This is a genomic window from Levilactobacillus acidifarinae DSM 19394 = JCM 15949 (genome assembly GCF_001434835.1).
In the GTDB taxonomy this organism is placed as follows: Bacteria; Bacillota; Bacilli; order Lactobacillales; family Lactobacillaceae; genus Levilactobacillus; species Levilactobacillus acidifarinae.
Map to the genome: position 1 here is coordinate 115343 of NZ_AZDV01000005.1, position 57671 is coordinate 173013.

56 protein-coding genes, 2 tRNA genes and 2 pseudogenes (1 of these 60 cut by a window edge) are annotated in these 57671 nt (G+C 47.4%); 39 read left to right on the forward strand and 21 right to left on the reverse strand.

From position 1 onward, the window contains the following. Positions 1-170: 170 nt before the first annotated feature. Both FD25_RS02820 and FD25_RS02825 read right to left on the reverse strand, forming a co-directional pair. A tRNA-Lys gene (locus FD25_RS02820) sits at positions 171-243 on the reverse strand. Positions 244-408: 165 nt separating this feature from the next. Continuing rightward, a tRNA-Lys gene (locus FD25_RS02825) sits at positions 409-481 on the reverse strand. Between the two features lie 626 nt (positions 482-1107). On the opposite strand from FD25_RS02825, the gene yycF reads away from it, so the two are divergent. The 10 genes and pseudogenes from yycF to FD25_RS02870 all read left to right on the forward strand — a co-directional run bounded on the left by yycF (position 1108) and on the right by FD25_RS02870 (position 12233). Next, positions 1108-1824 (forward strand): response regulator YycF, encoded by a 717-nt coding sequence (gene yycF, locus FD25_RS02830; RefSeq protein ID WP_057732917.1) that lies wholly within the window; start codon positions 1108-1110, stop codon positions 1822-1824. Between the two features lie 44 nt (positions 1825-1868). Further along, positions 1869-3725, forward strand: a complete 1857-nt coding sequence (walK, locus tag FD25_RS02835; protein WP_057801089.1) for a cell wall metabolism sensor histidine kinase WalK — start codon at positions 1869-1871, stop codon at positions 3723-3725. Continuing rightward, positions 3712-5004, forward strand: coding sequence for a YycH family regulatory protein (locus tag FD25_RS02840; protein WP_057801091.1), 1293 nt, complete (start codon positions 3712-3714; stop codon positions 5002-5004). The genes walK and FD25_RS02840 overlap by 14 nt, the downstream gene beginning before the upstream one ends. A gap of 24 nt (positions 5005-5028) precedes the next feature. Beyond that, on the forward strand, positions 5029-5883 hold the full coding sequence (locus FD25_RS02845) for a two-component system regulatory protein YycI (RefSeq protein WP_057801093.1): 855 nt from the start codon (positions 5029-5031) through the stop codon (positions 5881-5883). 575 nt (positions 5884-6458) lie between these two features. Continuing rightward, entirely contained in the window at positions 6459-7274 is an 816-nt protein-coding gene (locus tag FD25_RS02850) for an MBL fold metallo-hydrolase (protein WP_057801095.1), read from the forward strand. A 252-nt stretch (positions 7275-7526) separates the two neighbouring features. Beyond that, on the forward strand, positions 7527-8867 hold the full coding sequence (locus tag FD25_RS02855) for a S1C family serine protease (protein WP_083484060.1): 1341 nt from the start codon (positions 7527-7529) through the stop codon (positions 8865-8867). Positions 8868-9916: 1049 nt separating this feature from the next. After that, a complete protein-coding gene (gene rlmH, locus FD25_RS02860) occupies positions 9917-10396 on the forward strand; it encodes a 23S rRNA (pseudouridine(1915)-N(3))-methyltransferase RlmH (RefSeq protein ID WP_057801097.1) in 480 nt (159 codons plus the stop codon). A 22-nt stretch (positions 10397-10418) separates the two neighbouring features. After that, positions 10419-10889 (forward strand): annotated as a pseudogene (locus tag FD25_RS14280) (GNAT family N-acetyltransferase); the annotation flags it as partial. Positions 10890-11087: 198 nt separating this feature from the next. Beyond that, positions 11088-11789, forward strand: a pseudogene (locus FD25_RS14285) (DUF5677 domain-containing protein); the annotation flags it as partial. Between the two features lie 12 nt (positions 11790-11801). Further along, the gene (locus FD25_RS02870) at positions 11802-12233 is read left to right on the forward strand and encodes a hypothetical protein (protein WP_057801100.1); all 432 of its coding nucleotides are present in this window, start codon (positions 11802-11804) and stop codon (positions 12231-12233) included. 129 nt (positions 12234-12362) lie between these two features. On the opposite strand, the gene FD25_RS02875 is transcribed toward FD25_RS02870, so the two are convergent. The 3 genes from FD25_RS02875 to FD25_RS02885 form a co-directional block, all read right to left on the reverse strand. Beyond that, entirely contained in the window at positions 12363-12905 is a 543-nt protein-coding gene (locus FD25_RS02875; protein ID WP_057801102.1) for a DUF4411 family protein, read from the reverse strand. Continuing rightward, positions 12898-14097: an ImmA/IrrE family metallo-endopeptidase gene (locus FD25_RS02880; protein WP_057801107.1), complete on the reverse strand. Its 1200-nt coding sequence runs from the start codon at positions 14095-14097 to the stop codon at positions 12898-12900. The genes FD25_RS02875 and FD25_RS02880 overlap by 8 nt, the downstream gene beginning before the upstream one ends. A 1328-nt stretch (positions 14098-15425) precedes the next feature. Then, positions 15426-15857 carry a MarR family winged helix-turn-helix transcriptional regulator gene (locus FD25_RS02885; RefSeq protein ID WP_057801109.1) on the reverse strand — a complete coding sequence of 144 codons (432 nt, stop codon included), beginning with the start codon at positions 15855-15857 and terminating at the stop codon, positions 15426-15428. Between the two features lie 133 nt (positions 15858-15990). On the opposite strand from FD25_RS02885, the gene FD25_RS02890 reads away from it, so the two are divergent. The 5 genes from FD25_RS02890 to FD25_RS02910 all read left to right on the forward strand — a co-directional run bounded on the left by FD25_RS02890 (position 15991) and on the right by FD25_RS02910 (position 19976). Next, a complete protein-coding gene (locus tag FD25_RS02890; RefSeq protein ID WP_057801111.1) occupies positions 15991-16671 on the forward strand; it encodes a GDSL-type esterase/lipase family protein in 681 nt (226 codons plus the stop codon). Between the two features lie 385 nt (positions 16672-17056). After that, the gene (locus FD25_RS02895; RefSeq protein ID WP_057801113.1) at positions 17057-18055 is read left to right on the forward strand and encodes a zinc-binding dehydrogenase; all 999 of its coding nucleotides are present in this window, start codon (positions 17057-17059) and stop codon (positions 18053-18055) included. A gap of 15 nt (positions 18056-18070) precedes the next feature. Beyond that, positions 18071-18592 carry an SRPBCC family protein gene (locus FD25_RS02900; protein ID WP_057801115.1) on the forward strand — a complete coding sequence of 174 codons (522 nt, stop codon included), beginning with the start codon at positions 18071-18073 and terminating at the stop codon, positions 18590-18592. 1 nt (position 18593) lies between these two features. After that, on the forward strand, positions 18594-19421 hold the full coding sequence (locus tag FD25_RS02905; protein WP_057801117.1) for an SDR family NAD(P)-dependent oxidoreductase: 828 nt from the start codon (positions 18594-18596) through the stop codon (positions 19419-19421). Positions 19422-19466: 45 nt separating this feature from the next. Next, the gene (locus FD25_RS02910) at positions 19467-19976 is read left to right on the forward strand and encodes a MerR family transcriptional regulator (protein ID WP_057801119.1); all 510 of its coding nucleotides are present in this window, start codon (positions 19467-19469) and stop codon (positions 19974-19976) included. A 417-nt stretch (positions 19977-20393) separates the two neighbouring features. On the opposite strand, the gene FD25_RS02915 is transcribed toward FD25_RS02910, so the two are convergent. Next, complete coding sequence (locus FD25_RS02915; RefSeq protein ID WP_057801121.1) at positions 20394-20936, reverse strand: TetR/AcrR family transcriptional regulator; 543 nt, start codon at positions 20934-20936, stop codon at positions 20394-20396. A gap of 113 nt (positions 20937-21049) precedes the next feature. Here FD25_RS02915 and FD25_RS02920 point away from each other — a divergent pair, with 113 nt between their 5' ends. Further along, positions 21050-21745, forward strand: coding sequence for an HXXEE domain-containing protein (locus FD25_RS02920; RefSeq protein WP_225428535.1), 696 nt, complete (start codon positions 21050-21052; stop codon positions 21743-21745). 1 nt (position 21746) lies between these two features. Next, positions 21747-22394: an HXXEE domain-containing protein gene (locus FD25_RS02925; protein ID WP_057801123.1), complete on the forward strand. Its 648-nt coding sequence runs from the start codon at positions 21747-21749 to the stop codon at positions 22392-22394. Between the two features lie 412 nt (positions 22395-22806). On the opposite strand, the gene FD25_RS02930 is transcribed toward FD25_RS02925, so the two are convergent. Together FD25_RS02930 and FD25_RS02935 are read right to left on the reverse strand one after the other, a co-directional pair. Further along, positions 22807-23382, reverse strand: a complete 576-nt coding sequence (locus tag FD25_RS02930) for a TMEM175 family protein (RefSeq protein ID WP_057801125.1) — start codon at positions 23380-23382, stop codon at positions 22807-22809. 1 nt (position 23383) lies between these two features. Then, positions 23384-24259, reverse strand: coding sequence for a LysR family transcriptional regulator (locus FD25_RS02935; RefSeq protein ID WP_057801127.1), 876 nt, complete (start codon positions 24257-24259; stop codon positions 23384-23386). Between the two features lie 144 nt (positions 24260-24403). On the opposite strand from FD25_RS02935, the gene FD25_RS02940 reads away from it, so the two are divergent. The 7 genes from FD25_RS02940 to FD25_RS02970 all read left to right on the forward strand — a co-directional run bounded on the left by FD25_RS02940 (position 24404) and on the right by FD25_RS02970 (position 30725). Further along, positions 24404-25138: an SDR family oxidoreductase gene (locus tag FD25_RS02940; protein WP_057801129.1), complete on the forward strand. Its 735-nt coding sequence runs from the start codon at positions 24404-24406 to the stop codon at positions 25136-25138. Positions 25139-25173: 35 nt separating this feature from the next. Further along, positions 25174-25911 carry an SDR family oxidoreductase gene (locus FD25_RS02945; protein WP_057801130.1) on the forward strand — a complete coding sequence of 246 codons (738 nt, stop codon included), beginning with the start codon at positions 25174-25176 and terminating at the stop codon, positions 25909-25911. 21 nt (positions 25912-25932) lie between these two features. Beyond that, positions 25933-26412 (forward strand): flavodoxin, encoded by a 480-nt coding sequence (locus tag FD25_RS02950; RefSeq protein ID WP_057801132.1) that lies wholly within the window; start codon positions 25933-25935, stop codon positions 26410-26412. A gap of 154 nt (positions 26413-26566) precedes the next feature. Then, the gene (locus FD25_RS02955; protein WP_057801134.1) at positions 26567-27490 is read left to right on the forward strand and encodes an alpha/beta hydrolase; all 924 of its coding nucleotides are present in this window, start codon (positions 26567-26569) and stop codon (positions 27488-27490) included. Between the two features lie 322 nt (positions 27491-27812). Next, positions 27813-28511 carry a hypothetical protein gene (locus FD25_RS02960; RefSeq protein ID WP_057801136.1) on the forward strand — a complete coding sequence of 233 codons (699 nt, stop codon included), beginning with the start codon at positions 27813-27815 and terminating at the stop codon, positions 28509-28511. 140 nt (positions 28512-28651) lie between these two features. Further along, complete coding sequence (locus FD25_RS02965) at positions 28652-29401, forward strand: helix-turn-helix transcriptional regulator (RefSeq protein WP_057801139.1); 750 nt, start codon at positions 28652-28654, stop codon at positions 29399-29401. A 211-nt stretch (positions 29402-29612) separates the two neighbouring features. Further along, entirely contained in the window at positions 29613-30725 is a 1113-nt protein-coding gene (locus FD25_RS02970; RefSeq protein WP_057801141.1) for a hypothetical protein, read from the forward strand. A gap of 477 nt (positions 30726-31202) precedes the next feature. Here the strand turns inward: FD25_RS02970 and FD25_RS02975 are convergent, their stop codons facing one another. Next, positions 31203-32123 (reverse strand): helix-turn-helix transcriptional regulator, encoded by a 921-nt coding sequence (locus tag FD25_RS02975; RefSeq protein WP_057801144.1) that lies wholly within the window; start codon positions 32121-32123, stop codon positions 31203-31205. A gap of 89 nt (positions 32124-32212) precedes the next feature. Here FD25_RS02975 and FD25_RS02980 point away from each other — a divergent pair, with 89 nt between their 5' ends. Further along, positions 32213-32602, forward strand: coding sequence for a nuclear transport factor 2 family protein (locus tag FD25_RS02980; RefSeq protein ID WP_057801146.1), 390 nt, complete (start codon positions 32213-32215; stop codon positions 32600-32602). A 69-nt stretch (positions 32603-32671) separates the two neighbouring features. Further along, entirely contained in the window at positions 32672-33241 is a 570-nt protein-coding gene (locus FD25_RS02985) for a YdeI/OmpD-associated family protein (protein ID WP_057801149.1), read from the forward strand. Between the two features lie 149 nt (positions 33242-33390). On the opposite strand, the gene FD25_RS02990 is transcribed toward FD25_RS02985, so the two are convergent. Beyond that, positions 33391-34056: an NAD(P)H-binding protein gene (locus tag FD25_RS02990; protein ID WP_057801151.1), complete on the reverse strand. Its 666-nt coding sequence runs from the start codon at positions 34054-34056 to the stop codon at positions 33391-33393. Positions 34057-34071: 15 nt separating this feature from the next. Beyond that, positions 34072-34647, reverse strand: a complete 576-nt coding sequence (locus FD25_RS02995; protein WP_083484065.1) for a nitroreductase family protein — start codon at positions 34645-34647, stop codon at positions 34072-34074. A 211-nt stretch (positions 34648-34858) separates the two neighbouring features. Between FD25_RS02995 and FD25_RS03000 the strand changes: the two genes are divergently transcribed. The 6 genes from FD25_RS03000 to FD25_RS03025 all read left to right on the forward strand — a co-directional run bounded on the left by FD25_RS03000 (position 34859) and on the right by FD25_RS03025 (position 38495). Next, entirely contained in the window at positions 34859-35236 is a 378-nt protein-coding gene (locus tag FD25_RS03000) for a winged helix-turn-helix transcriptional regulator (RefSeq protein ID WP_057801154.1), read from the forward strand. An 84-nt stretch (positions 35237-35320) separates the two neighbouring features. Next, entirely contained in the window at positions 35321-35617 is a 297-nt protein-coding gene (locus tag FD25_RS03005) for a hypothetical protein (protein WP_057801157.1), read from the forward strand. A gap of 411 nt (positions 35618-36028) precedes the next feature. Then, entirely contained in the window at positions 36029-36538 is a 510-nt protein-coding gene (locus tag FD25_RS03010) for a hypothetical protein (protein WP_057801159.1), read from the forward strand. Between the two features lie 161 nt (positions 36539-36699). Next, positions 36700-37395, forward strand: a complete 696-nt coding sequence (locus FD25_RS03015) for a hypothetical protein (RefSeq protein WP_146999913.1) — start codon at positions 36700-36702, stop codon at positions 37393-37395. Positions 37396-37574: 179 nt separating this feature from the next. Continuing rightward, positions 37575-38084, forward strand: a complete 510-nt coding sequence (locus tag FD25_RS03020; protein WP_057801163.1) for a hypothetical protein — start codon at positions 37575-37577, stop codon at positions 38082-38084. Between the two features lie 108 nt (positions 38085-38192). Continuing rightward, complete coding sequence (locus FD25_RS03025) at positions 38193-38495, forward strand: hypothetical protein (protein ID WP_057801165.1); 303 nt, start codon at positions 38193-38195, stop codon at positions 38493-38495. Positions 38496-38654: 159 nt separating this feature from the next. Here the strand turns inward: FD25_RS03025 and FD25_RS03030 are convergent, their stop codons facing one another. From FD25_RS03030 to FD25_RS03040, 3 genes are all read right to left on the reverse strand, one after another. Continuing rightward, positions 38655-39911, reverse strand: coding sequence for an oxidoreductase (locus tag FD25_RS03030; protein ID WP_083484066.1), 1257 nt, complete (start codon positions 39909-39911; stop codon positions 38655-38657). A 165-nt stretch (positions 39912-40076) separates the two neighbouring features. Further along, complete coding sequence (locus tag FD25_RS03035) at positions 40077-40481, reverse strand: winged helix-turn-helix transcriptional regulator (protein ID WP_057801169.1); 405 nt, start codon at positions 40479-40481, stop codon at positions 40077-40079. Between the two features lie 210 nt (positions 40482-40691). Beyond that, positions 40692-40946 carry a Mor transcription activator family protein gene (locus tag FD25_RS03040; protein WP_057801171.1) on the reverse strand — a complete coding sequence of 85 codons (255 nt, stop codon included), beginning with the start codon at positions 40944-40946 and terminating at the stop codon, positions 40692-40694. 109 nt (positions 40947-41055) lie between these two features. On the opposite strand from FD25_RS03040, the gene FD25_RS03045 reads away from it, so the two are divergent. Both FD25_RS03045 and FD25_RS03050 read left to right on the forward strand, forming a co-directional pair. After that, positions 41056-42030: a helix-turn-helix transcriptional regulator gene (locus tag FD25_RS03045; protein ID WP_057801173.1), complete on the forward strand. Its 975-nt coding sequence runs from the start codon at positions 41056-41058 to the stop codon at positions 42028-42030. 58 nt (positions 42031-42088) lie between these two features. Continuing rightward, positions 42089-42601: a hypothetical protein gene (locus FD25_RS03050; protein ID WP_057801175.1), complete on the forward strand. Its 513-nt coding sequence runs from the start codon at positions 42089-42091 to the stop codon at positions 42599-42601. A gap of 66 nt (positions 42602-42667) precedes the next feature. Here the strand turns inward: FD25_RS03050 and FD25_RS03055 are convergent, their stop codons facing one another. The 5 genes from FD25_RS03055 to FD25_RS03075 form a co-directional block, all read right to left on the reverse strand. Then, a complete protein-coding gene (locus tag FD25_RS03055) occupies positions 42668-43504 on the reverse strand; it encodes a GIY-YIG nuclease family protein (RefSeq protein ID WP_057801832.1) in 837 nt (278 codons plus the stop codon). A gap of 66 nt (positions 43505-43570) precedes the next feature. Continuing rightward, positions 43571-44038: a hypothetical protein gene (locus FD25_RS03060; protein WP_057801177.1), complete on the reverse strand. Its 468-nt coding sequence runs from the start codon at positions 44036-44038 to the stop codon at positions 43571-43573. 109 nt (positions 44039-44147) lie between these two features. After that, positions 44148-45083, reverse strand: coding sequence for a replication initiation protein (locus FD25_RS03065; protein ID WP_057801180.1), 936 nt, complete (start codon positions 45081-45083; stop codon positions 44148-44150). Positions 45084-45825: 742 nt separating this feature from the next. After that, the gene (locus FD25_RS03070) at positions 45826-47049 is read right to left on the reverse strand and encodes a chloride channel protein (protein WP_057801181.1); all 1224 of its coding nucleotides are present in this window, start codon (positions 47047-47049) and stop codon (positions 45826-45828) included. A gap of 107 nt (positions 47050-47156) precedes the next feature. After that, entirely contained in the window at positions 47157-48491 is a 1335-nt protein-coding gene (locus FD25_RS03075) for an MFS transporter (protein WP_057801183.1), read from the reverse strand. 87 nt (positions 48492-48578) lie between these two features. Here FD25_RS03075 and FD25_RS03080 point away from each other — a divergent pair, with 87 nt between their 5' ends. After that, complete coding sequence (locus FD25_RS03080; RefSeq protein WP_057801185.1) at positions 48579-49136, forward strand: TetR/AcrR family transcriptional regulator; 558 nt, start codon at positions 48579-48581, stop codon at positions 49134-49136. Positions 49137-49495: 359 nt separating this feature from the next. Here FD25_RS03080 and FD25_RS03090 read toward each other — a convergent pair whose 3' ends face one another. Next, complete coding sequence (locus FD25_RS03090) at positions 49496-52273, reverse strand: BspA family leucine-rich repeat surface protein (protein ID WP_057801189.1); 2778 nt, start codon at positions 52271-52273, stop codon at positions 49496-49498. A gap of 414 nt (positions 52274-52687) precedes the next feature. On the opposite strand from FD25_RS03090, the gene FD25_RS03095 reads away from it, so the two are divergent. The 3 genes from FD25_RS03095 (at position 52688) to FD25_RS03105 (ending at position 55877) form a co-directional block, all read left to right on the forward strand. Next, on the forward strand, positions 52688-53104 hold the full coding sequence (locus tag FD25_RS03095; protein ID WP_057801191.1) for a MerR family transcriptional regulator: 417 nt from the start codon (positions 52688-52690) through the stop codon (positions 53102-53104). Next, positions 53101-54423 (forward strand): MFS transporter, encoded by a 1323-nt coding sequence (locus tag FD25_RS03100; RefSeq protein ID WP_057801192.1) that lies wholly within the window; start codon positions 53101-53103, stop codon positions 54421-54423. The genes FD25_RS03095 and FD25_RS03100 overlap by 4 nt, the downstream gene beginning before the upstream one ends. A gap of 116 nt (positions 54424-54539) precedes the next feature. Beyond that, positions 54540-55877: an MFS transporter gene (locus FD25_RS03105; protein ID WP_057801194.1), complete on the forward strand. Its 1338-nt coding sequence runs from the start codon at positions 54540-54542 to the stop codon at positions 55875-55877. A 75-nt stretch (positions 55878-55952) separates the two neighbouring features. Here the strand turns inward: FD25_RS03105 and FD25_RS03110 are convergent, their stop codons facing one another. Next, entirely contained in the window at positions 55953-56831 is an 879-nt protein-coding gene (locus FD25_RS03110; protein WP_057801197.1) for a LysR family transcriptional regulator, read from the reverse strand. 141 nt (positions 56832-56972) lie between these two features. Between FD25_RS03110 and FD25_RS03115 the strand changes: the two genes are divergently transcribed. Further along, a protein-coding gene (locus tag FD25_RS03115; RefSeq protein WP_057801199.1) for an aldo/keto reductase crosses the window boundary here: on the forward strand, positions 56973-57671 show its 5' portion. Its footprint extends 162 nt past the window's final position; 699 of the gene's 861 nt are visible here — the first part of the coding sequence; its start codon is at positions 56973-56975; the stop codon falls past the right edge of the window.

Consider the following 57671-nt stretch of genomic DNA (forward strand, 5'->3'; position numbering starts at 1 on the left):
GGGCAAGGCGGTGACGACCAGTGAGTCGGCGCCGCCTTTTTATGACCGGTTAGCAAAAAAACACCGGTTGACGGGGACCGGCGTAGAAGGTGAATAAGTATGACAAAAGTGGATAAATACTCGAGACACAAAAAAACCGCCATCATTGCTGATAGCGGTTTTCGATATGATGGGCAGTCAGGGGATCGAACCCTGGACCCACGGATTAAGAGTCCGTTGCTCTGCCAGCTGAGCTAACTGCCCATATCTTTTCAACGAAAATAATCATATCATGTCTGCCGGGGGTGATGCAAGCTTTTTTTGAAAAAAGTTGATTTTTATACAACCGATTACCGACCTGCGACCATAAAAAAATCAGCAGGCACGAAGTCAATTCTTCGTACGAGCTGATTAATGGTAAAGATATGATGGGCAGTCAGGGGATCGAACCCTGGACCCACGGATTAAGAGTCCGTTGCTCTGCCAGCTGAGCTAACTGCCCATATCTTTTCGACGAGAACTATCATAGCATGTCAGCTAAGGGGACGCAATCCCTTTTGTCAAAAAATTTGGCCTAAATTTGAATTTTTTTAAATTATGGGGTGATGGACTCGGGGAAATTACTGAGTGATTGGGTGCTATTTTTACTGGTAAGGCCGTTTACCAGCGAACTTTGAGCTTAGGAAAATGAATTTGACGAATGAACGTCGCTTGATTAATTGTTAATTAATTGTAGTAAAAATAGTTTATTTATCGTGTAAATAACACTAATAATAATATCGTGAACGACGTCCCCGGGGTATTTCCTGGGAAATTTTAAATTAAGGACAGCTTAAAGCCGTGATGGAGCAGCCCTGAAACCAGCTGCCGGATGTGTTATAATTCAAGTAGCGCCCGAATCATATCGTTAACCGGAAATTTATCGGAACGAACGGCGCTCTTGAGATTCATGCGGGTCATCCTGGTGGTGGCCCCACATTCCTTGACTTTAAACGAGAGTAACTGGCAACAACTTAATGGAGTGGTCCCACTGACGATGGTGTTCTGACATCCGGTGGTTGACCTGCCGATAATCCTGCAATTATCGGATCGATTTGTCTTTTTTCCTTAAGGAGGAAATTTTTAATTATGGCCAAAAAAATTCTAGTAGTCGACGACGAAAAGCCCATCTCAGATATCATGAAGTTTAGCCTGGAAAAGGAAGGCTACGAAGTCGATGTCGCCTACGACGGCGAAGCGGCCCTACAACACGTTGAAGAAAATACACCTGACTTAGTCATTCTGGATTTGATGTTACCCAAGGTCGACGGCCTAGAAGTTGCCCGGGAGATCCGGAAGAAGCACGACATGCCAATCATCATGGTCACGGCCAAGGATTCCGAATTGGATAAGGTCTTAGGCCTCGAATTAGGAGCCGACGATTACGTTACCAAGCCGTTCTCGAACCGCGAATTAGTAGCTCGGGTCAAGGCCAACCTGCGGCGGCAAAACACTGCGGCGCACGCCCAACCCGAAGAACCCGAAAACCAAGACATCGAAATCGGGGATTTAACGATTCACCCCGAAGCGTACTCCGTCTCGAAGCGGGGCGCGAATATTGAATTGACCCACCGGGAGTTCGAACTCCTGCACTACCTGGCCCAACACATCGGCCAAGTCATGACCCGGGAACATTTGCTCCAGACCGTTTGGGGCTACGACTACTTTGGTGACGTGCGGACCGTCGACGTGACGGTGCGGCGGCTCCGTGAAAAAATTGAAGACAGTCCTTCGCACCCCACTTGGTTGGTGACGCGCCGGGGAGTGGGGTACTATCTGCGCAACCCTGATTCCGATCAGGCTTAAGCTGGCGGCAACGCTAAATCTTTGGCGGAGGAGCATGTAACTTCGTGAATAGCAAAATTAGATTCTTTCAATCGATTCATTTTAAAATCGCGTTAGTCTTTGCGTTACTGCTGTTACTGACGTTGGAAATCGTCGGGGCCGTCTTCGTGCGGCAACTGGAGCACCAAAACCTGAACACCTTTAAGGCCCAGCAGGTGGTCCAGACCTACATCGTGAATCGCCTGTCCGACGAGTTGGCGGGGACCAATACCACCAAGTCGGATAAGCAGATCAGGTCGACGTTGTCCGAAATCACCAACACCAACAACGCCCAGATTCGGGTGATCGACAATAAGGGGACCATCCGGGGCACTAACGAGGTGGACAACCAGGGGATTGTCGGGCAGAAGACCACCGATAGTGACATCAAAAATTCGATTTATAACAACCGCGACGTGGTCCGGACGACCTATAACTCGCAGAACAATAGCCGTTACTACACTACGATTACCCGGATCATTCGAACCCAGGGCAATAACAGTGATTTGGTCGGGGTTATTTACATGCGGGCTAGTCTGGATTCCGTCTACCAAAACATTAACCAGATTACGCTGATCTACGTATCGGCGACGTTCGTGGCCATCATCTTAGGCCTGGTCATGGCGATTATTATTTCCCGGGCAATTACCCGGCCCATCGATGAAATGAAGAAGCAGACGTTGCGCATCGCCCGGGGGGACTACTCCGGCCACGTGCACGTCTACGGTAACGATGAGCTGGGTCAACTGGCCAGCGCCGTTAATAACCTATCCGTGCGGGTCGAAGAAGCCCAAGAATCCACGGAATCGGAACGGCGGCGGTTGGACTCCGTGATGGCCCACATGACCGACGGGGTCATTGCCACCGACCGGCGCGGGAACGTCACGATTATCAACGAAACGGCTAGCAGCTTTTTGGACACCGACAGCGATGACGCGGTCGGCAAGTCCATCTTGGACCTGTTGGCGATTCGGCAGGACTACACCTTACGGGAACTTTTGGAAGATCCCGATGATTTAGTACTGGACTTTTCCACCAAAGATCACGACTTGATTCTGCAAGCCTATTTCTCGTTGATTCAACGGGAATCCGGGTTTATTTCCGGAATCGTGTGCGTCCTCCACGATGTTACCGAACAACAAAAGATCGACCAAGACCGTAAACAATTCGTGTCCAACGTGTCGCATGAACTGCGGACACCGCTGACCAGTGTGCGGTCGTACATCGAAGCGCTGTCCGAAGGCGCCTGGAAGGATCCCAAGGTGGCACCTGATTTCTTGAAGGTCACCCAGGAAGAAACCGACCGGATGATTCGGATGATCAACGACCTGCTGACGCTGTCGCGGATGGACTCCGGGACACAGAAGCTCGATCTGGAAATGGTCAATTTAAACGAACTCTATAACTATGTCTTGGACCGGTTCGACATGATCATCAAGCAAGACGATCATCCGGAGAAGACCTACACCATCAAACGTGAGTTTACCAAGCGCGACTTGTGGGTCGAAATCGATACCGACCGGTTCACCCAAGTGCTGGATAACCTGATGAACAACGCCATCAAGTATTCCCCGGACGGTGGGGTGATTACCTGCCGGCTCCTGGAGACGCACAACAACGTGATTTTAAGCGTGTCTGACCAAGGTCTCGGGATTCCGCGGGCCGATATCTCGCGGATCTTCGACCGGTTCTACCGGGTCGACAAGGCGCGTTCGCGAGCCCAAGGCGGAACGGGGTTAGGCTTAGCTATTTCCCGGGAAGTTGTCCAAATGTTAGGCGGCCGGATTTGGGTCGATAGTCGCGAAGGTCGCGGCTCGACGTTCTACATTTCCTTACCATACAAGCCGTACGAAGAGGAGGATCTCTGGGATGAAGATAACTAAAATCCTACTACCGTTAGGCCTTACCGTGGCGGTAGCGGTCAGTATTACCTTTTCGGCGTTAATCTGGACCAACCCGGCGCAATACGAACATAACCGGCAACGCAGTTCGAACGCCCAGACGACCGAGATCAACGCCCGGCCGCAACGCGACGTCTTTCTGCCGACCCAGGTGGTGTCCACCGACGCGTCCGGCAATCAGGAACTCCTGAATAACCGGAAAATCAACTTGACTACCGAGTTGCGCGAGGCCCTGTCTAAATGGAAATTGGGCCGCTTAACGCGGGTCAGTGGGGTCACGCACGCCAAGTATATGGGTTACCTCCACCAGAAGAGTAGCCTGTTACTGTCGTACGCTAGTCCGATCAACGTGAAGACTTTTAACACGGTCTTTGGTAGTAAATTACCGCGCACGTCGACACAGTTTTCACGCATCGTGGTGCCGTTGGCGAACGATCATCACCTGTACCTTCTCGACGATCGCAAGCAGACCGTCTACCGGGTGCGGGTGAGTCAACCCGACGTCAAAGATCTACGCAAGATTCTGACCGAAAACCTCTTTCGTATCAACGTGAAGATGCAGTGGTTAAACAACACCGCGATGGCCTACGTCACTAATCAGGTCACGGTCCCCTCGTACAGTTACCTGGTGAACCAGCAGTCGACCGACTACTTCACCACGCGGTTGTTGAACAACGGGGAATCGACCAACGTGACGGCCAAGAAAAATAAGGACAACACTATCTATAGCGATGGGACGTCGCGGCAACTCACGATTTACAACAAACTGGGCATGGCTTTGTTTGAAGATTACAGTGCGCTACAAACCTCGCTGAACTTTAGCCAGCAGTTGACCACCAGCTACAAGGCCGTCAAGTCCGTGGGGATTCCCATGGAAAACCTGCGCTACTACGGGTATAGTGCGTCGAATCGGACCATGATCTACCGCAGCTTCGTTGAAGGGTTCCCGATTTTTAACCAAAGTAACTACGGCGCGGCGCGGATTCAGCTGCTCTCGCAGGGCGTACGGCGGTATAACTTCTCGCTGTACAGTCTGCAGGTCCCAGTGCCCAACGACAAGCGGTCGGTGACGTTACCGGGAACGCAGGCCGTGATTGACCAGCTGAGTGCGTCCGGGTATAGTAAGAAAAAGATTAGCAGTATCCAGTTGGGCTACCAGTGGGCCGCCTCGTCGTCTTCCGACAAGGTGGTCGACCTGACGCCGACCTGGTACGTTTACTACAACGGCAGTTGGAAGAATTATAAACAACTGCTGAAATAGGCAGGCAAGGAGGGACGGTCCGGCATGGATTTTCGGCGCATCGAGTGGTTATTTTTAGTCGCCTTTATCGCCATCGATATTTTCCTGTTTGCGGCCTTTCAGCGCGATACCACCAGTCAGACGGATACGGCTTCGAGTCGCACGGCCGACAGTGATACCACGATTGTAAAGGAAATGCGAGCAGACAACATTACCTTTAAAACGCCCTCCAAGCAAAGTAGCGAGGGGTACTACATTTCCACGACCAACAGTGCGACGCGGATCAAGGCCAGCCTGACCAGTCTCACGGACCAAACCGTGCGCTACGCCGACGGGCTGATCACCTCGACGTTTAAGACGCCGATCACTAACGTGGATACCCAGCACCCCAATAAGGTCATGGATACCGTGGTCAGTAACAGTGCCCTGATTTTAAACGGGGCCGACTACCAGTACAACGCCCAGTTGTCGAGTCGTAACACGGTGGTTTACACCCAGCGCGTGGCTGACGGGCAGATTTACTCACGCTTCGGCCAGTTACGGTTTAGTCTGACCAACGATGGGGCCGTGACCGGCTATACGCAAGGTTATCTGGCGGACGTCACGACGTTGCGGGAAAAGACCGAGACGATTTCGGAACGCAAGGCGTTGATCGGGCTCTATCAATATAACCAAATTCAAAATAATACCAAGGTCGTGTGGACCAAGTTGGCGTACACGCGCTACTTCACTTTGAAGAACAGCAGCGTGTACATCCCAACCTGGGTCATTGCGGTGAAGGCCACCAGCGGGAACAACGCCGGGGTCTTACAGCTCAAACACGTGAACGCCTTTACGGGGACCATCCTGACTTCGGATAGCAACGTGAAGACGGTCAGTGGGACTACGACCAGTAGTTAGTATATGATGGAAAAGCGGCCAGGGATGGTCGCTTTTTTATTTGGGAGAAAGTTGGTCGCTTCCGGTTCAGCCAAAATGAGCTGGAACGGGGTGGGCACGGCTGGAAGCCCGTAAACCAGGTCTCCCAGACCGGCCTTTGTCTAAACCGGTAAAGCCCACCGGTTAAGACAAACTTCACCCCTGAGCCCATTTTGACTGAACCTCCAGCTAACGATGCAGGAAACTACAACATTGTCGGGAATTCTCATAAATAAATGATGCAACGAATGTTTGGCGTTAATACGTAATTGGTTGGTTAGCGATGGGCGGGCTGACCGAATTGGATGCAGAAAATACTAGTGTGGCGTGGCGGTTTAGCCGACTAGCGATTAACCGTGAGTCTCCCTTGTCACCGTTAAAAAATTCCGGTAAAATTTGGGGGAATTATTTTGCGAATCGCCGGTTACTCGGCATAAGGAAGACCGGTTGGGGCAGCTTCGTGACGGTAACGGCCGGTAGCGGGCGCGTAAAACGCGTTACAAGCGCCCCGGAATGCGGTATTATAGCGGTATTAGGTCAAGAGAGGGTTCGATAAAGTGAGTACGCAACAAGTAGACGACTTACGCATCAGCATTTTGTCCAGTGGTAGCACGGGCAATGTCTGTTATGTGGAAAGTCCCAACGAACGCCTGCTGATCGATGCAGGTTTAAGTGGTAAGAAAATTGAAAAACTGATGGGCAATATCGACCGGAGTTTGACCGACGTCAACGCGTTACTGGTGACCCACGAACATACGGATCACCGCAAGGCCGTGGGGATTCTGGCCCGCCGCTACGAACAATTGAACGTCTACGCCAACCAGGGGACCTGGGACGCAATGACGCCGCGGATCGGCAAGGTCGATTTGGCGCAAAAGCACCTATTTGCCCCGGATACGGTGCAGACCTTCGGCGACATCGACGTGGAGAGTTTTTCGGTCTCCCATGACGCCGCCGAACCCCAGTTTTACGCGTTGCACTACCATGGGAAGACCTTCGTGATCTTGACGGATACCGGTTACGTGTCCGAACACGTGGAGGGCGTCATCAAGGACGCCGACGCCTACCTGCTGGAGTGTAACCACGACGTCGAAATGTTGCGAATGGGTGACTATTCGTGGCCGTTGAAGCAACGCATTTTGGGCGACAAGGGGCATTTGTCTAACGAAGAAGGGGCCGACGTGCTGATGGACGTGCTGGGTAATCGCACCAAGAAGATTTATCTGGGACACCGCAGCCTGCATAACAACATGAAGTCGCTGTGTCACCTGACCGTGGCCTCGATGATGGAAAATCAGGATTTCGGTGTCGGCAATGACTTTAAGCTGATCGATACCAATCCGGAAGAGGCCACCCCGCTGGAAGCCATTTAAAAACTTTAAGGACTTCCACGAAATTTCATCGCAAAAAATTCACACTCACCCGCTAAAATAGGGGTATAAAATTTTAGATGACCCGAAACGGAAAGCCACTTAAAAAGGGGTGTCCGGTGATGAGGCCAGGTAAGCCACGGAGCGTTACCTGGGGGTCAGTGAGCCAAAATCTCACGCCGGAATGTCCAATTAGGGGATCCGTGACGAGTCGGTTCAGAATATGAGGAGGGTTAGCGCAGACGCGCACAGACGATGGCTGATAACAACAATAACAATCAAAACCAATTTAATGATCAACAATCAACGCCGGAGCCAACGCCACAACCCCGGAAGCGTGGTCAAGTGACCATGACCAAGGTGGCTGTGACGGCGGCAGTCGCCGGGCTTTTAGGTGGTGGGGTCGCTTACGGGGGCATGAACTACCTCAATAACAGCGGCGTTACCTCGACGGCGGTTCCCGCGGGGACTAATAAGACGGGCAACACCAAGACGTCGAACGTGACGCTTAACGTCAATAGCCAAGCCACTAAGGCCTTTAACCAGGTCAAAGGGGCCATGGTGTCCGTCATCAATTTACAAAAACAAAACAGTAGTGACAATACGTTAGGGGAACTCTTCGGCCAGAGCTCGTCGTCGGGATCGACGTCGAAGTCCGCCCTAGAGGAAGCCTCCGAAGGGTCCGGGGTGGTCTACAAGAAGAGTGGCAATACCGCCTACATCGTGACCAATAACCACGTGGTGTCCGGATCGTCGGCGCTGCGCGTGGTGACCAGTAGTGGGAAACAACTCCAAGCCAAATTGGTCGGGAAGGATTCCGTGACCGATTTAGCCGTATTGAAGGTCAATGGCTCGTCACTGAAGACGGTGGCGTCGTTTGGGGATTCCGATAAGATCAAGGTCGGCGAGACCGCCTTGGCCATCGGGTCACCATTGGGTAGCCAGTACGCGACCTCACTGACCGAAGGGATCATCTCCGCCAAGAAGCGGACGATTGAAACCACTAATTCGGCCGGTACGCAGACCGGGAACGCCACGGTTATCCAGACCGATGCCGCGATTAACCCCGGGAACTCCGGTGGGGCGTTGATCAACGTCGGTGGGCAAGTCATCGGGATTACGTCCTCGAAGATTGCCAGCGATACCTCCGGGACCAGTGTCGAGGGGATGGGCTTTGCCATTCCGTCGAAGGAAGTGGTCAACATCATCAACCAGCTGGTCAAGAAGGGCAAAGTGGTCCGGCCGGCGTTAGGGATTACCTACGTCGACTTAGCCAACGTTTCGTCGTCCCAGCAAAAATCGATCCTGAAGTTGCCGTCTAGTGTCGATGCCGGCGTCGTGGTCATGAGTACCACCTCAGACTCACCGGCCAAGAAGGCGGGCTTGACTAAGTACGACGTGATTACCGAACTGGGCGGCCACCAGATCAGTGACCAGTCCACGTTGCGGGACTTACTGTACAAGTACAAGTTGAACGATTCGGTCTCGATGACCTATTACCACAACGGTAAGAAGAAGACCACGACCGTGAAGCTGACGGAAACGTCCTCACAGTTGAAGAGTACGTCCTCGACGAGTGCGAACTCAGAGAGCTAAAGTTAACTAAGCTAAAGGAAGGACCTCACGAAGCGTGGGGTCCTTTTTGGTGTGGGATAAAAAGCCGAAAATTTAGAATGAATGTAAGCGATCCAAGAGCGAGTGACCGTTGGCGAACCGAACGAAAATGTGGGAGAGGTTAAGGGTAATTCAGACCGAAAAAAAGTTGTCGAAAACCTGTGGATAACTTGTGGATAAGTCGATTCACAAAGTAACGGGGAAAATCGGAAATGGTGGAAAACGGGGAATGGTAGCGGTTAGAAAGTTATCCACAAGGTGGTTAAAAACGTGGGGATAAGTAGAGCTGCTTGTGAAAATAGTGATGATGAACGTTGTTAAATTAGGATTGTAACATGTGTAATCAAACGTACGTTTCTGTGGATAACTGTGGATAAGTCAAAAAGGATTGACAATTAGAAAATAAATAAATGTGGGGGGAGGGAAATTGACGACCCCCCATATCTGGCATTTTTGAAAAACAACTTGTGGATAACTTTGTGAATAAGTCGGACGATAGGTGGAGGTTGGTCGTGGTGAGAGTGGCCAGCGGTTAGAGAGACTGGTGGGTGTGGGGTTGACGATACCGCTGCGGCACCCAGGTGGTTGAACGGATGAAATTCGGTGAGGGTTAAAGAAAGCGCGGTGTAAGCTGGGACTAAGTGGTGAGTGGGCAAGCTTAGTTACCACTTTTAGAGAGACTAAAATGGGTGACGGACGGTGGGGAAGCCGTGGGTCACCCATTTTTGCGGGAATTATTCTGAGTTGGGTCCGGGAACGTGATAGGTATATTAAGTGAGGACTGCGGTAGCGTCTGCGCGCAAATGTTTCATGTGAAACATCGGCAGCAAAATGAATAACTTATTCAGAGCGAAAACCGGGATAGCTAGTGTTTTCAATCTACCCTAGGGGGTATCTAGAAAACGGTTGGTAACGGCTTTTACGGGAAGTTGCTGCGGGTACTGGGTTCGGAGTATAATCAATCCTAAAGAATCGAAAATTGGACGAGGCACGGGTTATACACCTGTGGATAACTGAAATTGGAGGACGTTATGAACATCAAGTTTGTGGTCGTGGGTAAGTTAAAGGAAAAGTATTTTAAGCAGGGGATTGCGGAGTACGCTAAGCGGCTCTCACGCTTCTGTAAGTTTTCGATTGTGGAGGTCCCGGATGAGAAGGCCCCGGAGAGTCTCTCTCAGGCGCAGATGGGCCAAGTGATGCAGGCGGAGGGCGACCGGATCTTAGAGAAGATTAAGGACCGCGAATACGTCTTTGCGTTGGCCATTCTGGGAAAGGAACGCTCCTCGGAGGAGTTCGCTAAGGAGATTAAGGACCTGACCACCTACGGGCACTCGGATCTGACGTTCGTGATTGGCGGGTCGTTAGGCTTGGCGCCGGAAGTCCTGAAGCGTGCGAACACGCAGATTTCCTTCGGCCGGTTCACGTTACCCCACCAGTTAATGCGGTTGGTGTTGACGGAGCAGGTATACCGGGCGTTTATGATTAATGAGGGAAGTCCGTATCATAAGTGATGCGGATTATGGAGGTAAGTTTATGACGATTCAAGCAAGAAGGTTTGAAGTTAGCGATGCCGAGGCTGTGGCATTACTTGTGGCGCGAACATTGCGCGAATCCAACAGCAAAGACTATTCAGGAGAGTATATTGAAAAGGACGTTCAGCGCCTATCGGCCAAGTTTTTTATTGAGAAATCTAAGCAAACTCACTTCTATGTTTTTTGTGATCAGAATCAGATTGTTGGTACCGGCGCAATTGGCCCTTACTGGGGAAGTGAGACCGAATTTAGTCTCTTTGATATCTTTGTGTCTCCTGACCACCAAGGACAGGGAATTGGTCGTTTGATTATTGAAACGCTTGAAGCAGATGTCGATTTTAAGTGCGCTCAGCGGATTGAAATTCCGGCCTCAATTACTGGCTTAGGGTTCTATCGGCACATGGGCTATGACTTTAAAGATGGCAATAAAGAAATTGATAATGAGCGGCTGTATCGGCTTGAGAAATTCCCTAAACGTTTTAACGTGAACATAAGAGATAATGTAGAGAAGGACTTTGACTTGGTACCCACAGCTACAGTGAGTGACAGTATGAGTATTGAAGAACTAAATAAGGTTTCATTTGATACTTTGCGGGAAATTACTTTTGTAATTCAGCTATTTTTTGAGGGTGCATGGGTTAACGACATTAAGTCTAAAATTGTAATGGGTATGATTGTCCGAATTGTTAAGTTGGCCAAATCAGTATTAAGATCGGCTGGTAGTCAAAATTTTTCAGGTCAGGAGACATTATCCAGGCTTATATTTGAAACTTTATCCAAGTTGAATTTTATATTACACGCACCCACACCCTTAGATGATAACCTGGATCGATACTTAAAAGATGGGTTACGTTTTGAAAAAATACTTACAGAGAAAATAAACGATGATATTTATAAACAGAGTGAAAATGAATCTCCCATTCAAGCACGTATGCTCTCTTCAATTTCAGAAACCGAATTATTTACTGGCATTTCTGAAGATAGAGTTGCGACATTAAATAAAAGGGACTCACTTCCTTCGATGCAGAATATGAGTAACCTTCTGGATAATGGAGAAAGACTGTATATGGTGTACAGGGCGTGTTCTGTTGAGGTGCATGGAGGTCCAACGGCATTAAGAGATAATGTTAAGCAACTTGAAAAAGAAAAATTTGAAGCGGATTTTAGAGAGCGATTATCGGATGCCAGAGTTCTTGATAGCGTGTCGATTTTTTTATTGATGGGTATGAATGTGTTGACTAAATATAATGTGATTGTATGCAAAGATAGTGAAATATATATGTGCTTTAAAAAACGAATTAAACGGATTTCCTCGAAAATTTCGGAAATAGAGAAGTTGCATGAACAAAGACTTTCAGAGGAAAACGACTAGGAGGTAGTGGTGATGTACGACACAAGTTTAACAAGACAGTCATTACCAGACGAACGTTTACGTATGTTAATTGGGACGGCTTTGGTGGTCTTTAATGCAAATGTACAGTTCTTAATTGAAAATTTTTTGTCTAATGAAGCTAATACAGAAGAGAATTGGTGGACGTTGATGGAGTCAGAGGCTGGTTCAATTTTTGGGAAGACTAAAGAAAACTTTGTAAGAAAAAACCATCAAGACATCGTTGACTTGTTTAATGGTCTGAAAAATCGCAGAAATCGGATTATTCATAGCTTTCAATTTTCTCACGAAGACTCATCGCAAGGAATAGCTACGCTTGTTAGAAAGACACATGAACAATTTGAGATTGATGAAACGTATTTACTGACGTTTATCAGGGATAACGGTAAGCTTAACGATTTGCTTCATGAATTTCGTGGCTATTAAAGGTGATTCGAGTAATTGTAGCCTTGGCTGTTACAGAGGTTTGTATCAGGAACATTGGAAACGGTCATTAAAAACCAGACTAACCCCCTTATGGTCTTAGAAGAGGCTAGTCTGGTTTGCTAATAATTGTTATATAACCAGTTTAAATTTCTGCTCAATTGTATTTAAGTCAACGCACCTAACACCCAATGCTGTGGCAACATCTGGAATTTTTGGTTCATGTTTCATCGGATTTCTTGTAGAAAGATTACCTGCAGACTGTTCTAATGTCACAATGTCACAGTTGTATGTCATTGCAATCGCAATAAGCTGGGGATCTGCCTTACCAGTTTGACTCCAATTAGCGATACTAACGTCTTTATAAAATCCGCAGTTTTGAATATAGGTCATAACTTCACCAAAATGTTGCCACATTTTGGGTTCATTTTGGTAGTCTTTAAAAATGTATTGATCTGCATCCCTTTTAATCCATGTTGCGAGTGAGTCTTGAGAAGATGCGAGCTCATCGTAAACAATCTTGGGTAACAATAGCTGTTTTTTTGGAGATGTAAGTTGTTCATGTAACCAACTCCAGTAGCCAGGGAAATTATCCATGTGATAGTAATTACGAAACGGGGCAATAAATGAATTACTATCTATAATGAAATTTTTATTGTCATTATTACTAGTCATTTTTTTCGCCCCTTACTTCGTTTACAAGTTTATTAAAACTATTGTTGTTCTTGACGTTTAGCAATTCAAAAGCTTCAGTATAGGTTGTTTGACCGGATTTAGCACTCCGATTAACATCTTCTACAAAGTTATGATCAATTCTAGATGCTCTTACCACGTAGTATTTAGGTGCCCCAGAGGATTCTTTATTAGCTAATTTTTTATGATCATATTCGTTCTGAAGATAGTCTTGAAGTTGACCGATAACTTTTTGTGGAATCAGGTTTAAATGTAAAGAGCGAATACCTGTAGATAGGGGACTAGCACCGAATTTTTTGGAAATGTCTAATACTTGCTGTAATTGATCGTCATCATCAGTTAATTCTTGGCGCCATAATTGAAGAAAAAGTTCCTTGGGGAATATAATTTCTTCACTTATTTGATTGATGTCTTGTTCAGTTAAGGAATTTATATAGTTATTTTCTAATTTTAAATCAGCATTAAATAGTTCAGATGTGCCAAACCAGAGATGTACGAGTTCATGCACTAAGGAAAATAACATAGCACGATAACTATCATTTGAATTAATAAAAATGAGGGGCGCATAATCATCAGCAAGTGCGAAAGCTCTGAATTCATTTTGATCCAGTGGTCGTCTGGTATTATTTCCTACTTGTCCATTCGTCATGACAGTAATACCTGCGTTGTTTAAATGTTGGCGTAGTTTTTTAAATGGTTTTGTAACGCCTTTTTTAAAATTCCAACCAATCGACAAATCTAGACACTCTAAAATGTTTTGAGCCTTTTGGGGGTCAGACAGCTGAGAGATATTGTTAATATGACGAGAAAATGCATAGAAATTATTTTTAGGAAATCCTTGTTTTTGTCGATAATTACTTAACCAATCTTGTTTTGTTTCCATATCTACTATAGTATCTATTAAATCACGACTAGGGTGCTCTATCTCATAATTATTTATAGTTCGAAACTTTAAAAGGGGGATTTCTTCTTTGGGAATGTTCTGTAGAAAGAAATATCCGAAGGGAATTTTAGTTTTTTGACTGAGCTGTTTTAGTTGATTAACGGTAGGCTGTTTTTCTTGTTTAGTCCATTGCTCTAACTTGGATTTCCAGTCGTCAGTTAATAGATTGCCAGATTGATTACTAACCCATTTTAGAATATCGGGCTTTACTGGTATACGTACAGTAGCCATTGCTATTCCCCCTTTTTTATTTCTATGAAAGTATACACTCATTTTATCAGTGATATTTAGTTTAAGCGAGTCTTTAGAAAGACTATTTTATAGAACGTTATTTTTTGCATGGACGGACAGTGGCAGTTATTCTGTGTTTCGAGATTGCGGGAGAATTGCAGGGTGACAGGGTGTTTGGTGTGATGGGAATGATGGCTAGTTGACCCGTTTTTCCGTTAGTATTTAGTATTATTTATATAGGGTTTGCTTTATGTATTTATGTCTTACTCATTTTTCAGCGGGTTTCGGGGTATTGTTGATTTGATTATGTTTGTGAACAAAAATTGGCGGGCTTTTGAGGGGCTCCGTCAGTTTATTTCTTGCTGTGTTATTTGTATTTTGGTTGGTTACTATACTTGATTACTAAGCACGCTGTTCCTTGCAATCATAAACTAAGGGCGTTCATATTCTTAGGTCGCTTGTTATTAAGGCTGGTAGTTTGTTTGTATCTCTTTTGGGAAAGCCGTTTTTGATGATTGTCTTTATATGAAATGGGTATTTGCTGGTAGGGGACGTTAGTTGGCCACAAGTCGCTGCGTTCCCGTGACAACTGTTTCACGTGAAACGTTTCGTAGCATGTTATTATTGAGTTGATCAGGATGGATGCCGCGGAGAACAGCAGTGTAGTTTATTTCTAATGTATGATTAGCATCAATTGCGTACAATTAGGAACCGCTGTGTAGGGTGTTAAGGAAGTCCATATCATAAGTGATATGGTTTTGAAGAAAGTTGATATGTAAAGGGCTGCTTGATTTAGCAGCCCTTTTTGCATGGGTGGAAAGGGGCGTTTGTTCTGTGATTCGGGATTACGGGAGGACTGCAGGGTGATAAGGTACTTGGTGTGATGGGAATGGCGGCTAGTTGACCCGTTTTCCCGTTAGTTTTTAGTATTATTTATTATAGATTTTGCTTAATGTATTTATGTCTTACTCGCTTTTTCAGCGGGTTTTCGGGGGATTGTTGATTTGATCATATTTGTGAACAAAAATCGGCGGGGCCTTTGAGGGACTCCGCCGGTTTTTTCCCGCTGTGTTGTTGGTACTTGAGTTGATTGGCCGCTATACGGCTTAGGGGCTTGTCTACTAAGCACGCTGTCCCAGCTATACTGCTCCTTGCAATCATGAACTAGGGGCGTTCATGCTCTTAGGTCGCTTGTTACTGAGGTTGGTAGTCTATTTATATCTCTTTTGGGAAAGATATTTTTGATGATTGTCTTTAGGTAAATGGGTATTTGTTTGGCTGATGGTCGTTCCCGACGGCCTATTTTTATCGGTATATTTCCGTGACAATTACACGTCAAGATGTTGGTTCATCTGAGTCAGTAAAGCAATCAATTGGGCGGTTTGGGTTGGCGTAAAATCGGCAATAGCTAATTCGTCCGTGGCGGTGGTCGCTTGCTGAAACGACCTGACGATTTCTTGACCATGTTCCGTCAAAGTAATTTCCTTGTTACGGTTGTTATCGGAAGGTATTTTACGAACAATTAGGTTATCTCGTTCAAACCTTTTTAGCATGACTGAAACCGTGGGGGCCCGGCGCTGGGTCAGGGTGACTAAATCCTGTTGAATTGCGCCAGGATGTTGATTGATATAACTTAAAGCCATGATTTGATGGGCAGTGATTTCACCGAATGGCTTTAAGTGTTGATGAATTAATTGTTGTTTCTTTCGCATAATTTGTCGCATCAGGTGGCTAATCTGTGTGTTCTCTGGTTGAGTCATCTAAATCACCTCGTGCTTCATTATATCAGGAAGTTAGCCTTTTTAATAATTAGATACTCTAATCATTTGACAATTCCATTCTAAACGATTAGAGTATCTAATTGTTTCTAAAACTAACTAAGAAGATGATTTTATGTCAGATCAAACGCAAAAATTAACTAACATGAATCCTAATATCGTTGCATTTCAAGATGAACTACGTGCAAAATACGCTGAGGAAAATCAAACCGCTTTACCAGACCAGATTGATTTTATTGGCTCATCACTAATGGAAATTTTCCCAATTGAAAAATTTCAGACGGAGCAAAAATTGGACCTTTCCTTGCATATCTATAACCGGGGTGTTCGGGCAACGACAATCGCGGATTTGTTAGCGCATATCGACACCTTAATTTTTGATTTGCATCCAAGTAAAATCTTTATGAACATCGGGTCTAACGATGTCGGGTTTGGCATTCCTGAAAATGAAATGATTGCCAATTATAACGAACTTTGTCGCCAGATTCAGACTAAGCTACCTGATTGCGAGGTCTATGTGATGGCTTATTATCCCGTGAACACAACGGCCAAGTTCACCAATTCGGAACGGGAACATAATTCTCTGTTTCACACACGAACCAATGAATCCATGGTTAAAGCCAGCGAAACCGTAGCGAGAATCGCCCGTAAATATGGGTTTCACCCAATTAATGTGAACCAAGGATTGACGGACAATCAGGGGATGTTAAAGGCAGAGCTTACCTTCGACGGGGCTCATATGTTGCCGTCAGGGTATCAAATCGTTTTGGGGAATCTAATAGCCTATTTAAAGTAGGTCGGGGTGCATATGCGGTTTGACGCTGTTGCGAGCTTGAACAAGTATACGGAGGGAACGTCCAATGCGGGCGTTCCCTTTTGGTGCTGATAGTTATTCGATGTTTTTCCATCATAAATGTCGCCCTGGTATTTTTCGGTCACCGTGACGTCCTGGTCAGCGACTCGGCCGGTGTTGATTTCGACATCACCAGATGCGCGAAAGTAGGTCCAGACCCTTTAGGGACATGACTTTTGCGGCTGGTCTTGAAGGCAGCGCAGATTGATCACTTACGGTTGATTGCTGACCAGTGCCAGCGGAAATAAAAATAAATCGTCTTTAGGGGTTGTCCTGGAGTCGACTCCAGGAGATACCATGGATTTTATTCAAGAAAGGGATGAGCAATATGCAGGCGGTTGTTTTAAATGCACAACGGCAATTTGTCGACCAGGAACGGCCGACACCGGTCTTACGACCAGTCGATATTTTGGTATCGATTCAGGCCATTGCGGTGAATCCCATCGACCTAAAACGGGTTGAGCGGATTGGCCCCACCGATTCGCCCGTCTTCGGATATGACGCTCTCGGAACGATTACGGCGTTGGGACCCCAGGCATCACGATTTAAGGTGGGTGACCGAGTCTTTTACGCGGGGTCGACGCAACGCGACGGGGCTTACGCCGAACAACAAGCGGTCGACGAACGGTTAGTTGCGTTGGCGCCGAAGAACGTTTCGGCTGCCGATGCCGTGGCCATGCCCCTGACCTGGCTGACCGCTGCGGAAATTCTACAAGATAAGCTGGGCCTGTCGTTGGAACGACCACTTGATCACCCGCTGAGCCTGTTGATTATTAACGGCGCTGGCGGTGCGGGGTCGATCCTTACCCAACTGGCGCATCAACTCGGGGTAACGGTGCTGGCCACCAGCAGTCCACGGCACTTTGAGTGGCTCCGCCAGCATGGCGTCGATATCCCGCTCGATTACCATCAGCCCCTGGTGCCCCAAGTACGTGCCACCAAGCTGACCATTGATGCGAGTGTCAATTTATTTGATACGGGACGTTATTTTGACGACCTCGTCACATTAGTGCGGCCGTTTGGTCACTTGGTCAACGTGACGCGCACCAGTTTGCCGGTGGATGTGCAAAAGTTGCAGGCAAAGTCCCAGAGCTTTGATTGGGAATTAATGTTTACCAAGAGCGCCCTGACGTATCAGTTGCAAGAGCAGGGGGTCGCCTTAGAGCAGTTACAACGATGGTTAGACGATGGGCGGCTCAAGTCAACGCGAACCCAGACCATTCAGGGGCCGCTGAACGCAGCCACGATTCTGCAAGCACATCAGCAGTTGGCCCAGCATCAAACGGTCGGGAAATTAGTGATTGAACGAACGGATAGCATTAAATAAATTGGAGGTTTTACCATGAAATCAATTAATTGGTCAACGGATTATTTACCAGGAAACACGGATAACTTTGTCTCAAATGAAGTTATTGCAACGGGTATCACGCTCGAGGCAGTCTGGGCTAACTTAGTGGACACGGCTAAGTGGGCGTCCTACTACGATAACGCCACGAATGTTGTGTTGGATGACGCTACCAATTCCGATTTGCACTTTGCGGAACATTTTCGGTTTGACACCTTTGGCTTCCCCATCGATGCGCAGGTGATGGAACTGGTCGCCCCAACCGATGGGCAAGTTGCCCGGTTAGCCTGGCATGGGTGGCAGAATGGGGATGCGGCGACGCAGTTTGACGTGTACCATGCCTTCTTGCTGGAACGGTTAAGCGATGGTCGGATCCGGTTATTGACCCAGGAGTCACAGGTGGGTCAACCAGCTGCGGAACTGGCCCAACAGACGCCTAATCCCATGTTAAACGGTCATCAGAAATGGTTGGATGGTTTAGTGGTCGCTGCTAAAAAAACGATGAAAGAAGGCCACTAATATGACTAAAACATGGTTGATTACCGGAACCTCGAGTGGGTTTGGCAAGGAGCTGGCAACGGTGGTGGCGCAACAGGCCGATACCCAGTTAGTCGCGACGGCCCGGCAGCTCAGTGATTTAGCCTACCTCGACGCGTTTGATGCGCACCGAATTGCGAAGGTGGCCCTGGATGTGACCCAACCGGATCAGGTGACGGCGGCCGTCGCAGAGGCTAAACAACGCTTCGGGAAAATTGACGTTTTGGTAAATAACGCCGGGTTAGGCTACTTTTCGACCATTGAAGAGAGCGAGATGGCTCAGGTGCGCCATCTCTTTGACGTGAACGTCTTCGGATTAGCTACGGTGACCCAAGCCGTTTTGCCAATCATGCGCGCGCAACGGGCGGGAATTATCGTTAACCTGTCCTCAGCCTTGGCTTTAACGACCCTGGCCACAATGGGATTTTACAGTGCCACCAAGTATGCCGTTGAGGGGTATAGTGATACGCTACGGCAGGAAGTCGCTGATCTGGGCATTCAGGTCATGACCGTGGAACCCAGTGGGGCCCGAACGGATTGGGCCGGGCGGTCTTCACAAAAGGTCGCCCCGCAGCTGGCAGACTATGCGACGTTTAGCGCGGGCATTACGGATGTGCCGAGTTCGGTGACCGACGCGCCCGGTGACCCGCACAAAATTGCGCAGGTCATTTACACGCAGGCCAATCAGGCGACCGTGCCGCACCATTTGCCACTGGGGGACTTTGCCTACGATGGCGGGCTCGCTAATCTGCGGGGACTAATTAGTGAAATCACGAGTCGCGAAGCCCTTTCGCGGTCGACCGACGATTAGGCGCGTGCTAGAATAAGCGGTAAATAGCGGAGGGATGTGCAAAAAATGACTTATAGTATTGGCCAGGTCGCCGAAAAATTAGGCGTCACCATCGACACGATTCGGTATTACGATAAGGCCGGGCTCCTGCCCTTTGTGCAACGCAACGAGATTGGTCGGCGCGTCTTTACCGATAATGATCTGCATCTGATGCGGACAATCATCTGCTTGAAGAATGCGGGAGTCTCGGTGGCCGACATTTCGACCTTCATCGACTTACGGTTGCAGGGAGACACCACGCTCGACCAACGGTATCAATTGTTGCGGGACCACGAACGGGACCTTCAACAGCAGATTACGGACTTACAAGATACCATGAGCTACTTGAAGTTCAAGGAGTGGTATTACCAAACGGCCACGGCTGCGGGCACCGAAACGATTCACTTTGTGCCGGGTACGAACGAGGTTATCACGGACCTGGACCAAGAATATGACCGGCATCTGACGGAAACGGGGCAATTGGCTGAACTTAAGCGATTTGCTAACGTGAAGGACTACCGGTTACGCCGGCATTAAAATGTTGGCCGCGTCCGTCAATCCAGTTATTAGAATCATAAAAAATCAGCCACGGAAATTGTCTTGGATTTCTGTGGCTGATTTTTTGATTTAGCAGAGAACCTTACACGTGGGCCTTGGGTGTAGGTTTGCCCAAATAGTTATATTCATGGGGTGGCCGCTCTGGGTCTTCGTCAGCCCGTTCTGGGTCAAGGTAAGTTGGCCGGTGGCGTAGTAACAGACATACTGTGGTTCGATTCCCATTCGGTCGAGTCTGGATGCTGCTGGGAGAGTGATACGGGTCGCCGTATCACAAGTGATGCGGTGTTTAAAATTTATTAGATTAAGGGCCATCCAACGGAAGCTGGATGGCCCTTGTTTGGTTGATTTAGTGTGATTGATAATGGTTAATGAATTTTTGAAGTAAGCAGACAAAGGTTACATGACTTGGCTTAAGTGCTGGGCAATTTTTTCAGACAGTCGCGCCATTTCTTCAGGAGAAGTTGTTGCCCCTGTGGTGAGCCAGAGGTTAAGTAGGTTCCAGACACCACCGGCCGCAAAGGCGTAAATGAAAGGTTCTTTAGTGGGGAACATAGTAGCTAGTTGACTTTGACTCGTTTTACGTGTGAGCTCAGTTAACATAAGTGGCATAAGATCGTTTTTTTGAAGCGCTAGTAAAAATGATTTATGACGCGTGTAGTAGCTAAAAAAGAGACGAATTACATCGCGAAACTTTTTGGGCTGAACAGTCTTGATTTGTGATAAGCATTCAGTGATTTGGTGATCAACAATCAAACGTAAGAGGTCGTCAATGGATTCAAAGTGACGATAAAACGTTCGCCGTGACAGACCAGAACGAGTGGCTAGGGCACTCACCGTAATTTTAGAATAGTCGGTTGTTTGTAGTAATTGGCGTAAGGCTTGCGCAAACCAATCAATGGATTGGTTGATTTGTTGAACTCGAACTGGTTTAGCTGTCACAGTATCTCCTCCTGTGTGCCAGATGGCTAATAGCCCCTAGTATTTGGGTTTAAAATCAGTATAATTCAATTTATTAAATGTCACAAATGAGACAAGTAAAGAGGAGATAATACATGATGACTCGGATAATCAGGCACTGGTACGAGATAGCTGTGTTTATTGCAGCTGCTGTAGCAATGATTCTAGCAATGGGAACTTGGACGTTAGAACAACGTGTCCTATTGATTGGTTTAGCGCTAATCCATGTGCATTTTTTTGAGGAGTTTGGGTTTCCGGGTGGATTTATCTGGGGCGGCCTCAAGGTCGAATTGCACCATGTCGATGCCGACGTCCGCAAGTGGCCGTTGAATCAGTTGAGCTCTTGGTGGGGCAATGAATGGTTTGCAGTGGCGGTTTACCTGTTACCACTATTCACACCGCGATGGCATTGGGCGGTTTTAGCCGCAGTGGTGTTTGCTTATTTAGAATTTGTGATGCATGTGATCGTGTTTAATTTGGGACTTCATAGCTGGTATAATCCGGGGCTTGTGTCAGCAGTCGGAGGGCTCACCGTGGTCTCGACCTGGTATTTGATGCAGGTAGTCCCGACCCACTACTTTAATTGGTTAGACTTATTGATGGCGTTGGCCTGGATTGGAATCAATTATTGGTTAGCATTCAAGTCACCGATTTGTCGGATGTTAACCGCTCAGACGCGCTATCGCTTTAGCAAACAAGATATTCAAAAAGCGCAACGTTACATCGACCGATTTCCAGATGAGGATTTTAATCAGTTACATCATTTCGCAAACAGTCAGGAGGGAGATTAACATGAGATTTTATCGGAATAATTGGTTTCGGATTGGGGCGATTTTCTTTGTTTTAATCGCTTTTGGAATGCTTTTTTGGGGGAATCGAGTCAGCGTTACTCAGCGTCTGCTTATTGCTTCATTGATGGCCCTGTTATTGCATCAATATGAGGAGTATGAGTGGCCGGGCGGGGCGCCAATTGTTATCAATCGAGTATTTTACGGGGAACCAACGGATTATCGTCGTTACCCAGGTAATTGGCAATCCATTATGCTGGTGAACACATTGGCTTACATTCCTTATCTGGCGGCAATTATCTGGCCAACGTGGTATTGGTTGGGAATTGGGACCATGTTCTTTAATCTATTTCAGTTTTTAGGGCATGCCTTCAAAATGAATTTCGGGATGAAGACTTGGTATAATCCGGGATTGGCAACGGTAATTGTACTCATGATGCCGATCAGTATTGCTTACTGGGTTCATATCTGGCCAATAGTTGGCGGTTGGAGCTGGGGACTGGGAATTATTGCGCTAGTCGTGATGTTAATCGTGACGGTCATACTTCCGGTTCAATTGCTAAAAAGTCGGACAACGGACGCAGTCATTCCCGAACGACAGATTCGTCAGTTTAATTGGGTTAAGAAGGCCGCTGCAATTCGACGAAATTGAGGCGTATTGGGCCTAAGGAATCTGTTTTATTTCACCGTTAGTTTTAGTTGCGGATTACTTGTTTTTATAGAACAGCGTTTGTCGTCAAAAATCGACGGGGCCTTTAAGGGGCACCGCCGATTTTTGCTTGCTATTTTGTTGATATGTTGGTTGGCCACAAGTCGCTGTGTTTTCGTGACAACTGTTTCACGTGAAACGTTTCGTCGCATGTTATTATTGAATTGATCAGGATGGGTGCTTCGGAGAACAGCAGTGTATTTTACCCCTGATGTAAGATTAGAATTTGTTGTTCACAACTAGAAACCGCTGTGTAGGGTGTTACAGGAGTCCGTATCATCAATAATTAGATGAAATAAAACGAGGACCATCCAGATTTAGTGGATAATCCTCGTTTTTCGTGTAACTCAGTTGTCTAAGACAGAATGCGGTCCGAGCCCTTGGGCGTGTTAATAATCCAAACGACTGAGTTTAATCCTAATATCACCAGACAGAGAATGGGGACGAAGTAGGTTACCACCAATGCCACCAGTAATAAGCTTAATTCCAACCAAGAACGTTTTGGGCCCGCCATTCGGCCCAGCCGTTCCTTTTTCTTAGGATTATCTTGTATTAAGATCACCATGAGAACGCGAAAGGCCATGCCCCACAAGATGTAGACTAGCAAATAAAAGTAGGCGGTCGTCCGTGAACTAGGGAATTCGCTAATCCAGCCTGTCGCGACTGGAGCCAGTGACATCATAAACAGCCACACACAATTCGCCCAAAAGGCCCGTTTAGAAATCCAGGTCGCATAGGTGAAAAGGTAGTGATGGTTGTACCAGGTCGTAGCAATCAAAAAGAAACTAATGAGGTACGCAAAAAAGTAGGAGCGTTCATCAAGTAAGGCCGTCAGGGTGCCTGCTTTAGGCACTTTCATTTCCAGGACCATAATGGTCATGATGATAGCAACGATAGCGTCAGTAAAGGCTTCAACTCGTTCTTTCTTCATTTTAAAGATCCTCCTTTAGAGCGGTTAGTCGTTTTAAGAATTCTTCCGCAAGTCGCGTCATTTGCCGATCCTTGCGCCAAATCAGAATACTGGGAACGGGGTCCAGGTATTGGAGCCGTCTAAAGGCATAGTCGCCTGAGTCGTATTCTGGCTTATCGAAGGTGAGGGCCAAACCAACTCCCGACGAAACTAAGGCCCGCATGTTGTAATTCATGTCATACGTACCGACAATCTCATAGGTGACCACGTACTCGTCTAGATAAGAAATGAGTTGCGAGTTCACGTCCATTTGTTGCGGCAGTAGAAGCTTCTTGTGCTTCAAATCGGCTGCCACCAAACTGTTTCGCTGGGCCAACGGATTATCCTTAGGCATCACCACTCCCCAGTAGTTCTCAAAGGGGAGGGTCAACGTATTGTACTTATCAAGGCCAGCAGTCGTGGAAATAATCCCAAAGTCCAAAACACCAGCGTCGACGCGTTGGGTAATCTGATCTGCGTCTTGACTCCGAAAATTGATTGTGACGTTTTCGCCTTCATCAATTAACTGACGAAAGGTCTGGGTGACCCACTGGTTGGCCTTACCTTCACCGGCGCCAACGTTTAACGTACCGGTCAAGGTGGCCCCTTTTTCTAGGGCCGACGCCGTTGATTCCATTAGACTGTTGATTTCCTTTGCCCGCTCGTAGAGGAAGACCCCATCCTCGGTCAGTGTGATGCGGCGTGAGCCCCGTGAAAAAAGCGTGACCCCCAGTTCTTCCTCCAGGTCCATGATTTGGCGGGAAAGTGTCGATTGCGAGATATGTAACTGCTTGGCCGCCCCGGTGATGCTTTTATTGGCCACAATGGCGATAAAGTATTGTAAGACACGGAATTCCATTTAGTTTCACCCATCTCTTTTAGTCATGAATGTCGATGCAATATAACTGTTTTACATTATAGCACGTTGGCCGTATTCTAAGACTCGTAAAGTTGTTCAAAAGAAAGCCACTCAAAATCAGTAAGATTATTGGAGGAATTCATCATGGATCTATCAGATAAAGTGATTGTGATTATGGGCGCTTCATCCGGAATGGGTGCGGCCACTAGCCGCTTACTCGCCCAAGATGGCGCCAAATTAGTTTTAGCCGCCCGGCGACTCGACCGGTTACAAGCCATTCAGGCTGAATTTCCGGATGCTCCGATTTCAATCTTCCAAGCTGATGTTGCTGACTACGGCCAAGTGAAGCACGTCATCGACGAGACCATTAAGCAATATGGTCGCATCGATGTGCTGGATAATAACGCCGGCATCATGCCAGGGTCACCTCTAGTCGAAGGTCAGCGCGCCGACTGGCAGGCCATGATTGACGTCAACATTGAAGGCGTCCTTAACGGCATCGCCGCCGCGCTGCCATACATGGTCAAGCAAAAGAGTGGTCATGTGATTGCAACGGCCTCGGTGGGGGCTCACACGGTCTTTCCTAACTACGCCGTTTATTCCGGTACTAAGTACGCCGTTCGGGCCATCATGGATGGTTTACGAATGGAACAGGCGCAAAATAATATCAAGACCACCATCGTTTCGCCCGGCGCTACGGAGACGGAACTGATCAAATATGATAGTGAAGCCGCGGCTCAGCAGGCTCACGAAGCAGCCCAAGCTTTTGGCACCTTACAGCCAGAGCAAATTGCGCAGTCCGTTGAATTTGCGATTGGGACTAAAGCGAACATGTCCGTGAGCGAGATTCTCGTTCGACCAACGAAACAAGCCGATTAAAACCAAAACTAGCCACAGAATAGAGGGTAATTAAAATGGATCTATCAAATAAAGTTGTTGTCATCATGGGTGCCTCGTCCGGTATTGGGGCGGCCACCAGTCGGTTGCTGGCCCAAGATGGCGCCAAGCTAGCGCTAGCCGCGCGGCGTGTCGACCGGTTAGACCAGATTAAAGATGAGTTCCCGAATGCCGATATCTTGACCGTTAAGGCCGATGTCACCAAGTTTGCGGAGGTTCAAGCCGTGATTGACCAAACAATCGCGCACTTCGGACGAATTGACGTGCTCTACAACAATGCCGGAATCATGCCGACCGCACCACTCGTGGAAGGTCGTCGAGATGAATGGCACAGCATGCTCCAAATCAATATCATGGGTGTTTTGAACGGAATTGCGGCGACGCTTCCTTACATGGCAAAGCGTCAGCAGGGTCATATCATTACTACGGATTCCGTAGCGGGGCACGTGGGGGCTCCCGATGGGGCTGTTTATGCCGGGACCAAATTCGCCGTTCGGGCCATCATGGATGGCTTACGGAAAGAACAGGCCCAGAACAACATCAAGACCACCATCGTTTCACCAGGATCAACCGGGACGGAACTCTTCAACTCGATCAACGATGAGGCGCAAAAGAAGTTCGCCCAGGACTTCTGGGAAAATGCGCATGGCCTGGAACCAGAACAGGTTGCCTCAGCAGTCGAATTTGCGATTGGTACCAAAGAAAACATGTCCGTAAGTGAAATGATTATTCGGCCAACTTTGCAATCGTTATAAGGGCTTAAGGAGGTTTTAGAAATGAAAAAAACAATAGTTGTGTACTATTCATTAACCGGCGTGGTTGATCGCATGGCTCATGAGGTTGCTGCTAAGTTAGGAGCTGATCTGTACCGTATGACGCCTAGTACAACCTACAATCAGAATATGTGGAAGGCCTGGGATCAGGCACAAGCCGAGACAGCTGCCGATAATTTGCCAACGCTGACGGGTCAGTTACCCGATCTCTCGGCCTATGACCAGGTCATTTTGGGTGGTCCGGTTTGGGGATACACTCTTTCCAATCCGATGCGCGTTTATCTGCAACAGACTGATTTTAAAGGTAAAAACGTGGCAGCTTTTTGGACCTACTATGACCACGATGAAAAATATGAAAAGACGTTGACTGACAATTTAGCGAACGCTAAGTATGTTGGCGGATTAGAACTGACGATGTCTTTAATGGGCAATCAAAACGCCTTAGAAACGGCGATTACCCAGTGGACTAACAATTTGAACTAAACCCTGGCAAGGGGAATAAACCATCGCTTTCGGTCATTGATAGTCATGCGTTATAACTATTTTACATCCTTTTCGAATGTGAGTAGACTGACCTTGTTAGACCGAATCTTCAAAAAATATTTACCAGTTAATTGGCTAAAGGAGCGAATAACCAATGGAAAAGAAATCAGTAACTTTTAAGAACTTAGACTGGGACGTTGCGGCGGACCTTTACTTCCCGGATGATTTTGATGCGACTAAGAAGTATCCGGCAATCGTGAGTGCTCATCCAATTGGGAGCTGTAAGGAACAGACCTCAGGAAACGTATATGGTCAGGCCCTGGCACAAGCTGGTTTCTTAGTTCTGGCGTTTGACGCGTCCTTCCAGGGCGAGAGTGGCGGGTCGTTGCGTCATCTGGAAAACCCAGGAATGCGGACTGAGGACTTCAGCTGTGCCGTTGATTACTTGGTTACTTTGGATTACGTGGACGAAGACAAAATCGGCGTTTTGGGAATCTGTGGTGGCGGGTGCTACACTATCGATGCCGCTAAGATGGAACGTCGGTTTAAAGCGGTTGGAACCGTGACAGCAGCTTCTATCGGGCGGTTGTGGCGTGAAGGTGACTTCAAGCCGGTTCAATTACTTGAAGATATGGCTAAGCAACGAACTGCTGAAGCGCGTGGCGCCAAGGTGCGGGTCGATTCAGCCATCTTCGATACGGTCGACGAAGCCCAAAAGGCTGGTATCACCGATATTGATCCGCTAGAAGCGATTGACTACTATCGGACGCCCCGGGGTCAAAAGCCAAACGGGACAAATTTATCGGTTTATTCTCGGACACCAGCCTTGGTTAACTACGATCCTTATAACCTAATTGAAACACTGTTGACGCAGCCCTTAATGGTTATTGTGGGCGATAAGCCAGGGTCGTTTGGTGCCTATCGTGACGGTTTTGATATCGTCCGCCGGGCTGGATCCAAGGAAAAGGAATTGGTTGTATTGAAGGGCTGGTCTCACTACGACCTGTATGATAAGCCAGAACCAACTAAAATGGCCCTGGATAAGTTAATTCCGTTCTACAAGAAGTATTTAGGCTAAATAGTAAAAATAGCACTTTGTATTGATTAGACATGACGAAAGGAGCCTCTCAGTTGTATGATGACTGAGAGGCCCCTTTCTGTATACTGCTGGGGAGAGTGATACGGGAGTCCGTATCACAAGTGATGCGGTTTTTCAGGCAGAAACCGCTAGGTAGAGTGTTACGGGAGTCCGAATCATACGTGATGTGAACTCCCATATTTTTATGCAATATGTAATAAGAATTATTATAAAAGGTTTTCATTAATCAACACACGTTAAAAAAATTATTGGGTTTCAAGGTAATCATATAGTTAAATGTTAGTGAACGGGAGGTTGTTGTATGAAGCGATTTTGGGTGATTCCCATGGTTGTTTTAGGATCCAGTATGATATTGCTTTTTTTAGGAGCAAGGCTCGATTTGATAAGTATTAATTCGGAGGTGCGAATATCTGATTTATTAACCTTTATAAGTATATTTATCGCTTTTTCTTCACTAGCTCTGACAAACGACATTGCTCAAAAAAATTTTAGGAATGTAAAATATCAGATGGAATACACTAGCAAACAATTAAAGATTACTGAAGAACAACTTAGAGAAAGCCAATCTGAAAAAATAAGATTGCAGGCTTCTCAGGTGGCTGCATGGTTTGAGAATATTCAAATTCCGGGTCATGCAGAAGCTATAGGAATAAATGGTGGAATACTTGGAACTGTAGTTTTGCAAAATTCGTCTACTATACCAGTTTATGATTTCTACATATTGCCTACGAATAATCAAGCGTCAGATGATTTTGGGAAAATACAGTTATTTTCTGAATATGTAAAGTATATTGATACGCTTAAGCCAGGGACTACGAAAGTAAACGTTGAAACTGGGGGATCATCAATGGGTGGTGTTAGGCCTAGCATCGCAATCGTATTTAAAGATGCTGATTCGAGGTATTGGTTTCGAGGGCCACATGGAAAGCTTAAGTTAATAGACAGAAAATATATGTATCAAGTATTCGAAAAGGATGGTATTAAGATGCCTATTGTGTAAATGGCGCATTAGTTAAAATTATTATATTAGTTTATGGCTAGGACAATGGTATTTTTAGAGTGTATGCCTATGTAAATAAAATTATATGGATATACATTCTTTTTTGTTGAGTATATGCTTTTTGTTGAGGTGATCAGGTTATGGAGCGATTTATTATAAACAATAAATTAGCAGGTATCATGAAGGATGATGGGTGGAGCGTTACAGATCTTAGTAAAAGAACGAACCTAAAGCGGCAAACTATCATTAATATTAGAGATGATGTTCATTATAATGTATCTTTAACTAAAGCATATGCCATATCAAAAGCTCTGAACAAATCCATACAGGATATTTTTCCAATAGGAAGAAATTCAAAATTATATAAAATTGGGTTTACAGATAATAATATTCAAATTCTAGAGAAATATGTTAGCGTATTTGGTCTTAGTTTAAAGTACCAAGTATATTCGAATAAGCATAAAGTAAATGTTACTTCAAAATATGAAGGATTAAGGAGGGTGAGATTCTCGGGAAATTTTTTAATAAACTTGAATAGTGTACCGAAACTAGAATTAATTGATTTTGATGTTTTCACGAGAGATGAAAAAATACCTGAATCGGAACAGAGATCATTTTTTCGGAAAATGCTAAATGCAATGGTTCTATTTGCTAAAGATATCGGGCTAAAAGAAGTAAAAATTAGATTATTAGCGCATGATATTGAATTGAATAAGGCACAAATACCATTTAAAGAATTGGTATCAATAGCTGGAGTAGATGATGAGATTAACTCTTACTTACTTTCTGCTTATAGGGATGCGTACGCACAAGGATTTAGGCTATCATACTTTGAAACTGTACATCGTAATAAATGGTACGACTTGTGGATGACCAAACGAATTGTTTGAAGATTGATGATTTTTTAATGAGATTTTTTCGTAGCATAAGCTATGCGAGTTTCTATTGTGTAGGTGGTATAACGGATTTAACATTCAGATTTATTTTTGAAAAAACGTTCTTGAATGAAACGGACATTGCTAATTACTCTAATATAGGTAAAGAGTATTTTTATGTTGTATCGATTTTCAAGATTAAGTCTAGAGATGCAGGGGTAATTTAATGAAGTATACATTTTTTTATTCATGGCAAAATGATTTGCCTGGCAAGCAACATCGGTATTTTTTAGAAAAAGTAATTAATGTGGCAATAAAAAAATTGAAGGACAAAGATATAGTTTTTGACTTAGAAAAAGATACGAGAGGTAATGTGGGTAGTCCAGATATTATTGATACTATATTACAAAAAATTAATAACTGTAGTATCTTTGTTTGCGATTTAAGTGCAGAGCATGTTCCGAATGCTAATGTATTATTTGAATTAGGATACGCTGTGAATAGGCTGGGTTGGGATAGAATAATTTGTTTATTTGATCGGGAGATCATCTCTCCTGAAGAAATGCCATTTGATATAAAAAAGAATCGATTGACTGCGTTTTCTCCAACCGATAGTGGGGAAATAAAGAGATTATCTAAAATTTTGGAAAATAATGCTGTATCCCTAGTAAAGGATGGCAAAATAAATGATCCTTTTCTTGAGGAGGAAAAAAGTTATATAGATAAGATTATTCTTGATGTACTATATAGTTTTTCTGAGATATTTTATGGGACTAAGTCACTGAAAGAAATAAGTAAATTACTTGAATGCTCAACACTTCCAGAAGTAGAACAATCATTTCCAAGTTATTTGGCGTTAAATGATTATAGTTCTAATTTGGAGCTTGCCAGAGAGAAATTAAAAGAGTTTTCTGTTAGCTCATTGTTTCCATCTGAGTGGAGAAATACAATTATTTCCTTAATAAAATGGATTCGGTCATATCAACTTTTTGTATCAGAGATACCACGAACAAACCCGTTTCCTTTTTTGATTGAAAATGAAATTCCTGGTATTAAAGTAGTATCTGGAAAAGAAATTAATCCCAACAATCCTGCTTTAAGCAAATTAGTTCTTCAGAAATTAGATAACGATAAGTATGAAGTAATTACATCTACTGAATATGCAGCGAGAGAAGCAGTTTTGTTATCCAAAAATATAAAAATAAAATCGGCAATGAAAGATGAATTTTGTGATTATGTAAAAGGTATTAAAGCAATTGCGAATCACTGGCTTTTAATAACGGGAGGCGAATTTTTGTTATCTCAGGATTTCTATGTTTTGGGAAGAAAAAATCATTGAAATTAAGTGGCTTATAATAAGCAATGTGGTCAGCTAGGTTACGGAGAATACTATCCCATAAGATGGTGATTTTATGAATGCGCAACAGTTGGGGTATGCTATATACGGCGCTTAGTGACTAAAAATTCAAGGTTGAGTCTATTATCTGAGAATAGTCAAGTTATTGCACATTTCTGGTACAACATTCTGCATAGGGGTACCTTTTACAAAAATATCAGCAATGAATAAATGAGTCTATCGGGATGACATTGGTGTTTTTAAGTTCAATGATTCCGTCTTTTTAGATTCCGTATATGATCGTATACGATAGAGTATATATAATCTGAAATTGCTATACAGTGTGTTACGGATCTCCGTATCACAAGTAATACGGTTTTAAAATCAATAAAGACCGTCCTAAATCTATGGGATGGTCTTTATTGAATACAATGTGATTTTTGAGTGGTCTTAATCGCCACCGATAACCGCCGTTGACAGTTATAGTATCTGGCCATTTTGCTGGATAATTTGCAGTAACCAGGCTTTATAGTGCGCGATAAACGCCGCGGGGGAGCACACCTGAAGACTAGTGCCGAACTCAGCGATGTAGCGGTAGCCGTATTCGTTGTCTGGAATGACGAAGGCCGTCTGGTAATGGGTCTGGTCCACCTCAACTAGCGGTTCCGTGTCGATGCCCTCGATGAGCTTATCTCGCACGTCCTTTTTCACCAAGACGGTTAATTTAACCAGTTTGAAATCAGTTGGCACCGGTTGAACAGGTGAGGTCGTCGGCAACTCACGTTTGACAAACGTTGATTCTAAAATCGTTAGCGTCACAATTCTCGCTAATTTAAACGTCCGGAAGGCGTCTCGCTCTAAACTATAGGCCAACAAATACCAGCTGGCGTTCCGGTAGACTAACTGATAGGGTTCGATTCGCCGAACGGTTTGGTGCCCTAAGCGATCGACATAGGTAATCCGCGCTAAAGTCGATTGCTGAATGGCCGCCAGAAGTGTTTTTCTGAGGGCTGCTAATTGCTGACGTCCAGTGGTTGGCGCATCGCTCACGCTAAAATTAGCCGGGTCGTGAGCCTGAGGCAAAAGTGCCCGAATCTTATCCAGGGTCATTCGCGTTTGATCATCTAGCGTCCAGTCGTTGAGCTTGGCTAGGGCGATAAGGATGTTTTGTAAGTCGGTCACGGTGAGGAGGCGCTTATCGAACTTGTAAGTGGCCATAATCCCAAAGCCACCATTGATTCCCCGGACGGCGTAGATGGGAATCCGCGCTAAATTGAGGGTATTCATGTCCCTTAAAATGGTGCGCTTGCTGACGTTGAACCGATGAGCCAGGGTGGTTGCCGACATCGTTTCGTTTTCCAGCAACAGCATGACGATCGCAATTAACCGTTCAATTTTCATGAGATCACTCCGTTTTTTAAATAGGTGACAAACAGATGTCATCTATGACCAACTATACTCTCTTTAATTAATGAAAAGAGGTACGTAGCATGACAACAAATTATCCGGGTTACACGCAAAATAACGCGGCTTTCTTTGACATTTTAATGGAAGGACTCAAGGGAGAGGTGCCTGATGGGTCGTTCTGGGATGCCGTCGCAAACGATGCCACCTTTGAGTTTGAATATCGCATTCCTGGTTTTCCCTTTCGAATGAGTAAGGCCCAATACTTCGAGTGGTTCAAGACCTACCCCATTACGTTGCGAGCCGACCATCTGCGGGTCTACAAGGCACCTGACCAGCATGCCCTGATTATGGAATACGAAGTTCACGGGCGGGACGGTCAGTATAATAATCGCTTTTGCTCAATTGTGACCCTCAAAGATCATCAAATTAGTTACTGGCGGGATTATGGTGACTCGCTCCAGATGGCAAACTAGGATTAGGCACGTCAGCGGGCATGGCGCATCGAGTGGGGCTCACTGGGATAATTTTTAGGAGGTTAACTCATGGTTCCACAGAATGTACTGGAAATCACCACGCGCGCCGAGTTTCGGCAGTGGTTAAGTGTCCATCACGACCAGGCAACGGAATGCTGGTTGGTAGCGAAGAAGGGCAAGCAGCCGCCGACTGACTGTGTCTGGTACTTGGATGCGGTGGAAGAGGCCCTATGTTTTGGTTGGATTGATACCATGCACAAGACAATCGATGGGCGTAATCTGCAGAAATTCACGCCCCGAGCCCGCCGCAGTTCCTGGTCTGAACTCAATAAGGAACGGTGTCGGCGCCTAGAACGTTTAGGTCAAATGACGCCAGCGGGTCGGGCGGCCTTACCGGAGATGGATCCCGCTAAATTCGAGATTGATGACGACATTCAGCAGGCCTTTGACCAGTCTCCCGTAGCATGGACCAGTTTTCAGCAATTTCCACCGCTTTATCAACGGGTTCGTATTGATGCGATCCAACGTGACAAACGGAAGGATCGCGCGGTATTTGACCGGCGACTACGACGGTTAATAGAACAATCAACTGCTGGAAAAATGTTTGGGGAATGGAACGATTACGGACGACTGGTGTAGTAACCATAAATGACCAAGTGAAAGAAGGCCACGGCATAGGGTGATTGCAGGTTCTACAATCTCCCAAAATTGTGCTTGGACGAATGGCAAAAAACGGCGGATCCTACTGGGGTCCGCCGTTTTAACATCTTTATCAATTTTTAGCTGGTTTACATATCCGGATCAAACCCATTTCCGGTCATTACCGCGACCCGGGGCCGATCGCCGTCCGTACCGGGCTTGCTAACGCCAACGGAATCACGGACGTCTAAGGTCGGATCTTGAATCAGGCTGACCGCGTAAGCCGCAATACTTTGGCGAGAAACCTCGGTGCCCACAAAGGCATCGTGACGGTGCGTCGTGGTGTAGCTGACCTCATCATCGTTTGTCAGCCAGGCGGGACGGATGATGGTGTAAGCCAAGTCACTGGCCTCAATGATGTCTGCCGCGGCCCGATAGGTCTTTAAATAGTCGGGTAACGCCCGGTTATTTAGCTCGCCAAATTTGCCGGGAACTTCATCATAGATGCCCAGTGAGGAGGTCCAGATCAGCCGCTTAACGTTTTGCTGGTTCATGACCGTCACTAAGGTTTTCGCCGCCGTGACGACATCGCCCTCTAGACTGGCGTACACCACGTCCTGTCCCTGAATCGCTGGCGTTACTTGCGCCGAATCGGTGGCATCACCGACCAAAATCTTAGCGGTTTTTAAATCGGCAGGCAATTTTGCCTGATCTCGTAAGAACAAGGTTAACTGAACAGCTTGGTCGCGCAACAAGGTTCGTTCCGCCCACTGAGCAATGCGACTGGTAGCACCAATAATTAAAATATTTTTCATGGTTAGACGACCTTTCTAGTCAGTTATGGTAAGGTAACGGTCAAGCGGCATTCGTTCGGAGCGGAATTGATTGATTTTGGCTTGCTCATCGCGATAGCCTAATCCAATCCCCATCCCAAATTGGTAATCGGCGGGGACGTTTAAAATCGTGTGTAATTGTTGCGGGTCAGCGACGAACTCCGCGGCCGGCATCGAGTCGACTCCCAGCGCCGTCGCGGCCAACATGAGTGTTTGACCGAAGGCGCCCAGGTCGTAGGCGGTCCACAGCGAGGCCTTGGCGGGCATCAACAGATAGGCAATAGCGGGCGCGGAAAAGAGTTGGGCCGAGGCGGTGGTCATCTGGCCGTATTGGGGCCCGAGAAACGTCTGCAGGTCAGTGGACCAAGTCCGCACGTTGGAACGTCCCTGCGCGGCCATAGCGTCTCGATGAAGGGGTGGGAACTCCGAATACCCTGAACGCCCTGATTGCAGGGCCGCCAGGTGGGCCCGTTTGATTTGCGTGAGGTGCTCACCGGTCGCCACCACGACCTGCCAAATTTGATCGTTGGCCCACGATGGGGTGGTCCCAGCAGCCTGCACGATTTTGGTGATCGTGTCAGTCGTTAACTAAACGCTCTAACGGAGTGACGATTTGCTAAAACATCTTGAAATTCCATCGTTGCATAACCTTCTTCATGACGAATTTTAGGAACGATGCTATCATAACCGTATTAATTACTTTTAGTAAGAGACCACTTTTTTGTTGGCTAGCCACTTAAAAGTAGGAATTGGACCACCACAGCGTTTAGAGGAGCTAAAAAACATGAAAAAAAACGAACCGATGACGATTTGTCCGTGTGCCATCACCATTGCGATGTTGAGTAGTAAATGGAAAATTTTAATTATTCGTGAATTGCTCAAGGGCACGTGTCGTTACCGTGACTTGCGGGAACAGGTCTTTGGCGTGAGTCAGAAAATGCTGACGCAGAGTCTAAAAGAGCTGGAAGCGGATGGGCTGGTTGCGCGGCGGGTCTATCCGGAAGTGCCACCGCGGGTTGAGTACAGTCTGACGGATGATGGGAACAGTCTGCGCCCCGTGATCCAAGTGCTGGATGCTTGGGGCGCCCACTATGTTGTCGAAAAGGAACCTGATTACGTTGCCACGCGGTTAACCTCGACGCGCCAAAAAATAGTTGGATGAAGATTCCGTATAACGAACGTATCTAATCGTTACTATCCGTGGAAGTTTGAGAACGAGGCAACTGTCTGAAGGGAGCCGTTTAAAATGGTTAACTGGGTACCAGCTGAGCAGGGGAAAACGCTTGGCCAATTGGGAACGGAGAATGGCATCATCTTAAAGGACGAGGTGTGGCCCGGGGTGGGGCGAATCACGTTGGAACAAAAGCGGTCTGAATCTACCATAACTTGTGGGTTGTATGGCAGTTTCGTCCATACGGCTTTTACGGATGAGGCGCATGAGTATTCGCTGTACAACACCATGAAGGCTGCGCTGGAAGAGTCTCCCGACGAGTTAGAGGAATTAGAAGTTTGGATTGATGAATTTGTTCATCGTTTTTCCTGAGTTATAAGCGATGATTTTTAGAAGCGTTTCTAGGCAATAACATCCGGTATTGGGGGGGATGGCGCGGCGGATTCTGAACTTGAGCCATAATACACGGTTGTTCCGGTGTTTCACGTGAAACATAACCACCATTGGACGCATCTGTGGTCACTCATTTAAAAATTAGCAAGCCAGCGTCCGAAGCGAGGGACGCTGGCTTTTTTACGCGCCGATGATGGTCACGGAAAGCGAGTTACTTAAACGCGCTCATAGTTGGCTCATCAACAACGCGGTTAGGATACCCATAGGTGACAGTTCAACCGTTAATGCGTCGCTACTGACCACTCAAAATAATTTACCAGATTGATTATTAGATAAAATGGCGATACGTTTAACGTATTAAGTATTTTTAATGATGGGGAGAAGATTATCGTGAAAAATAGGAAACTTCTAACAACGCTGCTAGTCATTGGGACCTCGCTGGGGTTGTTTTTGGCGTTGGACTCACTCAACTTAACGACCGCCCATGCCGGGATGCCGGCTTCAACTTATAGTGCTAAAACGCTAAAGCAAAACGGTTTCACGAAACGGACGCTTGCCAAAAAATATCGGGGAACCTGGTATGCGTACGAAAAGTATACGGGTGGGACTTCCGGTTCAATGGACCGATTGAAAATCACTAAAAATAAGGTTAACGGTTACCCGGTTAAGGTGGCCAACAAGTTGGTTAAGATCAAGGGGCACTACCGTCTCGGCGTTTACTATGACCGCGCCTTGATTTATCTAAGTGTTACGAATAAACCACGAAAATTAGCTTACTCGCTGGTCGAACCAGTGCTCGGCAAGCATGAGAAAATTGTGGACACTCAAATCACCAAACACATTACGTTTGATATTCCGTACTATCGCACCCAGAAACAGGCTAAGGTACATTCGTATTAGAGGTAAAGTTAATTAGAATTAGCGGGAACTCCATTCAATCTTGATGGGGTTCCTTTTTTGTCGCCTTAGAATCGATAAGACGAGGTGTTGAATCACAAAAAATAAGAGTGACAGGTTAAACTGTAATGGGGGATCACGGTCATTGTGAACTGTCTTCCGAGATGAAGAAAGAAGGTAAGGGAATGTTGAAGAAACGGGAATTATATGTGTATCAGGTGGTGGTTGCGGCGATGGGGCCGCAAGATCGGTTTTTGGCCGTACATCGGACTCGTAAAAGTGAATCACTCTACGTCTGCTTAGTCAATCAGCAGGGGAAATTTGTCACCTTCCGAATAAGCTCTCACGCGGCTAAAAGTGGTTTTTTATCGATTCCAACCTTTGCGATGACCCACCGTGAAAGACTTGAAGCCCAGCTGCGATTGTACCTCCCAAAAGCCAGTTGGACCCCGTTAACCTATGCCGATTATTTCGTATTGTCCGTGATGATTTTTAGCCACCGCCATCATGTTTATTTTCAGATTGATGATTTGTATGGGATTTTTACCGAAGAAAAAGAGGGCATGCTATTTTACCAAGTACGGGATCCCTATAAGCATAAGCGCATAGTGGTGAATGGGGTGGAAGAAACGACCAATCGAGTCATGCGCAAACTTTTTGCTTTTGGCTTAATTGCTAGCCTAGAACGATCTGGGGAAACCCCTAGTCTGTACGTGTCAGAAATTGGCATGCAACTCCTTGATTACTACGCAAGTACATATGTTGAGCAATTTACCCAGGACTACCAGAAGCTAGATTGGAGTAATGTGCGGGTCTCGCAAGAAGCAGACCTGGCCTCAGTAAAGGACCCCGAGAATTGAAGCTTGGTCAAGGTCAGCACTGGATGGCGCTACAGTAAGCTGCTTAATCGTTAAATTCGAGTTCGGTAGGATAGATGCTGGCTTTAAATGAACGGGGACTTTCGGAGGAAAGATGAAGATTGACTTTACCGAATAAACGCCTAATAATGAAATTAATAAAGTTGTTAGGAGTGTTTACTATGAAGAAGATGCTTATGTTTTCGCTCACGGTAGTTTGTAGTGCCTTACTGGGGGGATTAACTGAGACGACCGCTAATGCCGATGCTCCACATTTTAACCGGGCGCCTGCGGTTCTAAAAGGATCTTGGCAAACCAAAACTCATAAAACGGCAAAGAAGTATAGCAATTCACGTAATCGGTACTGGTACACCGATTTGTACATAACGAATAAGCAATTTCATCTGGAAGATTTTATGCTAAATAAGCATAAAATGAATGAATATAATAGTGGGCCTTACGGTGCCTATGATGGTAAAACAGACTCGTTAGCTTATAGAAAAACTAAAAATCGCCACTACCATATCTATGGAAATATTGCGCCAAATTTTGAAAAGGGCGTCTGGGGGTATAGCGTTGTGTTGGCTAAAAGTCATAAATCGATGAAGGTGTATTCTCACAAATTGACCGATCACGGGTCCTACTACGCATTCGGTAAAAAGCACTATGTTGGAAATTTCTATAAACAATAACCTGCTTTCGGATAGTGGGTCGTAGACACGAATCGTGGTTGGTAACGATAGATTGAACTAGATTGGATGGCACAGCTGAGTCTTTTAGTGTGGAATAGGGGGGACACGATGACGTGGGAACAGGTAAATTCAGGTGAAACGATAGGGCAATTGGGCAGTGAGCAGGGCGTTATTTTACAAGATGAAGTTTTACCCGACGTGAGCCGCATAACGCTTGAGCGGGATGGGAAAATTGCACCGTTTTCGATAACGTGTGGTGTATTTGGGGCATTCATGCATACGGCATTTGCCGGTACGGCAAGTGAAGCCAAGCAAAAGTATAATGCCATGAAGGCGGACATAGAACAGTTTCCCGACGATGATGAGTTGGTTGGTGATTGGATAGAACGCTTCACTGATCAGTTTAATTAGAGGGTTTTGGTATTAAGAAAATGAGAATTGACTTGAACAATTAAAGCTCGTTTTTCCAAAACTTTATTCTAAAAAAACTCGCTTAGATTATAAGCGAGCTTTTTAGATATTATAGAATTAATGGATAGCGTTTTGACTTCTCAGTGATAACCAAGTAGATTATTTCGTCTCACTATTCTGGGGATAGGTCATTTCAGTCCAACCACCGAACCCTTGATGTAACGATTGGATATTCTCAGCACCTGATAGTGGGATAGCCGCGGTTGGTCCAGAGAAGGTGTCGATTAGTCCTGGTGTCATGTGATTCTGTTGAGCTTGCTCAACAGATAATGTCGTGACGATTTGGTCTTCTTGATGGTTCAAGATTTTTTGGGCAAAGTCTGGATCAATGATGTTTTCCCGACCAACGGCTACCAGGTCAGCCAAAGCTAAGGCGGCTTCAGCCTTAGCCTTGCTAGTAATGCCCCCAACGATAATTTCCTTGCTACCATTCAAATAGGGCTGGAAAAGAGTGGCAAAGGGTTTATCAGAGTCTTTGAACTTATTAGCTGCTTGACCATCGGCGTCCAGCAATAACGCGTCGCCAGGCTTAGAGTCAAAATTTAGCATTGAAAGGTGAACGTAGTCTAAATCAAATTGTTTAGTGATTTGATTGATCAATTGGGTAGATTCGTGCCAAGTGTAGCCGACATTTTGACCATGAATTTCTTCTGGGGAAATCCGATAACCGACGATGAAGTCCTTTGGTGCGTACTTATTGACGACTTCCATCACGGTCTTAACCACCGCTAACGGGAAGTTCATGCGCTTCTCAACGGAACCACCCCAGTGATCAGTGCGGTGATTAGAGTAAGCGGATACAAATTGCTGAATCAGGTAATGATTGGCGCCGTGAATTTCGACTCCATCGAAACCAGCGTCAATGGCTCGCTTAGTCGCTTGACCAAAGCCAGCAATGATTTCTTGAATTTGTTCGTCGGATAATGAATGGACTTTGTAAGGAAGAAATGAAAAATCACTACCATCTTCCAAACCTGTCGGGGCATAGACCTGTTTTCCCTGCATGGCCCGATAATTGGCTTCCCGACCGGTATGTGCGATTTGCATAATCGCTTTATTACCAGCACTTTTCATCGTCTGAGCTAGTTTCCTTAACTGGGGTAGGAACTTGTCGTCATAGGCTGCTAATTGTTCGCGGCCACGTTTCCAAGTCAACGCGGGGCCACCGTTTTCGGTAACGTACATGTATTCAGTCATTAGCATACTACCGGACTTAGCCCGAGTCTGGTAATATTCCAACGTGTCTTGGGTAACATAGCCGTCTTCACCACTGTTCGTTAGCATTGATGGCAGGACAAACCGGTTATCAAGTGTGGCACCATGACGGAAAGTCAGTGGATCATTTAAGCTAGTCATAATTGAAAACTCCCTTTTGTTTATTATTTCACTAACTAGTTTACAACGAACTTCTACTTACGAATAGTAGGCACTTCTTTGTAAGTTACTTACCAGCAAGTAAGGAGAGAGACTGGCTTAAATGTCACTAGATCAACAATCTAGTGAGCGCCGAATCGGAATTACCTAATCTGATGACTCTTTTGGGGTGTTCAAATCGACTAATCCCAGCATGGCATCGGAACCGTATTTGAAGTGAACAGAATCGTCTTGCATCGATTCCGCGAATTGAGTCATCTGAATAAGTAAGACCTTTAAGTTACGACCTTCGTCGGTTAACGAGTAGATGACCTTCAGGGGCATCACATTGTAACTCGTACGTTTGACTAGTTTGTGATTGATTAATTGGTGAAGCTGTTCGCTTAAAACCTTTTCCGCTGGGGCGACCCCGTAAAGCCGCTTAAAGTACTGCCGCAGTTCCCCAAACCGTTTATCGCCTAAGCCAAGTGAGCAAATAATAGATGGTTTCCACTTACCACCAACTAAATCAATAATGTAGTTGCAACCCAGAAAATATTCTTGTGTTTCCATCTCAAGCACACTCCTTTAGTCTCAAAAATCAATTTGACTTAAGTGGAATTTTACGATATTTCCAGTATAGCAAAGAATCAGTTGTTATCGCATTGAGGGAATGATCCAATAATTCGGTACGAGTTCGTTTTTATTCGACGAAGCTCGTAGGCGACTAGTTAAAATTACGGTGAACTTGCCTGATACCTCATGATGTGATTTATAGCTCCTCTATTCTTTAAAATGAGCGAGAATCCGCCGAATGTTTCGCTCGGAATACTGATGTGTGTAAGCTAATTGATGAACCGTTTGACCAGTTTGGTATTCTTTAAAAATCAAATTGGCTTCTTTATGGGGATCTAGTAACCGTTTCGGTAAATTTATTTGAGAACCACCAAAAACCTGGTGCAGTCGTTGGGTATTGGTGATACCAATAATAGTGGCTAGTTCGCGATATAGGGGATGCCAATTCATTGGATTATCCATGTGTAATTCCTCCCATTGCTAAGTGATTAAGCTAAGCATACAATTTAGGGGAGAACAAATATGTCTACTTAAATAATAATCAGTAATCGATGAAAGGCGGGTTAGGCTCATGGCCAATGCAGCGTATCGACAACTCTATATTTTTCAACGACTGTTAACGAATCAGGTGGTTCATAAGACGGCATTAGCTCAACACTTTGGCATTACCCCACGCGCGATTCAACGAGATATTAGTCAGTTGCGAACTTTTATTGCCGATCAATGGCCTATGTATCAACTCACGTACCAATCGGAGTATCAGGGGTATACGTTGACCCTTGACCGGAGTAGCGTTTCAAAAGCATCATTGTTGATTTTGATCAAAATTTTATTAGCTAGTCGGAGTCTGACAACGGATGAAATGCGGCAGACCATCGACGGGCTTTTAGCGTTGATTCCTCAAGCGGACCGCGAAGTACTGGTACCTATCATTAAAAATGAACGGTATTACTACACGCCCGTTCACCATCAGCAACCGCTTTTAACGCGTATTTGGGAGTTAAGTCAACAGATTTTACACCGCCAAACACTGACCATCACGTACGAACGGCTAGGTCATCAGCTGGTTAGCCGAACCATCTTACCGGAATCTATCATTTTTTCGGAATATTATTTTTACCTAGTGGCCTATTACCCTAAATACAAAACCCACCTTTTTTTCCGTGTCGATCGGATTCGGCACGTGCGGGTGGCGACCACCACGATTCAGCGGGACCGAACCGACCGATTCGAAGACGGCCGGTTACGTCAGGTGATTCAATATATGTTATCAGGGGAACAAACTACAATCCGGTTCGAGTACGCGGGGAGCGTCGAGGCCGCGTTAGATCGGTTCCCTACGGCCAAAGTAATTGGGCAGGGTTCAACGCCCCACACGAGGTTAATCGAAACAACGGCAGTTGATCAGGGAGCTAAGGTTTGGTTGTTGGGCCAAGGCCCGATGGTTAAGGTTCTCGCCCCGGCATCGCTAGTGGCAGAAATGCGAGAACGGATTCAACAGATGCTGGCCAATTATCCGGCATCTGTTGAAGGAAAAAACGGTTAGATTTGTCATAACGAGTTTTGTAGACTAACTGGTAAGAACCGTGAAAGGATGCGAGCGTATGCATAAAATCGTTTCAGTAGGTCTAGTTGTGAGTAGTTTATTGGTGGGGGCCGTCATGACCACTACAACGGTACAAGCCAAGACTTACCGGACAAATCCGTGGACGTTACGTCATCACCGTTACTGGTACTCGTATCAGCAAGATGTGAACGGTCATTGGCACTACTCTCGGCTACACTTTACCAAGAAAACCGTTTATTTTGCTGATAAAACTAAACGAACGGGAAAGTGGCACCACAGTCACATTAGTCCGCAGCATTATTTTGTAACCAAACATAATGGCTGGTACAACTTCGGTTACAAGGGAACCGATATCATCAATACTTACGTCATGCGTGCTGAGTGGAAAAACTTAGATGGCCATCGACATTGGACGTTGGGGTCGGTGGACTTTTCTAATAATCGGGGCGGTTTACAGGTAGATCCACCATTTACCACCTGGATCTATACTACGTATCTGAATAGTGAAGGTTGGTACTATGACTTGACTCATGAGCCAAATTTTAGATAAAAAAGGCCTCATGCCCCAAACCGATTACCTAGTTTGGAGCATGAGGCCTTTTGAATAGACGTTACGTTAGTTTTGGTTATAGCCGAATGATCTGGTCATTAGCGTCTTTTTCCACCAGCTTTCGCGAGCCAGGATGGTGTCGTCGTCAACGCGACTATTGTAATTTTCTAGAATAGAGTATTGGAAATATTGCTGAATATGCTCGAAAGTGAGGGCTTTTAAACCTTCGTTGCCACCATGTCCCGTTTTTACATAGGTGGTCCAGCGGCTTAGCAACATATTTTCCTTTGAAGTTGCAGAACCAACGTATAATTTACCGTTACTGGTATCTGTAATCAAATAGACCGCTTTTTGATTTTCCAGAGCAGCAATCCAATCCGGTTTCTGATGGTCAATAACTTGTTTAAGTTGAGCGTATGACAAGCGAACGTTTTCGTAACCTGGAAAGGCATCGTCTTGGAGAACTTCTGGGAGAATTTGATCTACCGTTAAGTCATCTAAAATAGATTCAGCCCAACGATTGGTTGTCATGGCCTGGTTGTGGAAATGGACGATAACGCGACCGTAATAGGCGGCATATTCCGCTAGGTCATGGCTCTTGTAGCCAACTGCATCCGTGGCAGGAAAAGACTCTGTGATTTCAGCCACCGTAGTTAGCAACCAAAGGTCTGGGTTATTGCTCAGACGGACAAGTCCAACCATTGTTGTGCCAACGGGAAAATCGTTATTGCCGCTGTTACCTTTATGCAATAACCAGCCATGGTTGATGGCGTCTGGATTTTGTTTGTAGACCTCTAAAGGATCCTCTTCACCATTGCTCACGTTGAAATTAATCTTAACGTGTTTCAGGTCTGACAAATGTAGTAAGTCATTTAGCTTAATGGTTGACTTCAAATTAATCATCTCCAAATTTTAAGAAAGCGCTTTCTATGATAGTTTAACATATTTAAGTTACTTAATCGTAATCGATTAGTCTTGAGAAAATTCGGGATCTAGAAACGATTTTGAATTTGGGTGAAAAATCGTGTAGCCTTCTTGGGCCACGCGAATGGAGACCTGCCCACCGTAATCGTACCAGTCAAGAACAAAGCGTAAAACATAGAGGACGTGAATGACCCAACTGTCAGGCGTTTGGTCGAAGAAACTATGAATGTGGTGTTCCGTTTGTGCTTGAGTTAGATAAATTACTCGTTGAGATAAGGTGACACGGGGATCACAAACGGTTTCGATAGGTGGTACCGGCTGGTTGAATTGGTCGACTAGTGAATGATTAAAAATTTCAAGTAGTTTCGGGATGTGTTTAATAAACGTTGGGGTGACTCTTCGGGGGTGAGAATAGTCGGTTTGGGGATTTTGGGCACCAAACAGAAAATTGATCACGGCTATTCCCCGAGGATCGTTCAAAATATCGTCTGCATGGTCAGTAATTGGTAACATCGTAGCCATCTCCTTAAAGTCGATTGTGACTCTAAGAATAGCTACCTGATATGGTCATAACCAACGTAAATGGCAAGGGGTGACTGATTAGGACCCATCAGAGAAAGGATTAGTCTGTGAGTTTAAAAATGGGAATTTGGGGTAGTTGGCGTTGTTGTTCCAGTCGATTTTGCTGTACGCGACGGTGGGCTTCCGGCCCATTAAGCGCCCCGTTAGCTAAGATTCGACGTTCGGTTTCGTCAAACTGGTTGGCAGTAGCTGGATTTTTAGCCGTTGCGATTTCCGAGAGACGGTTAATCCGTGCAAGTTGATGGGACGTCACATTTTTTAACCGGGGGAGGGGATCAAAACTTAACTGGTATTTCGTATATGAATAACCTTCCTTGATCGGGGTAATCTTAAAATTAGGAATTAACCCGTTAGTATTGAGTTGTTTAACGGTTGGTTTAATAATTTGGCGGGTCACTTCAGCGGTTTTCATAGTTTGGGGAATTCCTAAGCGCCGCCGAAAGTCCTCAACGGAAATTGTAATGGTTCGACCGGTGGTCCGCCACTGCATGACCATGAGATAAATCATCTTGGCATATTTACTGTTGAGGCGGACCCAATCGGGTTGAAGGAAGAGAGTGAAGTTATTAGTCAAGTCATTTAATACGCCTAGAACCCTACGGTTGACAGTTACCGTAACGTCACCGGTCACGGTATCCGCTTCAATGTTGTAGAATAATTGACCTTCGCCAATCTTAGTTCCGTGTTTGTAGCTGACGGAGAAGTGCCGAATTTGACGGGTTGCGTTAAGCACCATCTTGGCAAAGCGTTTGGTACTTCGATTTTTGTACTGCATCAGTTCACGTAAGGCGGAATAGCTGAGGTGGATTTCATCGGCTTCGCGTTCAACGATTTGGGCGCAGATGGCGGTAAATAGATTCATCTCTACAACGGAGAGGGAGGCTAAACTAATGTCGTTCATGGCATTGTCCCACTTAACGACGTCGTAGCCTAAGGGATGTGACGCTTGTTGAACTGAGGATTCTGAGAAGGACATGACAGTTCCACCTGGCTTTCGAAAATTTTAGTGTTCACAATTTACCATGGTATTGGCGGACAAAACAAGGGAGAAAAGTCAGGTTTGTTACGCGACACCCACTCTGGAATTACTCGAAAAAATTTTTAGACTGGTGGTCCTTTCTGGGGTTCTTTAGGACGTCTTTGTCTCCTTTGGGGTTCCTTTAAAGAGCTAGAAACCGTTGGAAAATATGGCGCTATTTTCCTTTAGGTGGGGGTGATGTTACATCTAAGTGGGGCTTACGTAACGCGATGGTGGGGATGACGTTACAATTAAGTGAGGGTGGCGTAACAACTTCCTGTAGGTTCCGTAACTTGCAGGCTTCAATCGTTATAAAGTGTGTGCAGATACCGGCTGAGGTTTGTTTGAACGGTGACAGTAGTGTATTTAGGTGGGTATCACGTAACGGCCTGTTACGTGATACCCACCTAAATGGTAAAAAGGATGGTTTGAGATTAGTTAAGTGGGAATCAATCTAGGAATTTAGATGGGGGTCTCGTCACAAACTTTTTTTGACGGATTATTTTGTGACGTAAGACCCACCTAAACGATTAGTCGTTATGACGGTTGAAAGACATTGAACCTATTAAACTGTAGGGGGATTTTTTAGAGGAGTGGCTGCGAAGATTTCATAATGGAAAAATAAGTACACAAGTAAAAAACACGTCCTAGACAAATTTAATGGTCTAAGACGTGCCAGTACATATTAGCGATTAAGTTATTATCCTGCCTGGCCCCGCTGACACCACATCCGCCATCCCCGCTGTCCGCCCCAGCGCAACCCCAACACCAATGCAATCACTGGCAAGAGGTTGGCCGGGAAGAACAAAGCGATGAAGATGCCGGCGACCCAAATGTTGCCCAGCAGGCTAGTAGCCAGGCTCGTCGCTACGACGGCCACGATAAGCAGGGCGTCAAAGCCCGGCAGCAATTGGGCCAGACCGAAGCCAAACAGAATTGACGCAAACGCAATTGGGAAGATGTCCCCCCCAATCCAGCCGGTCGCCAAGCACAATTGAAGGAAAATCAATTTTAAGACGGCGGCCGCCAGAATCACCGCCGCGGTCTGGTGGCCGTTCACCCGGGGAATCAGCGCCATGAACGTTTGCCCGGAAAATAACAGGCGTGGTCCCAAAATGGCGAATAAGAAAATCACGGCAGCGCCCAGAAACGGCCGCGGAAATCGTTGAGGCAGTCGTTGCAGCAGAGCGTGCAACTGGCGACTGCCCCAATGGTACAGCCACCCCACCAGTAGACTCACCAGCAGAATCGGGATCACCACCCAGAGCTGTTGCCAGGTCCAGTGCGAAGCCCCCATCTTGGTGATAAACGAGGGATGGCCGATGGCTCGCATCAGCAGAAAGAAGGCCACCAGCCCGTTGGCGATAAAGAGCGCATTGAGCTTCTTCGCTCCGAGTTGTTCGGTGGGCACACTATGCGTCGAACGGTAGCGTTGAAGGTGACCAGTCGGTGCGATTAGCCACCAGAGTTGCCGGTAGACCGGCACCGTTTTGAGCGTCTCGTGATTAAAGTAGAAATAGCGTAGCCGGTCCATTTCCCACACGGACAGGGACACCACGGCGCCTAACAGCGCGGCTTCGGGCCCGACGCCCGCGCCACCGGCTAAAATGACCAGCGCGACGGCCAAATTTTTAAAGGTGTCGCGGTACTGCACGGTCTGGGTCTGCCGCAATTCGGCCATGGCTTGGTGCGCGGTGGCGGGCATGGGCCCCCAGCGCCGATTGAGGCGGGCTAGCAGCCAGGCGCCCAGACCACATAATAGTAAGTAGTAGGGCCAATCGATGGTTAATTTTGCCGGGATCGTGGTCCAAAAAAGGGTGATCAATTCCCCCTCCAGAATCATGAAGACACCGGACACCGCGGCAATCAGAACGCTGAGGAGTAGTCCGGCGCACGTTAGACGAATGAGTTGTGGTTTGGTCATGTGAAGCCTCCCGTAAACAGGTTGTTAGGTTCAGTCTAGCAAACCTGGCCATGAGATGAAAATGAGGGGGCTTAACTAATTTGAGTTGTACGGTTCAGCGATTAGCTCTAACTCTTCCGTTTCCCCGTCAAGGCTAGCCCCGTCACCACTGCGACCATGGCTAACGCGATCATGAGGGCGACGCGAAACTGACTAGCAATGGCTTGCGCGGAGAACAGACTGGCGGCAACGTTGACCATCAACGCCAGCCCTAATACCCCACCCAATTGATGGGCGGCATTGACCAGCCCGGAGGCCACGCCGGACCGGTCGGCTGAGACGTGGTCGATACCCATGTTGGTTAAGGGCGCGAGCGCCAATCCCTGACCAATCCCGATGATCATCATGGGGATCCCAACGCTAGGCCAATAAGTCTGGCCGAACGTAATCAAGGCTAGCGCGAAGCCGACAAACTCCACGGCCACGGCTGCGACCAGCACGCGTTTATTTTGCCACCGGTCGATCAAGCGGGGCACGATCATCGCACCCAGAAACATGGTCAGCGACAACGGTAGGTAGGCCAGGCCAACCTTAAACGGTGTGTAGTGCCGGGCCTGTTGCAGGTATTCCGAGATAAAGAACCAATAGCCCATGACCGCCCCGTTGAGGATGGCCCGACTGAGGTATCCGTTGGTGCGGGTCCAGTTGTTAAAGATGTTGAGTGGCAAAATGGGGTGGGCACTCCGTTTTTCGGTCACCACGAAGCCGGCCAAAATCACCAGAGCAACGAGTAAGGTCACCAGCGGTTGAGTCGCACCGTTAAGGGCGTACACCAATAAACCACAGCCGAGTACCGAGGTCAGCGTGCCCCAGACATCCAGGGGACTGGGCGTAGGAGTCGGGCTCTCGCGTAAGGCCCACCAGGCCAAGCCCAGCATGAGCAGGCACAGGGGCACGTTGAGGTAAAAGCCGATCCGCCAAGATAGGTAGCTGGCCAAAACGCCCCCGACAACCAGGCCGACGCTAGACCCCAAGCCGGCCACGGAGCTGTACCAGGCGATGGCCTTGACCAGACCGGAACCCGTAAAGTAGTCGATCAGTAACGCCATACTGGTCGGGGCCAATAACGCCGAGCCAATCCCTTGAAGGAACCGCGCGGTAATCATGACGAGGCCGTTGGGCGCCAAGCCGGAGAGTAGTGAGCCAACCATAAAGATGACTAGTGCGAGGTTTAAGATACGTCGCCGACTCAGCGCGTCACTGAGCCGCCCGCCGATGAGTAAAAAGCTCCCAAAGGCGAGGCCGTAGGCGTTTTGAACCCACGGCAAGGTGACCTGGGTGAGGGAAAGGTCCGCGGTAAGTTTAGTTAAACTGGTGAGGACGATGGAATTGGAGAGTGCGGTTAAAAAGTAGCTGAGCATCGCAATGATTAAAACGATGCGTTGACGGGATTGTGCTGACATGAAAAAATCCTTTCCGGAATATATTCCGTTTAGTATAATGCTATACTAGAAGGAAAAATCGACTCTGTCAATCAGGAGATGATCACGATGCGACAGGATGCTCAGCAAAATCGACAAAAAATTCTCACCACGGCTAACCAACTTTTTCGCGAACAAACGGCGGCTAATGTCACCATGGCGCAACTTGCTAAGGCCGCCCAGGTCGGGGTCGGGACGTTATACCGTAATTTTCCCACCAAGGGCGATCTTTTTTTAGCCCTGGCCTATGACCAATTAGGCAGTTATGTCAGTCAGCAACGGGCCTATTTAACGACTCACCCACTTGATCGACCGGCGCTGAAGCACGCGCTAAGGGCCTACCTGGCTTTTCGGGAGAACCGTTATCAGGTCCTGCCCAAAGGGAGTTTGGAGCCGGCAAGTCAGTATTATCAACGACCAGATTATCAAGACTTAGTCCACCTCTTTGCGGATCTGATTCAGGGGGCCGACCCGCAATTGGCGCCGGCCGCGGTGACGTTTAAGGCGGACATGCTCATTGCCTTTTTCCGGAGTGATAGCTACGCGTTACAACGCGACGTACGGCATTATTCGGAGACGGAAATCTTGGATCAGGTGATGACGATTCTGTTCCCGGTGAGTTCCTAGAGATGGGGGATGTGCTCTTGAACCATGCCAGGGGCACGGTTACCTTAAGTCGATCCGGTGACAACGCGGTTAAATGGGAACGTGGCGATGATTTTGGCCGGCCCCGTCAGGCTAACGGAAAACTAGGCCACGAACCGTGGCTGAACGAAAAGGGTTCGGAAGCAAAGTCCCGAACTCTATTTTTGTTTCCGAATGGCTGGTGTCGAAACGTGCACCCAAAGGTCATTCAGGGATCGATTTGGTTATAGGGAACTGCCACATAAAAATAGAGCCGAGGACCAAGGTCCTGGACTCTATTTTTTGTGGTAGCTTCAATCGGCAACTGGTTTCGTTCTTAGCGGATTAATAACGGTAGGCTCTTATTTAGCTAAGACCTGGGCCTTGTTGCCCGTGATGTACGTCCCGTTGGTGAGGACCAACCGGGTTGTTGAATGGTAGTTAACCAGCTTCTTGACCCGCAGGACCTGGCCGCGCTTGAAGTGCTTAACCCGGTGTTTGAGGGCGACTTCGCGATAAGCGTTTGTTCCAGATAAGAGCTCAACGCGCTTCGGGGCGTGTTGGTAGTAGGTGTTGACCGTAAAACCGGATTTGGCGGTTAAGTAGCCGGTTTGGCCTTTGCGTTTAGCGTTCGGCGTCACGTCTCGGACCAAGTAACGTTTGTGACCGGCCCGCGATTGAGCGATCCCGGTAATGATGAACTGGGGCCGCTTGGTCCGTGGTCGTTGAGCGTAGTAGAACTTTCGCGTGTGTTGACTGAAGTTAGGCGTCCGGTAAAGGGCGAGCTTCTTGACGGCAGTAATGGTTTGGCCCTTCTTCGTTACCGGGATGGTTACGTTCGGCGTTGAACTGGATGTGATTGAACTGGTACTGTTGGCGTTACTAGTACCAGTGGTGTTGCTGGTGCTAGTGGCATTAGCGTTACTAGTGCTAGTGGCGTTGTTGGAACTGGTGCTGTTAGAACTAGTGCTGTTGGAACTAGTGCTGTTGGAACTGGTGCTGTTGGAACTAGTGCTGTTGGAACTAGTGCTGTTGGAACTGGTGTTGTTGAAACTGGTGTTGTTGGAACTGGTGTTGCTGGAGCTAGAGTTGCTGGAGCTAGAGTTGCTGGAACTGGTGCTGCTAGAACTAGTGTTGTTGGAACTACTGCTACTAGAACTGGTGTCCGAACTAGGGGTCGTTGCCGTTGAGTGATAGACCAGGGTGACTTGTTGTGGTTTGGCGCTATAAGTTCCCTTGAGGGCGCCCTGACTAGCTTTGACGAACTCGTAATCCGGGAGACTGTCGGGAGTGATGGTATAGCTGCTGCCAACGTTGCCGGAAAGTTCACGCGTGGCGTGGATCGACTTTCCTTGCTCGTCAACGTAATGGATCGTGACGGGCTGACCGAGCGTTACGAGGGGCTCCCAAACGTAGGTCGTTGCGGCAGTTGGCCGGTTTTCGCCACTGTATAATTTGACCAGGTCGTCGCTGGAGTAGGCCGTTTTACCAGCCGGAGCGGTCAGGGTTCCGCCAGCAACCGCGCGCCACTTACCCGTGTAGGTAGTGGATGGGGTGATAGCCGGGAGATCCGGTGAATGATTCGTATCGGGATCACCTTGATAACCGGCGTTGAGCCCGAGAAGAAACTGCGTATTCGGCCCCAGCGTCAGTTCAGTTAATTGGTTGTCACCTTGAAAGAGGTGATCGGTGGTGGCATCCTCTCCGAGATATTCTGCGGTGGAGAAGACGCGGGAATCGAAATTGGCAATATTGAGCCGTTTTAAGGCGGTCATCCCGGCGAACATATTGCTCATTCCCGTGCCGCCGACCATATAAGAAACGGCAACTACGCCAGTCGTGACGAATTTTGAAAGGTCGAGTTGCGTAAGACTGGCGGCACCGTTAAACATCGACCCAAATTGGGCGACCTGAGCCGTCGTAAAGTTGGCAATATTCAGGTCTGATAACTTGGTGGTCCCGGCAAACATATTACTCATATCGGTTACGTTTGACGTATCGAATGACCCCAGATCAAGCTGGGTTAGAGCCGCATCGCCGTCAAACATATGATCCATATCGGTCACGTTTGAGGTATCAAAATGACTCAGATCCAGTTTGGTTAAAGCGGCGTCACCATCAAACATGAAGCTCGTATCCGTCAATTTGGAAGTCGTGACAAAGTGGCTGGTGTCTAGTGAAGCTAACACCGTGTCCCCCGCAAACATGTGGTTCATGGTGGTGACGTTTTGGGTATCGAAGCCAGTCCCTAAGGTCAGACTCGTTAACGCTGGATCAGAGTTAAACATTTCCCCCATGTCTGTAACGGCCGGTGTGGCGAAGTGACTGAGATCCAAGGTAGCTAGGACACTATCATCGTAAAACATACGATGCATATTAGTGACGCTTGAGGTGTCAAACATGCTGAGGTCCACATTGGTTAACCTGGCATCAGAACTAAACATGTAACTCATGTCGGTGACGCCGTGGGTATCAAAGTTAGCGCCAAGGGTCAAGTTGGTTAATTTAAAATCAGAGTCAAACATGTAACTCATGTTCGTAACTTGTTTGGTATTAAGGTGGCTAAGATCCAGTGAGGGTAACAACTCATCGTCACTAAACATAGAACTCATGTCGGTGACGTTGTGGGTATCGAAGTGACTTAAATCCAGATCTGTTAAATATTGATCGTTGTCGAACATTGAATTCATGGTGGTCGCGGCGGTGGTGTTCAGATTCTCTAAACCATCAATTTTATCAACGCGCATGAAGCCAGAAAAAAGGGAGGACGCATCGGTTCCCGTGTTCATGGGGTCTTGTAAGACAAGCTTCGTTACTTGATCCGCATGAAACTCAGCGGAATAATTCTGCTGTCCTGGATCTTGTTCCGCATCAATCAGCGCTTCAATGGGACTGACTGCAAAGTTGGGAGAGCCATTGGGTAAGGTGGCGTTCTTGCCACTAAGCGTTAAAGTTTTTCCGTCATTGGTCAATGCCCAGTGACAGTCCTGACCAATGGTTCCCGAAGTGATAAAGGTGCTGTCGGCGTGGGCAATCACGGGGGTACCGTAGGTTGCGGCCGGGGTGGTGCCAACCGCTGCGGGCGCAATCAAGCCAACCGCTAGAGCGGCAACGAAGAGTGACGTCTTAAGATATGGCATTTAACTTTTCCTCCTTAAAACTATGTAAAATGTTTAATTGTTTCTACTACCAATGATAAGTATAGGGTCAGTGTTTTCACTTTATCAAGTCGTCATATTATTAGTTAATGGTATTGCTTAAAACAGCATTGAAACGATTGTCGTCCCGCCGGGATCCACGGGCACGGCGCCAATCAATTCGATCAACGATGACAATCAAAAGAAGTTCACCAAGAATCTCTGGGAATGTGCCCACGGGTTAGGCGGAACACCCTATTTTTGGGTGGACGTTTCAAGACTATCGTTGAGCGTCACTAGACTAAGTGTCCGGCAAGAATTCAGATTGAAAAATATAATTTGAACGAGTCCCTTGCCCTATACCTAAGTATAGGGAATAGACTGGTTTTCGTTAGGGATGACGAGGAGGTCCTGAGGATGAAAATTTCCGCAGTCAGTCAAAAATTTAACATCTCGATTCAAACGCTACGGTACTACGAGCGGTTGCAAGTGATTCCGCCGGTCCCCCGCGACGCCAACGGGTTTCGGGACTACCGGCCCAGTGACCTCGCCTGGATTCATTACGTTCAGGCGTTGCGCCGTTCTGGGGTATCAATTACGTCGATTCAAGCGTACGTGCGGTTAGTCCCCCAGGGGACGGTCACCCGCGCGGCCCGCAAAGCAATTCTCTTACAACAACGGCAAAAGTTGTTGGACCAGCGAGCCTTGATTGACGACGCGTTGGCCCACATGGACCACAAGTTGAGCGTTTACGACGATTACGTGGTGGCGTTAGAACACGATACGCAACCGACCATTAACGATCCGACCAAATCAGAAAAGAAGGACTCATGACAAGAAAAAATTGGATTTTAACCATTGTTTTATTAAGTTACTGTGTGACGGCGATTGACGCGTCGATTGTGACCACAGGCTTAACGCTGATTAAGCACGACTTACAGTTGACCCAGGTCTCGCTGTCCTGGATTCAAAATGCCTACCTGCTGGCGTTTGGCGGCATGGTTTTACTGGGAGGCCGCTTGGGAGACCTCTTGGGTCGTAAACGGGTGTTTATGGTCGCCCTGATTCTCTTTGGGGTGGGCTCGTTGTTCGCGGGGATTTCACAGGACGCGAGTCTGATGATTAGCGCGCGGTTCGTGCAGGGCATCGGGGCGGCCTTATTGGCCCCGACATCGTTGGCGTTACTGATGGACACGTTCGATGGTCATGCCTTGGTCAAGGCCATCGCGTGGTACAGTTCCGTTTCGGGCATCGGGACCAGCATCGGGATGGTGCTGGGCGGCCTGTTTGCCAGTGCACTTTCTTGGCGGTACGGGTTCTTCATCAACGTGCCCTTGGCGCTCTTCATGATTGTGGTAGCCTGGCGTACGCTGCCCACGCAGGCCTTACAACGTACGTCCTTTGACGCGGCCGGGGCGATTACGTCCATGCTGGCGCTGTTCAGTCTGGTGTACACCATCAACGGGGCGACCAACTGGTTAGCGTGGGGACTACTGACGCTGATCCTCCTAGGTTTATTTGTGGGAATCGAACAGCGCCAAGCGCACCCCATGTTACCGCTGAGCCTGTTTACGGACCGTAACCGCCGCCACGCGTACCTGGTCCGGGCACTGTTTGTGGGATCAATGATGGGGTATTTCCTGTTTGCCGCCGAGTACTTGCAGACTGCGTTACACTTTACGCCGCTACTGACGGGTTTCGGCTTCGTACCGTTGACCTTCGTGACGTTCTTAGCGGCCTTGCGGGTTCCGGATAGCGTCGCGCGGTGGGGGGAACGCCGCGTCGCTCTAGTGGGAATGGGGTTCTTACTATTAGGGTTTATCATGACCATTCCCCTGGTGGGCACGCGAAACTACTGGCTGGCGATTGGGTTGCCGATGATTCTGTTGGGGTTGGGCCAGGGCTTCGCGATGAGTCCCCTGACCAACCTGGGGATTCAACACGTCCGGCTGGCCGATTCCGGGGCCGCGTCGGGGTTAGTCAATGCGGCGCACCAGGTTGGTGGGTCGATTGGCTTATCGCTGATGGTGGCCTTGACGGGTGAAGCAACGGTGATGACCGTGGCCTTTAAGCAGGCGATGGTGGTTGGACTGGTGTTGAACGGGATAGGCCTGATTTTGACCCTGACGTTGCGCCGAGACAAGCAGGCTTAAATTTACTATACGCTAAATGAATAGTAGCATGTTCAATCGGCAATTTTCTTCCTGAGCGTTTCCGCCTAAACTAAGCGTCGTTGAGTTAAACGGAAAAGGATTGGGAGGAAAAATTAATGAAGAAACAGCGTTTTGGGATTGTCTTGCCAATCGTCTTAATTAGCTATTTTATGATTTTGTTGGATAATTCGGTGGTTTTCACCAGTACCGTTAAAATTAGTCACGACCTACAAATGGGACCGCAAGCGTTGGCGTGGGTGTCGACCGCTTACGTGTTGACGTTTGGGGGCCTCCAACTCCTAGGCGGACGATTGGGTGATATCTTTGGTCGCCGACGGCTTTTCCTGATGGGGTTAGGCCTGTTCACGGTGGCGTCACTAGCCGTTGGATTTTCGGTGAACGGCCCCATGATCATTGCCATGCGCGCCATTCAGGGGATTGGGTCCGCCGTGCTGGCGCCCACCACGTTAGCGTTATTGCTGGATAACTATCAGGGAAAGATGCTGCAACGGGGTTTTAACTATTACGGGATGACCGCCGGTTTAGGGGCTAGTTTGGGGCTGTTGATTGGGGGGCTGATCGCCAGCCTTACCTCGTGGCGCGTTGGTTTTTTGATCAACGTCCCCGTCGGCGTGATCCTGTTTGGGTTAACGTTACGTTATGTGAAACCGGGACAAGCGGCGCAACACGAGGCGCTCGACATTCTGGGGGCGTTGTTCTCCGTGTTAGGCATTGCGGGCATTATCTACAGCATCAATGGTGAGGCGTACCGCTTGACTGCATTGATCCTGGGCGTGATTTTCTTGGTTTTGTTCGTCTTACAGGAACGCCGGGCCGCGGGGCCGATTATGCCGTTGCAGCTCTTCCGGGATCCAATCCGGGTGGGGGCCTACATCACCCGCTTCTTCATTATTGGGATGTGTTTTTCGTTCTTATACCTGGTCCCACAGTTAATGCAAAACTTGTACCATTACACACCGTTACAGGCGTCCATCGCCACGTTACTGATGTCGGTACCGCAGTTTGTCTTTGCGACGCAGGTCGGGCGGCTTAGTGAACGTCTGTCGGCGGCTAAAATAGTCGCTCTGGCCGCCGCCATTTCCGTGGTGGCGATGTTGTGGATTGCCTTAGTGGGGGTGCAACGGGGCTTCTGGTTATCGCTGGCGGGGCCCTTAGTCTTAGTCGGTATCGGCCAGGCCTTTGCCATGAGCCCGTTGACCACGCTGGGAGTAGCCCACGCGACCCCCGAGATTGCCGGGGCCGTTTCGGGGGTCATCAATACCTTTCACCAGACCGGTCAATCGATTGGGTTAGCCGTGGTGGTGGCGTTGACCGCCAACATTGGTGCCTTTGCGCCGGCGTTTAACACCGCCGCCATCGTACTCGCGGGTTACGCCGTGGTGGCATTGATGGCCATCTTAAATGTGGTTCGGTTAGACCGCCGCGCCAATTAAACTAAAAAATCCATGATTAAACCCAGCCGGGATTGCTCGTTAATTGAGCAGTCCCGGCTGGGTTTTTGACTGGCGTTAAGCGGGCCAGAGTTGACTGATTTTTTGCAGGAGGGGGCGCATCGTCTGACGGTCGCGTTTAAGGTAAGCCCCGTAGAATTCGAGTTTGTTTTGGGGATCGTCAATCGGGACCATGTTGCGCGCGTCGTTGTCGAAACGGGTCGCGGTAGCTTTAGTGGCCTGTGTGAGATTAGAGAAAAAGAACGGGAAGTTAGAGTACCGACTAATCTGACTCATGGCGCTCAGGTCGGCTTGGTAGAGAAACGAGGCGTCGGGGATGTTGTCCTCGACGATCTTTTTCCAGGGACCGATGGCCTGAACCACCAGAAAACTCATCCCGGTGAGGTCGTTAAAGGTCACCGCTTGACGTTGGGCTAGGGGATTGAACTTGTCGATGCCCAGGCCGAGCGACTCCGTTCCCAGGTAGAGCGACTCAATCTCGTCGGTCATGATTTCCGTGTCGGTAAATACCAGCCGGGCCTTAAAGGTTTGGAGCGTGGAGATGACCTGGTCGGCGGTAATGTTGACGTGACTGAGGGTCAGTTGCGCCGGTAATTGGAATTTGATTTCGTCGACGAAGCGCGTGGGACCAGGCGCAATTGAGGCCACGGGAATTTCGTGTTGGGCGTTGTCATAGTTGAGGACGGTTTCCGTGAAGCGGGCGCTAGCCGCCAGTAATTTTTGGGCCTCGGTCGCCGCTAATACTCCCGTGGCGTTTAACGTGATGTGGTTACTGACGCGCCGGTCGAATAGGGTCACACCGAGGTCGGCTTCCAGTCGCCGCATCCCGCGGGTCACGGACGGCTGGGTAATCATGAGGTGTTCGGCGGTGGCGCTTAAGGTGCCGTATTGCTGAAACGCGACGAGTTCTGCTAAGAGTTCTAAATTTAAGGCCAAGAGTGAATCCTCCCATCTGCTATACGCTGACTGTATAGTAACATACTTAACTGGTAATTTTCATGGCAGAGTTTCGGCCCTATACTAATAACCGTTGAGAGATCGAAAAGAAGTTATTCAAAAATAAAGGAGATCATAATTATGGAATACGTTACGTTAAACGATGGTCACAAGATGCCCCAACTCGGGTTTGGGGTGTTCCAAGTGCCCGATTTGAGTCAGGCCGAACAAGCCGTGAGCGACGCCTTAGAAACCGGGTACCGCTTGATCGATACGGCGGCCGCTTACGGGAATGAAGAGGCCGTCGGTGCGGCGATCAAGAAGAGTACCGTTGATCGCGACGACATCTTTGTAACGTCCAAATTATGGGTGGATCATTTCACCTACGAAAAGGCGACTCGGGGCATTGATGACTCATTGACCAAGTTAGGACTGGATTACCTCGACTTATACTTGTTACACCAACCTTACGGGGACGTTGCCGGTGCTTGGCGGGCCCTGGTGGACGCCCAAAAGGCCGGCAAGATCAAGTCGATTGGGGTGTCGAACTTTGCACCGGATCAAGTGATGAACCTCGAACTGATGTCCAGCGTGAAACCAGCCGTTAACCAGATTGAAACGTCACCGTGGTTCCAGGAAACCGACGCGGTAGAATTCGCGAAGCAACAAGGGATTCAACCGGAAGCCTGGGCCCCATTTGCGGAAGGGAAACACGGAATTTTTGCCAACGAGACGATTGCGACGATTGGGCAAAAGTACGGGAAGGCTAACGGGCAGGTCATCTTACGTTGGTTGCTCCAACGGGGTATCGTGGTGATTCCAAAGTCCGTGCACAAGGCG

Excerpts from the sequence above, each read along its gene's own strand:
- yycF (WP_057732917.1), top strand. The coding sequence starts at position 1,108 with ATGGCCAAAAAAATTCTAGTAGTCGACGACGAAAAGCCCATCTCAGAT.
- FD25_RS02840 (WP_057801091.1), top strand. The coding sequence starts at position 3,712 with ATGAAGATAACTAAAATCCTACTACCGTTAGGCCTTACCGTGGCGGTA.
- FD25_RS02845 (WP_057801093.1), top strand. The coding sequence starts at position 5,029 with ATGGATTTTCGGCGCATCGAGTGGTTATTTTTAGTCGCCTTTATCGCC.
- FD25_RS02855 (WP_083484060.1), top strand. The coding sequence starts at position 7,527 with ATGGCTGATAACAACAATAACAATCAAAACCAATTTAATGATCAACAA.
- rlmH (WP_057801097.1), top strand. The coding sequence starts at position 9,917 with ATGAACATCAAGTTTGTGGTCGTGGGTAAGTTAAAGGAAAAGTATTTT.
- FD25_RS02870 (WP_057801100.1), top strand. The coding sequence starts at position 11,802 with ATGTACGACACAAGTTTAACAAGACAGTCATTACCAGACGAACGTTTA.
- FD25_RS02875 (WP_057801102.1), bottom strand. The coding sequence starts at position 12,905 with ATGACTAGTAATAATGACAATAAAAATTTCATTATAGATAGTAATTCA.
- FD25_RS02880 (WP_057801107.1), bottom strand. The coding sequence starts at position 14,097 with ATGGCTACTGTACGTATACCAGTAAAGCCCGATATTCTAAAATGGGTT.
- FD25_RS02885 (WP_057801109.1), bottom strand. The coding sequence starts at position 15,857 with ATGACTCAACCAGAGAACACACAGATTAGCCACCTGATGCGACAAATT.
- FD25_RS02890 (WP_057801111.1), top strand. The coding sequence starts at position 15,991 with ATGTCAGATCAAACGCAAAAATTAACTAACATGAATCCTAATATCGTT.
- FD25_RS02895 (WP_057801113.1), top strand. The coding sequence starts at position 17,057 with ATGCAGGCGGTTGTTTTAAATGCACAACGGCAATTTGTCGACCAGGAA.
- FD25_RS02900 (WP_057801115.1), top strand. The coding sequence starts at position 18,071 with ATGAAATCAATTAATTGGTCAACGGATTATTTACCAGGAAACACGGAT.
- FD25_RS02905 (WP_057801117.1), top strand. The coding sequence starts at position 18,594 with ATGACTAAAACATGGTTGATTACCGGAACCTCGAGTGGGTTTGGCAAG.
- FD25_RS02910 (WP_057801119.1), top strand. The coding sequence starts at position 19,467 with ATGACTTATAGTATTGGCCAGGTCGCCGAAAAATTAGGCGTCACCATC.
- FD25_RS02920 (WP_225428535.1), top strand. The coding sequence starts at position 21,050 with ATGATGACTCGGATAATCAGGCACTGGTACGAGATAGCTGTGTTTATT.
- FD25_RS02925 (WP_057801123.1), top strand. The coding sequence starts at position 21,747 with ATGAGATTTTATCGGAATAATTGGTTTCGGATTGGGGCGATTTTCTTT.
- FD25_RS02930 (WP_057801125.1), bottom strand. The coding sequence starts at position 23,382 with ATGAAGAAAGAACGAGTTGAAGCCTTTACTGACGCTATCGTTGCTATC.
- FD25_RS02935 (WP_057801127.1), bottom strand. The coding sequence starts at position 24,259 with ATGGAATTCCGTGTCTTACAATACTTTATCGCCATTGTGGCCAATAAA.
- FD25_RS02940 (WP_057801129.1), top strand. The coding sequence starts at position 24,404 with ATGGATCTATCAGATAAAGTGATTGTGATTATGGGCGCTTCATCCGGA.
- FD25_RS02945 (WP_057801130.1), top strand. The coding sequence starts at position 25,174 with ATGGATCTATCAAATAAAGTTGTTGTCATCATGGGTGCCTCGTCCGGT.
- FD25_RS02950 (WP_057801132.1), top strand. The coding sequence starts at position 25,933 with ATGAAAAAAACAATAGTTGTGTACTATTCATTAACCGGCGTGGTTGAT.
- FD25_RS02955 (WP_057801134.1), top strand. The coding sequence starts at position 26,567 with ATGGAAAAGAAATCAGTAACTTTTAAGAACTTAGACTGGGACGTTGCG.
- FD25_RS02960 (WP_057801136.1), top strand. The coding sequence starts at position 27,813 with ATGAAGCGATTTTGGGTGATTCCCATGGTTGTTTTAGGATCCAGTATG.
- FD25_RS02965 (WP_057801139.1), top strand. The coding sequence starts at position 28,652 with ATGGAGCGATTTATTATAAACAATAAATTAGCAGGTATCATGAAGGAT.
- FD25_RS02970 (WP_057801141.1), top strand. The coding sequence starts at position 29,613 with ATGAAGTATACATTTTTTTATTCATGGCAAAATGATTTGCCTGGCAAG.
- FD25_RS02975 (WP_057801144.1), bottom strand. The coding sequence starts at position 32,123 with ATGAAAATTGAACGGTTAATTGCGATCGTCATGCTGTTGCTGGAAAAC.
- FD25_RS02980 (WP_057801146.1), top strand. The coding sequence starts at position 32,213 with ATGACAACAAATTATCCGGGTTACACGCAAAATAACGCGGCTTTCTTT.
- FD25_RS02985 (WP_057801149.1), top strand. The coding sequence starts at position 32,672 with ATGGTTCCACAGAATGTACTGGAAATCACCACGCGCGCCGAGTTTCGG.
- FD25_RS02990 (WP_057801151.1), bottom strand. The coding sequence starts at position 34,056 with ATGAAAAATATTTTAATTATTGGTGCTACCAGTCGCATTGCTCAGTGG.
- FD25_RS03000 (WP_057801154.1), top strand. The coding sequence starts at position 34,859 with ATGAAAAAAAACGAACCGATGACGATTTGTCCGTGTGCCATCACCATT.
- FD25_RS03005 (WP_057801157.1), top strand. The coding sequence starts at position 35,321 with ATGGTTAACTGGGTACCAGCTGAGCAGGGGAAAACGCTTGGCCAATTG.
- FD25_RS03015 (WP_146999913.1), top strand. The coding sequence starts at position 36,700 with ATGAAGAAAGAAGGTAAGGGAATGTTGAAGAAACGGGAATTATATGTG.
- FD25_RS03020 (WP_057801163.1), top strand. The coding sequence starts at position 37,575 with ATGAAGAAGATGCTTATGTTTTCGCTCACGGTAGTTTGTAGTGCCTTA.
- FD25_RS03025 (WP_057801165.1), top strand. The coding sequence starts at position 38,193 with ATGACGTGGGAACAGGTAAATTCAGGTGAAACGATAGGGCAATTGGGC.
- FD25_RS03030 (WP_083484066.1), bottom strand. The coding sequence starts at position 39,911 with ATGACTAGCTTAAATGATCCACTGACTTTCCGTCATGGTGCCACACTT.
- FD25_RS03035 (WP_057801169.1), bottom strand. The coding sequence starts at position 40,481 with ATGGAAACACAAGAATATTTTCTGGGTTGCAACTACATTATTGATTTA.
- FD25_RS03040 (WP_057801171.1), bottom strand. The coding sequence starts at position 40,946 with ATGGATAATCCAATGAATTGGCATCCCCTATATCGCGAACTAGCCACT.
- FD25_RS03045 (WP_057801173.1), top strand. The coding sequence starts at position 41,056 with ATGGCCAATGCAGCGTATCGACAACTCTATATTTTTCAACGACTGTTA.
- FD25_RS03050 (WP_057801175.1), top strand. The coding sequence starts at position 42,089 with ATGCATAAAATCGTTTCAGTAGGTCTAGTTGTGAGTAGTTTATTGGTG.
- FD25_RS03055 (WP_057801832.1), bottom strand. The coding sequence starts at position 43,504 with ATGATTAATTTGAAGTCAACCATTAAGCTAAATGACTTACTACATTTG.
- FD25_RS03060 (WP_057801177.1), bottom strand. The coding sequence starts at position 44,038 with ATGTTACCAATTACTGACCATGCAGACGATATTTTGAACGATCCTCGG.
- FD25_RS03065 (WP_057801180.1), bottom strand. The coding sequence starts at position 45,083 with ATGTCCTTCTCAGAATCCTCAGTTCAACAAGCGTCACATCCCTTAGGC.
- FD25_RS03070 (WP_057801181.1), bottom strand. The coding sequence starts at position 47,049 with ATGACCAAACCACAACTCATTCGTCTAACGTGCGCCGGACTACTCCTC.
- FD25_RS03075 (WP_057801183.1), bottom strand. The coding sequence starts at position 48,491 with ATGTCAGCACAATCCCGTCAACGCATCGTTTTAATCATTGCGATGCTC.
- FD25_RS03080 (WP_057801185.1), top strand. The coding sequence starts at position 48,579 with ATGCGACAGGATGCTCAGCAAAATCGACAAAAAATTCTCACCACGGCT.
- FD25_RS03090 (WP_057801189.1), bottom strand. The coding sequence starts at position 52,273 with ATGCCATATCTTAAGACGTCACTCTTCGTTGCCGCTCTAGCGGTTGGC.
- FD25_RS03095 (WP_057801191.1), top strand. The coding sequence starts at position 52,688 with ATGAAAATTTCCGCAGTCAGTCAAAAATTTAACATCTCGATTCAAACG.
- FD25_RS03100 (WP_057801192.1), top strand. The coding sequence starts at position 53,101 with ATGACAAGAAAAAATTGGATTTTAACCATTGTTTTATTAAGTTACTGT.
- FD25_RS03105 (WP_057801194.1), top strand. The coding sequence starts at position 54,540 with ATGAAGAAACAGCGTTTTGGGATTGTCTTGCCAATCGTCTTAATTAGC.